46 protein-coding genes, 1 tRNA gene and 2 rRNA genes (2 of these 49 running past the window's edge) are annotated in these 57,671 nt (G+C 60.1%); 28 read left to right on the top strand and 21 right to left on the bottom strand.

Going from position 1 to position 57,671, the window contains the following annotated elements; genetic code table 11:
- The 3 genes in view from GSQ89_RS26870 to GSQ89_RS26860 are tightly spaced (at most 39 nt apart) and all read right to left on the bottom strand, a layout consistent with a single transcriptional unit that may run on beyond the window.
- Positions 1-274, bottom strand: the 5' portion of a protein-coding gene (locus GSQ89_RS26870; RefSeq protein ID WP_158931047.1) for a Rap1a/Tai family immunity protein. The gene continues 113 nt to the left of window position 1, outside the view; only the first 274 of its 387 coding nucleotides appear in the window; it begins with the start codon at positions 272-274; its stop codon lies beyond the left edge, outside the window.
- Between the two features lie 39 nt (positions 275-313).
- Positions 314-1,303 (bottom strand): DUF2950 domain-containing protein, encoded by a 990-nt coding sequence (locus GSQ89_RS26865; RefSeq protein ID WP_158931045.1) that lies wholly within the window; start codon positions 1,301-1,303, stop codon positions 314-316.
- The gene (locus GSQ89_RS26860; protein WP_216856419.1) at positions 1,275-2,744 is read right to left on the bottom strand and encodes a DUF3300 domain-containing protein; all 1,470 of its coding nucleotides are present in this window, start codon (positions 2,742-2,744) and stop codon (positions 1,275-1,277) included. The genes GSQ89_RS26865 and GSQ89_RS26860 overlap by 29 nt, the downstream gene beginning before the upstream one ends.
- 337 nt (positions 2,745-3,081) lie before the next feature.
- On the opposite strand from GSQ89_RS26860, the gene GSQ89_RS26855 reads away from it, so the two are divergent.
- The 12 genes from GSQ89_RS26855 (at position 3,082) to GSQ89_RS26800 (ending at position 15,336) form a co-directional block, all read left to right on the top strand.
- Positions 3,082-4,281 (top strand): hypothetical protein, encoded by a 1,200-nt coding sequence (locus GSQ89_RS26855; RefSeq protein ID WP_158931043.1) that lies wholly within the window; start codon positions 3,082-3,084, stop codon positions 4,279-4,281.
- Positions 4,282-4,487: 206 nt separating this feature from the next.
- Entirely contained in the window at positions 4,488-5,471 is a 984-nt protein-coding gene (locus GSQ89_RS26850; RefSeq protein WP_216856418.1) for a transporter, read from the top strand.
- Positions 5,434-6,477, top strand: a complete 1,044-nt coding sequence (locus GSQ89_RS26845; protein ID WP_371734294.1) for a formylglycine-generating enzyme family protein — start codon at positions 5,434-5,436, stop codon at positions 6,475-6,477. Before GSQ89_RS26850 ends, GSQ89_RS26845 begins: the two co-directional genes overlap by 38 nt.
- The gene (locus GSQ89_RS26840) at positions 6,474-8,138 is read left to right on the top strand and encodes an arylsulfatase (protein WP_254073385.1); all 1,665 of its coding nucleotides are present in this window, start codon (positions 6,474-6,476) and stop codon (positions 8,136-8,138) included. Before GSQ89_RS26845 ends, GSQ89_RS26840 begins: the two co-directional genes overlap by 4 nt.
- A gap of 27 nt (positions 8,139-8,165) precedes the next feature.
- The gene (locus tag GSQ89_RS26835) at positions 8,166-9,176 is read left to right on the top strand and encodes an HAD family phosphatase (RefSeq protein WP_216856416.1); all 1,011 of its coding nucleotides are present in this window, start codon (positions 8,166-8,168) and stop codon (positions 9,174-9,176) included.
- Positions 9,177-9,184: 8 nt separating this feature from the next.
- Entirely contained in the window at positions 9,185-10,144 is a 960-nt protein-coding gene (locus GSQ89_RS26830) for a MoxR family ATPase (protein WP_158931041.1), read from the top strand.
- Positions 10,144-11,097: a DUF58 domain-containing protein gene (locus GSQ89_RS26825; protein ID WP_158931039.1), complete on the top strand. Its 954-nt coding sequence runs from the start codon at positions 10,144-10,146 to the stop codon at positions 11,095-11,097. The genes GSQ89_RS26830 and GSQ89_RS26825 overlap by 1 nt, the downstream gene beginning before the upstream one ends.
- Entirely contained in the window at positions 11,087-11,548 is a 462-nt protein-coding gene (locus GSQ89_RS26820) for a DUF4381 domain-containing protein (RefSeq protein ID WP_158931037.1), read from the top strand. Before GSQ89_RS26825 ends, GSQ89_RS26820 begins: the two co-directional genes overlap by 11 nt.
- Entirely contained in the window at positions 11,542-12,537 is a 996-nt protein-coding gene (locus GSQ89_RS26815) for a VWA domain-containing protein (protein WP_158931035.1), read from the top strand. Before GSQ89_RS26820 ends, GSQ89_RS26815 begins: the two co-directional genes overlap by 7 nt.
- On the top strand, positions 12,534-13,445 hold the full coding sequence (locus GSQ89_RS26810) for a VWA domain-containing protein (RefSeq protein ID WP_158931033.1): 912 nt from the start codon (positions 12,534-12,536) through the stop codon (positions 13,443-13,445). Before GSQ89_RS26815 ends, GSQ89_RS26810 begins: the two co-directional genes overlap by 4 nt.
- Complete coding sequence (locus GSQ89_RS26805; protein WP_158931031.1) at positions 13,442-14,059, top strand: tetratricopeptide repeat protein; 618 nt, start codon at positions 13,442-13,444, stop codon at positions 14,057-14,059. Before GSQ89_RS26810 ends, GSQ89_RS26805 begins: the two co-directional genes overlap by 4 nt.
- A complete protein-coding gene (locus GSQ89_RS26800; protein ID WP_158931029.1) occupies positions 14,056-15,336 on the top strand; it encodes a BatD family protein in 1,281 nt (426 codons plus the stop codon). The genes GSQ89_RS26805 and GSQ89_RS26800 overlap by 4 nt, the downstream gene beginning before the upstream one ends.
- Here GSQ89_RS26800 and GSQ89_RS26795 read toward each other — a convergent pair.
- The 3 genes from GSQ89_RS26795 to GSQ89_RS26785 form a co-directional block, all read right to left on the bottom strand.
- On the bottom strand, positions 15,333-16,175 hold the full coding sequence (locus GSQ89_RS26795) for a hypothetical protein (protein WP_158931027.1): 843 nt from the start codon (positions 16,173-16,175) through the stop codon (positions 15,333-15,335). The two genes, GSQ89_RS26800 and GSQ89_RS26795, sit on opposite strands and share 4 nt — an antisense overlap.
- Positions 16,176-16,219: 44 nt before the next feature.
- Positions 16,220-16,870, bottom strand: a complete 651-nt coding sequence (locus GSQ89_RS26790; RefSeq protein ID WP_254073384.1) for a response regulator transcription factor — start codon at positions 16,868-16,870, stop codon at positions 16,220-16,222.
- 138 nt (positions 16,871-17,008) lie between these two features.
- The gene (locus GSQ89_RS26785; RefSeq protein WP_158931023.1) at positions 17,009-17,629 is read right to left on the bottom strand and encodes a hypothetical protein; all 621 of its coding nucleotides are present in this window, start codon (positions 17,627-17,629) and stop codon (positions 17,009-17,011) included.
- Between the two features lie 407 nt (positions 17,630-18,036).
- On the opposite strand from GSQ89_RS26785, the gene GSQ89_RS26780 reads away from it, so the two are divergent.
- The 7 genes from GSQ89_RS26780 (at position 18,037) to GSQ89_RS26750 (ending at position 29,736) form a co-directional block, all read left to right on the top strand.
- Positions 18,037-19,911 carry a triacylglycerol lipase gene (locus tag GSQ89_RS26780; protein WP_254073383.1) on the top strand — a complete coding sequence of 625 codons (1,875 nt, stop codon included), beginning with the start codon at positions 18,037-18,039 and terminating at the stop codon, positions 19,909-19,911.
- Positions 19,908-20,906, top strand: a complete 999-nt coding sequence (locus tag GSQ89_RS26775; protein WP_158931021.1) for a DUF4105 domain-containing protein — start codon at positions 19,908-19,910, stop codon at positions 20,904-20,906. The genes GSQ89_RS26780 and GSQ89_RS26775 overlap by 4 nt, the downstream gene beginning before the upstream one ends.
- Before the next feature lie 1,528 nt (positions 20,907-22,434).
- The gene (locus GSQ89_RS26770; RefSeq protein ID WP_216856415.1) at positions 22,435-23,793 is read left to right on the top strand and encodes a sensor histidine kinase; all 1,359 of its coding nucleotides are present in this window, start codon (positions 22,435-22,437) and stop codon (positions 23,791-23,793) included.
- Between the two features lie 125 nt (positions 23,794-23,918).
- Positions 23,919-25,247 (top strand): DUF2252 domain-containing protein, encoded by a 1,329-nt coding sequence (locus tag GSQ89_RS26765; RefSeq protein ID WP_158931017.1) that lies wholly within the window; start codon positions 23,919-23,921, stop codon positions 25,245-25,247.
- A gap of 465 nt (positions 25,248-25,712) precedes the next feature.
- On the top strand, positions 25,713-26,759 hold the full coding sequence (locus tag GSQ89_RS26760) for a TRAP transporter substrate-binding protein (RefSeq protein WP_158931015.1): 1,047 nt from the start codon (positions 25,713-25,715) through the stop codon (positions 26,757-26,759).
- Positions 26,756-28,612 carry a TRAP transporter large permease subunit gene (locus GSQ89_RS26755; RefSeq protein WP_254073382.1) on the top strand — a complete coding sequence of 619 codons (1,857 nt, stop codon included), beginning with the start codon at positions 26,756-26,758 and terminating at the stop codon, positions 28,610-28,612. The genes GSQ89_RS26760 and GSQ89_RS26755 overlap by 4 nt, the downstream gene beginning before the upstream one ends.
- Before the next feature lie 32 nt (positions 28,613-28,644).
- Complete coding sequence (locus GSQ89_RS26750) at positions 28,645-29,736, top strand: mandelate racemase/muconate lactonizing enzyme family protein (protein WP_158931013.1); 1,092 nt, start codon at positions 28,645-28,647, stop codon at positions 29,734-29,736.
- A 1,222-nt stretch (positions 29,737-30,958) separates the two neighbouring features.
- On the opposite strand, the gene GSQ89_RS26745 is transcribed toward GSQ89_RS26750, so the two are convergent.
- Together GSQ89_RS26745 and GSQ89_RS26740 are read right to left on the bottom strand one after the other, a co-directional pair.
- Positions 30,959-31,213 carry a hypothetical protein gene (locus tag GSQ89_RS26745; protein ID WP_158931012.1) on the bottom strand — a complete coding sequence of 85 codons (255 nt, stop codon included), beginning with the start codon at positions 31,211-31,213 and terminating at the stop codon, positions 30,959-30,961.
- Positions 31,214-31,656: 443 nt separating this feature from the next.
- Complete coding sequence (locus tag GSQ89_RS26740; protein ID WP_256367347.1) at positions 31,657-31,995, bottom strand: acyl-CoA thioesterase; 339 nt, start codon at positions 31,993-31,995, stop codon at positions 31,657-31,659.
- 1,592 nt (positions 31,996-33,587) lie between these two features.
- On the opposite strand from GSQ89_RS26740, the gene GSQ89_RS26735 reads away from it, so the two are divergent.
- The 6 genes from GSQ89_RS26735 to GSQ89_RS26710 are packed head-to-tail and all read left to right on the top strand — an operon-like array spanning position 33,588 to position 42,267.
- Complete coding sequence (locus GSQ89_RS26735; RefSeq protein WP_158931008.1) at positions 33,588-34,337, top strand: response regulator transcription factor; 750 nt, start codon at positions 33,588-33,590, stop codon at positions 34,335-34,337.
- Positions 34,324-35,835, top strand: a complete 1,512-nt coding sequence (locus GSQ89_RS26730; protein WP_158931006.1) for a HAMP domain-containing sensor histidine kinase — start codon at positions 34,324-34,326, stop codon at positions 35,833-35,835. Before GSQ89_RS26735 ends, GSQ89_RS26730 begins: the two co-directional genes overlap by 14 nt.
- A 33-nt stretch (positions 35,836-35,868) precedes the next feature.
- A complete protein-coding gene (locus GSQ89_RS26725) occupies positions 35,869-39,048 on the top strand; it encodes an efflux RND transporter permease subunit (protein WP_158931005.1) in 3,180 nt (1,059 codons plus the stop codon).
- Between the two features lie 17 nt (positions 39,049-39,065).
- Entirely contained in the window at positions 39,066-40,322 is a 1,257-nt protein-coding gene (locus tag GSQ89_RS26720; RefSeq protein ID WP_216856414.1) for an efflux RND transporter periplasmic adaptor subunit, read from the top strand.
- The gene (locus GSQ89_RS26715) at positions 40,319-41,767 is read left to right on the top strand and encodes an efflux transporter outer membrane subunit (RefSeq protein WP_158931003.1); all 1,449 of its coding nucleotides are present in this window, start codon (positions 40,319-40,321) and stop codon (positions 41,765-41,767) included. Before GSQ89_RS26720 ends, GSQ89_RS26715 begins: the two co-directional genes overlap by 4 nt.
- A 38-nt stretch (positions 41,768-41,805) precedes the next feature.
- Positions 41,806-42,267 carry a hypothetical protein gene (locus tag GSQ89_RS26710; protein WP_158931001.1) on the top strand — a complete coding sequence of 154 codons (462 nt, stop codon included), beginning with the start codon at positions 41,806-41,808 and terminating at the stop codon, positions 42,265-42,267.
- A 793-nt stretch (positions 42,268-43,060) separates the two neighbouring features.
- Here GSQ89_RS26710 and GSQ89_RS39815 read toward each other — a convergent pair.
- On the bottom strand, positions 43,061-43,189 hold the full coding sequence (locus GSQ89_RS39815) for a hypothetical protein (protein ID WP_256367346.1): 129 nt from the start codon (positions 43,187-43,189) through the stop codon (positions 43,061-43,063).
- 128 nt (positions 43,190-43,317) lie between these two features.
- On the opposite strand from GSQ89_RS39815, the gene GSQ89_RS26705 reads away from it, so the two are divergent.
- Positions 43,318-44,421: a carbohydrate porin gene (locus tag GSQ89_RS26705; protein WP_158930999.1), complete on the top strand. Its 1,104-nt coding sequence runs from the start codon at positions 43,318-43,320 to the stop codon at positions 44,419-44,421.
- Positions 44,422-45,595: 1,174 nt separating this feature from the next.
- Here the strand turns inward: GSQ89_RS26705 and GSQ89_RS26700 are convergent.
- Both GSQ89_RS26700 and GSQ89_RS26695 read right to left on the bottom strand, forming a co-directional pair.
- Positions 45,596-46,009, bottom strand: a complete 414-nt coding sequence (locus GSQ89_RS26700; RefSeq protein WP_158930997.1) for a hypothetical protein — start codon at positions 46,007-46,009, stop codon at positions 45,596-45,598.
- Between the two features lie 23 nt (positions 46,010-46,032).
- On the bottom strand, positions 46,033-46,893 hold the full coding sequence (locus GSQ89_RS26695; protein WP_158930995.1) for a dienelactone hydrolase family protein: 861 nt from the start codon (positions 46,891-46,893) through the stop codon (positions 46,033-46,035).
- Between the two features lie 306 nt (positions 46,894-47,199).
- On the opposite strand from GSQ89_RS26695, the gene GSQ89_RS26690 reads away from it, so the two are divergent.
- Positions 47,200-47,358 (top strand): hypothetical protein, encoded by a 159-nt coding sequence (locus GSQ89_RS26690; RefSeq protein WP_158930993.1) that lies wholly within the window; start codon positions 47,200-47,202, stop codon positions 47,356-47,358.
- Positions 47,359-47,547: 189 nt separating this feature from the next.
- Here the strand turns inward: GSQ89_RS26690 and GSQ89_RS26685 are convergent, their stop codons facing one another.
- The 7 genes from GSQ89_RS26685 to GSQ89_RS26655 form a co-directional block, all read right to left on the bottom strand.
- Positions 47,548-49,230 (bottom strand): hypothetical protein, encoded by a 1,683-nt coding sequence (locus GSQ89_RS26685; RefSeq protein WP_158930991.1) that lies wholly within the window; start codon positions 49,228-49,230, stop codon positions 47,548-47,550.
- An 89-nt stretch (positions 49,231-49,319) separates the two neighbouring features.
- Complete coding sequence (locus tag GSQ89_RS26680) at positions 49,320-49,808, bottom strand: hypothetical protein (protein WP_158930989.1); 489 nt, start codon at positions 49,806-49,808, stop codon at positions 49,320-49,322.
- Positions 49,809-50,301: 493 nt separating this feature from the next.
- On the bottom strand, positions 50,302-50,715 hold the full coding sequence (locus tag GSQ89_RS26675; RefSeq protein WP_158930987.1) for a Rieske 2Fe-2S domain-containing protein: 414 nt from the start codon (positions 50,713-50,715) through the stop codon (positions 50,302-50,304).
- A complete protein-coding gene (locus tag GSQ89_RS26670) occupies positions 50,712-51,764 on the bottom strand; it encodes an amidohydrolase family protein (protein ID WP_158930985.1) in 1,053 nt (350 codons plus the stop codon). Before GSQ89_RS26670 ends, GSQ89_RS26675 begins: the two co-directional genes overlap by 4 nt.
- The gene (locus GSQ89_RS26665) at positions 51,761-52,870 is read right to left on the bottom strand and encodes an amidohydrolase family protein (protein WP_158930983.1); all 1,110 of its coding nucleotides are present in this window, start codon (positions 52,868-52,870) and stop codon (positions 51,761-51,763) included. Before GSQ89_RS26665 ends, GSQ89_RS26670 begins: the two co-directional genes overlap by 4 nt.
- Positions 52,871-52,885: 15 nt before the next feature.
- The gene (locus tag GSQ89_RS26660) at positions 52,886-54,190 is read right to left on the bottom strand and encodes an MFS transporter (RefSeq protein WP_158930981.1); all 1,305 of its coding nucleotides are present in this window, start codon (positions 54,188-54,190) and stop codon (positions 52,886-52,888) included.
- A gap of 81 nt (positions 54,191-54,271) precedes the next feature.
- The gene (locus GSQ89_RS26655) at positions 54,272-54,991 is read right to left on the bottom strand and encodes a FadR/GntR family transcriptional regulator (RefSeq protein ID WP_158930979.1); all 720 of its coding nucleotides are present in this window, start codon (positions 54,989-54,991) and stop codon (positions 54,272-54,274) included.
- A gap of 174 nt (positions 54,992-55,165) precedes the next feature.
- Between GSQ89_RS26655 and GSQ89_RS26650 the strand changes: the two genes are divergently transcribed.
- On the top strand, positions 55,166-55,318 hold the full coding sequence (locus GSQ89_RS26650; protein ID WP_158930977.1) for a hypothetical protein: 153 nt from the start codon (positions 55,166-55,168) through the stop codon (positions 55,316-55,318).
- 370 nt (positions 55,319-55,688) lie between these two features.
- Here GSQ89_RS26650 and GSQ89_RS26645 read toward each other — a convergent pair.
- The 3 genes from GSQ89_RS26645 to GSQ89_RS26635 all read right to left on the bottom strand — a co-directional run.
- Positions 55,689-55,765: transfer RNA gene (locus tag GSQ89_RS26645), tRNA-Met, on the bottom strand.
- Positions 55,766-55,822: 57 nt separating this feature from the next.
- Positions 55,823-55,937 (bottom strand): 5S ribosomal RNA (gene rrf / locus GSQ89_RS26640).
- 202 nt (positions 55,938-56,139) lie between these two features.
- Positions 56,140-57,671: ribosomal RNA gene (locus tag GSQ89_RS26635) — 23S ribosomal RNA — on the bottom strand (it continues 1,206 nt past the right edge of the window).

The following is a 57,671-nucleotide window of genomic DNA, read 5'->3' as shown; positions in this document are numbered from 1 at the left end:
CACCGCTGGGCGGCCGCGGATTTGGCAGGCAGAACAGCTTGCGTCCATGGCGCTGCTCGCCATGCGCGATTTCGACGATCACCGTGCCCTGGGCGAAGCCGTGGCAATAATTGATCGCCGCCGTCATCCTCGGATCATCGGGCGCGGGCGCGCAGACTGCGATCAGGTCCCGCACAGTCTGCGGCGGGAACTGGCTATCCTGGACAACGGCGCCGGCGGGGTAGGCAAGACCTGTCGTCAGTGCAATCCCCAAAGGCAAGAATGCGAGTTTCATATGTTACCTCCCTAACGAATCGGTCATCAAACCCAGCCGCTAGTGCGACCCGCTTTGATTTTCCGTGATATCCACGCGTGTCCAACTCAGGTCGGGATCGTATCGGACAAGGCCCGCTGCTCGGGCGGCAGTATCCGGACCAAGATCCTTCTGAAAAACTACGCCGTCCTTGGCAACTACGAACGTCATGATGCCGGAAGCGGCATATATGGCCGGCCAAGCCACCAGGGCGAACCCACCGGTCATGTGGCCGTTCTCTACGTAGTTCCGCGCGCCGTCAGGCGCACTGGCCCCCTGTGCAGTCAGGATACGAAAGAAATAACCGTGATAGGGCGTTGGTTTGCCGGCGACGAGTTCGCCGGGATAACCTTCTTCCTGCGCTTGCGCGACCAGTGCGGCAAACGGGCTGGCTGGTATGTTGGCTGCCGAAGGCCAATACAAGCCGTCGTAATTATGCGGTGTGCTGACAAGGTGCTGCGCATACACGGCTTTGCCGGTCGCCTGTTGCGACAGATCGGAATAAGCCTGCTGCGCGTCGACGTAGGCCAGGCAAACGCGGATGGCTTCGATTTCATCACGGCCGATCCGGCGATTAACAATCTCCTCCGCACCCTGCTCGGAGTCGAACATCCACATGCCGTTTTGGTGCACCAACGGGATCGGCAATGGCCAATCATTTTCCCCGACATGAAGGACCATGCGGGTATCTCCATCGGCCACCAATTCATGCTTGGCGTTGTAGGCATCGAGGAAGCGATGCCGTTCGGCTGCATCGCTGGTGGCATCGCCGGAACGGACCAGTGATGCGCTTCCCGGTCCGAGGATCGCGAGCAGCTTGGTGGCATTATCTGCCTGCGCCGCCTGAACCAACGCAGCAACGGCAGCATCGGCGCTGTCGAAGCTGGCCGGCGGGGCAGCCCCCGCCGCAACCGTAAGACCGACCAACGCCAGCAGTGCAGCGCCACGGATAAAATCTTGCAATGACACGGAGCGCGACCTTTTACCGACGACCACGGAATCCTCCTGCATGGCCCCCTCCTGCACGAAAACCACCGGCCTGGCCGCCGAACCCGTGGCTTTGGCCCCCTGCCCTAAAGCCACCGCCGCCCACACCGCTGAACTGACGACTCTGTCCCCCACGCTGGCCGAATTGCGCGGCGCTGCGCCCCTCATTCATGTTGCCGAATGCGCCGCCGCCCTGGGGTCGAAAGCCTTGCGCCGGACGGTTCATCGTGCCGCCTGCCCCGCCGATATTCGGCCGGCTGCCGGGAGTCATGTTCGGCCGAACACCTTGCGCCGGTCGTTGTTGGCCTGGCCGATTAACCAGGTTCCCCGGAACGCCCACATTCGGCCGGCCGATCGCGTTGGCCGGCAAACCGCCGCCGCGCGATGGCCGTCCCACCGGGCCCGCCATAGGTGGCCGGCGTTGCGCGGGCGAAAGGCCCCCGGGACGGTTCGACGCATTCCACACATTGGAATTGATACGCTGCCGGTTGACGTTGATATTGTTCCAGTTGTTGACGTTAACGTTGACGTTGCCGCGTCCCCAGTTAGGACTGGCCCAGCCCCAGAGCCCGGCTGTGACGGCGACGCCGGCGCCGAACGCCAGTCCCGCCACCAACGCCGTGCCGGCGACATAGCCCGGAGGCGGCGGCAAGTACACCGGCGGTGTCGAATATGGCCAAGTTCCGTACGCAACCGTCGGATTGTAGCTCGGTACGTAAACGACATCTGGTTGGGCGGGCTCAATAACCACCACCGATTTGCCCTCGTCCTGGCGGGTTGTCACAACCTGCTGCGGCGAACTTGCCAGTTTGCCGGCGGATTGAGCCTGCCGCCGCAACCGCTGCACGCTGTCGAGCACGTCCTGCTGCTGTTGGAGGAAGGCGTAACCGAGCTGCTGCATCCAATCGAGCTTGTCGTTCATTTGCAGCAGAACCTGGGGGAACGGCACGAGGGATTTGACGCTGGGATCCCAGGTCTCCGCCGCGAGCGCCTTGGTGAGCGCGTCGCCTTTCAGATCTTTATGCGCCGGATCCTGGATCCAACGCGCAGCGTCTACGACCTGAAGCGGAAAGGTGCTCGCCATGAGCAATTGCGTCAGAAGTGAATCGGGATACAGCGCGACAGGCGCCAACAGAGCATCGATCTGCTGCGTGTCGAAGGTCGTAACCTGGCTGTTCGCTTCAGGCGGCGCCGGCTGCGCACGTGGCATCGGCGTCCATGACGCTTGGAGGATAAGGCAGGAAGCGAAGACAGAAACCAAGCGTCTGATCATAGCGAGATCCTGACCACGACTTTTGTAGCGACTTATTGCGGGAAGCCGACAACCAACAAACCGTAGAAGTAATATTCCGAGAGTGGATCCAAAGCGCGCACACCCGTGCCGCATCGACCTGAGTGGAATCGGTCCGCCGCACGAATTAACACAAGGCTTGCAGATATTCTCGACGGAACCCTTCGCACGCAAGACGGGCTGATCCCAACAACTTCTTAGGGATTTAACGGATAGGCCGGAAGAGATCGGCGTGTCATGCCAAGACAAGCCGATTACGTATCGTACGTCGCCGATTTTGGCGGGCGCACACAGCCGTCAATACGTCACCAGGGAGTTGATAACAGGCGACCTAAGGTAAAATACGGATATCCATGCAGGTCACCGGGTCGGAACATTGTCCGATGGCGAAGCCTCGTGTCCGCGACGATCGGCCAAAAGGAGTTATAACCATGAGGTGGCTCTCTGACACTCTCCTCATGGATCGGCCCGCGACGTCGGTCGATCTCTGGCAGCGTGGACGCTGGCGGTTATGACGCGGGCTCCCGTAACGCAAGCGCTCAAAAGCGAGTCCGCCGTCATCCTGAGCTTGATGGAGGCCGGCCCGGGAACAGCCCTGCTGCGACGCCTCAGATTAAGTCCGCCGATGTCGGCGCGGGCGGGTGCGACGTTCGCCGTCGCGTTGATGGCGGTGACATGGTTGCCGCTCGCGCTGCTTGCTCTGGCTGATGGCGACGCGTTTCACGGTTTGGTGCTGCCATTCGTCTATGATTACGCGACGCATGTACGCTTTCTCTTTGCGTTGCCGATATTGGTGTTGGCGGAAATCCCGATCGCACGGCGCATCAGGAATACCGTTAACCACTTCCTCGCGGCCAGCCTGATTGAGGACAGCGACATCGAACGCTTTTCGGACGCGATCACTGACGCGATACGCCTGCGGGATTCGCGGATCGCCGAAGTGGTGTTGGTCGTGGTGGCTGGCTTAGCCTGCTGGCTCACGGTTCATAAAGGTCTGAGCGCAGGTGACGGGACCTGGTATCAGCCGACGATGGACGGTCCGTATTCTCTCGCGGGCCTTTGGTACATCTTCGTCAGCACGCCGATCTTTCAGTTTCTGTTACTGCGGTGGATCTACCGCATGATGGTGTGGACGAAATTTCTGTGGCAGCTCAATAAGATCGATCTACTGCTTACGCCGACGCACCCAGACGGGGCGGGCGGTCTGATGTTCCTCGGCAAGGCCGTCGTGCCGTTTGGCAGCATCATGCTGGCGCTCAGCGCGGGGGTGTCAGCGTCGGTTGCGACCAAGGTTCTGTCCACCGGGGCCAGGCTCGACAGCTATTGGCCAGTCTGCGTGACGCTCATGGCCTTATCGATCATCATCTTCGTCGGTCCCTTGCTGATTTTTAGCCCGAGGCTGATGGAAGTGAAACACCGCGGCCTTGCGGAATACGGCATTCTGGCCAGCCAATACACGCAGTCGTTCGACCGCAAATGGATACCGGCCGCCGCGACGACGGACGAGCCCCTCCTCGGAACAGGTGATATTCAGTCGTTGGCGGATCTCGGCAACAGCTTCGGGATGGTCCGCAAGATGAAATTTATTCCGATCGACCGCGCGGACATCATCGCTATCCTTATTCCGGCGGCATTGCCCGGGCTGCCGCTGGTCGCGACCGAGGTGCCGTTGCGTGTAATCGGCCAGCATCTCCTACACTTGCTGATTTGAGCGACGCGATCTCCATGGCATCGTTGCTTTACAGGCATTTCCGGGGTGATCCGAGGGATAACCCCAATGGCCAATCGGGAAGCCTCCGAAGACATTGCCCGAGCCGCACGATCAACTGGGACGACGTCCCGCGCGACAAAAGCGGTGGAGCGAGCACAATGGGCAGGGCTATGTCTGTTCGAGCGAGACGATACGGTGCGGCCTCGTTGCTGGCGGTCGCGGCGGCGCTCATTTGCCCTGCACCATCGTCGGCCGATGAAGGCGGTATCAGCTTTTGGCTGCCCGGCCTGAACGGCAGCCTCGCGGCAGTGCCCGGCGTGCCCGGACCATCGTTCACCGCGCTTTATTACTATACGTCGCTGAGTGCCGGCGGCGGCAAGACGTTCGAACTAGGCGGCAAAATCGTTGGTGGGCTCGGCGGGCAAGCCAACCTGGCCGCATTTGGGCCCACCTATACATTCGCGACGCCGGTCATAGGCGCTCAACTGTCGGTCAGCCTTCTGGGGATTGCCGGGGCTTCGACGGCGTCGGTCGACGCGACACTGACCGGTCCGTTCGGGCGATCAATCTCGGGAAGCCGCAGCGATGAAATCGGCGGCTTCGGTGATCTGATCCCGCAGGCGGCGCTGAAATGGAATAAAGGCGTGAACAATTTCATGACCTATGTCACCGGCGATATTCCGGCTGGCAATTACAGTTCCAATCGGCTTGCCAATCTGGGTATTGGCCACGCCGCGATCGATGGGGGTGGAGGTTACACCTATCTCAATCCCGCGACCGGCCGAGAGTTCTCCGCGGCGCTCGGTCTTACCTATAACTTTGAAAATATGACTACCCACTACCAGAATGGTGTTGACCTGCATCTGGACTGGGGCGCCTCTCAGTTCCTGAGCAAGCAGTTTCTCGTGGGCATAGTCGGATACGTGTACGCCCAAATAAGCCCCGACGGCGGGGCCGGCGCTACGCTCGGCAGTTTTGAATCGCGGGTCCTCGGGATCGGACCGCAGATCGGCTACATGTTTCCGATCGGTTCGGCCGCACAAGGTTACATCAACCTGAAGGGCTACAAGGAATTCGCGGCGCAGAACCGGCCGGACGGTTGGAATCTGTGGCTGACAATGGTGATCACGCCAGCGCCGCCGCATCACGAAAATGCGCAGGCTTTGCTGTTCCCGACCGGTCAAAGGTAAGCACCAACTCCGGAGAGATGTGCGCGTGATGCAAGCCACCAAGACACGACATCGACCGGCGATAGGGAAAAAACCCGATGTCGCGATGGCGTGGATTCCCGGCGGCACGTTCCGGATGGGCTCCGACACCCATTATCTCGAGGAACGTCCTGTCCACCGAGTGACTGTGGATGGCTTCCATATGGACGAAACCCCCGTCACCAACCGGCAGTTTTCCACCTTCGTCGCAGCGACCGGCTTTGTCACCTATGCCGAAATCCCACCCGATCCGAAGGATTATCCGGGTGCGCTGCCGCATATGCTGAAAGCCGGTTCACTGGTGTTCTCGCCACCGAACCATCCGGTTGATCCACGTGACTGGAGTCAATGGTGGCAGTTCCGCTTCCGCGCCAACTGGCGACGGCCCTACGGCCCCGGGAGTTCGATCAAAGGCCTGGACGATCATCCCGTCGTTCACGTCGCCTATCGCGATGCGAAGGCGTTCGCGACCTGGATGGGAAAGGATTTGCCGACTGAAGTCGAGTGGGAATTCGCCGCTCGCGGTGGACTGGACGGTGCCGAATTCAGTTGGGGCGAAGAATTTACGCCCAACGGCCAACCGATGGCGAATACTTGGCAAGGAACATTCCCGCACGAAAATCTGGCCACCGATGGCTACACGCGGACCTCGCCCGTGCGTGTTTTTCCGCCGAATGGCTATGGACTGCACGATATGATCGGCAATGTCTGGGAATGGACCAGCGATTGGTGGTCCACCCATCACCCCGACGACGCACCGAAGGCGTGTTGCGTGCCGGTCAATCCGCGCGGCGGGCCAGAAGAGGCAAGCCTTGATTCCAGGCAACCGAACGTTGCTATTCCACGCAAGGTGCTGAAGGGCGGCTCGCATTTATGCGCGCCAAACTATTGCCGCCGGTACCGGCCCGCTGCCCGTCATGCCGAACCGATCGACACATCCACCAGCCATGTCGGCTTCCGTTGCATAATGAGGAAGGAACAGCCATGAACGACCGGGATCAAAACGATAGAGATCAGCCGCGCTCGCGCCTCGGCCGGCGTGCCATGCTTGCCGTGGGTACTGCCTTGGCATCGTCGTTCGCCGGAGGGACCGTAAAGGCGCAAACGCAGGGTCAGGCTCAACCCCCAACGTCGGGTTCGGCCGACGTCAAGCCAAATATCCTGGTCATTTTCGGCGACGATGTCGGGCAATCGAACATCAGCGCCTACACGTTTGGACTGGTGGGCTACAAAACGCCAAACATCGACCGCATCGCCAAAGAAGGCATGCTGTTCACGGACTATTATGCGGAAAACAGCTGCACGGCGGGCCGCTCATCCTTCATCACCGGTCAGACGCCGCTGCGGACCGGGTTGTCCAAAGTGGGCATCCCGGGCGCCTCGGCTGGCCTCCAGAAGGGAGATATAACCATTGCGCAGGCACTCAAACCGATGGGCTATGCGACAGGGCAATTCGGCAAGAACCATCTTGGCGACAAGGATGAATATTTGCCGACCAACCATGGGTTCGACGAGTTCTTCGGCAATCTTTATCACCTGAACGCCGAGGAAGAACCTGAGCGCGAGCTTTGGCCGAAAGACGACCCCGCGTTCGTGAAGGCCATGTCTCCACGCGGTGTTTTGCACAGCTTTGCCGACGGTAAGATCGAGGATAGCGGGCCGCTGGATAAAAAGCGGATGGAAACCATCGATGATGAAACGACCGCGGCTGCCATCGACTTCATGGATCGCCAGGTTAAAGCGAACAAACCGTTCTTTTGCTGGATGAACACCACGCGGATGCACGCGTTCACGCATGTTCGCGCATCCATGCGCGGCCAGAGTGGTATGCCAGGCAACGAATACGCGGACGGCATGGTCGAACACGACGGCGACGTCGGGAAACTGTTGAAGACCGTGGACGACCTGAAGATCGCCGACAACACGATCGTCATCTATACCACCGATAACGGTCCCAACGAGTGGTCCTGGCCGGATTCGGCGGTATCACCGTTCCGTAGCGAGAAGGATACCAACTGGGAAGGCGCCTTCCGCGTACCGTGCATGATCCGCTGGCCGGGGCATATCCAACCGGGGTCGGTTTCGAATGATATCTTCAGCGGGCTGGATTGGTTCCCGACATTGCTGGCGGCTGCCGGCGATACAACGGTCAAGGACCGCTTGCTCAACGGCTGGTCGGTGCCGCCGACCGGTGCGAATTTCAAGGTCCACCTGGATGGCTACAACCAGCTGCCCTACCTGACCGGCCAGGAGCCCAAAGGGGCGCGAAACGAGTTCTACTATTTCAATGACGACGGCGATCTCGTTGCCATGCGGTTTGGCAACTTCAAGGCCGTGTTCGAGGAACAGCGCGCGCCTGGTAATTTGCTGATCTGGGCCAATCCGTTCACGCGCTTGCGTCTTCCAATGTTGTTCAATCTGCGTATGGACCCCTATGAGCGCGCCGATATCACTTCCGATCAATACTATGATTGGATGGCTAAAAATGGCTTTCTGGTTGGTGAAGCACAAATGAAAGCCGCGGCCTTCCTGGAAACATTCGTTGCGTATCCGCCGAGCCAGCGCCCGGCGAGCTTTAGCATCGATCAGGTACGCAAGGCCGTGGACAAGAAGATCGACGAATCATTCAAGAAACGCGGTCTGGAGTAGCCTTGGTACCACCCCGGGAAGAAAGCGGTGTTCAACCATCCGACCAGACGAACTACCTTGCTGGGGCTTACGGCGGCGATCGGTGCGTTTCCCCGCATCGGTCCCGCCTTCGGCCAGACTGATCCACTGCCATCCTGGAACGATGGCCCTGCCAAGCAGGCGATCGTCTCCTTCGTGACGCGAGTCACGACGCAGGGTGGCCCAGACTTTGTGCCGGTCGAACAGCGTATCGCGACATTCGATAACGACGGAACGCTGTGGTCCGAGCAGCCGGTGTATTTTCAGTTCGCATATGCGTTAGATCGAATCAGGGTGATGAGCAAAGATCATCCGGATTGGAAGGACAAGCAGCCTTACAAGGCGGTTCTCGAAGGCGACCATGCCACACTCGCCGCCCTGGGCGACAAAGGGACGATGGAACTGATGGCCGCCACACACACGGGGATGACCGTCGACGCGTTCGGCAAAGACGTCGCGGACTGGATGCGCACCGCTCGGCATCCCCGCTTCAATCGGCCGTACAGCGATCTGGTTTATCAGCCGATGCTGGAACTGTTGGCATACTTGCGCGCGAACGGCTTCAAGGCGTTTATCGTCTCCGGCGGCGGCGTCGAATTCATGCGCCCCTGGGTTGAGAAGATCTACGGTATCCCACCCGAGCAGGTGGTGGGATCAAGCGGCAAGGTCGAGTACAGGCTGGTCGGGGACAAGCCGGAACTGCTGAAACTGTCGCAGATCGAATTTGTCGACGATGGCCCCGGGAAGCCGGCGGGCATCAATCGGTTCATTGGCCGCCGCCCGGTGTTCGCCGCCGGCAATTCCGATGGCGACCTGCAGATGTTGCAATGGACCACGCTGAACGACGGACCGAACTTTGCGATGATCGTGCATCACACCGACGCGGCGCGCGAATGGGCTTACGACCGGACGTCGTCCATCGGCAAGCTCGACAAGGCTCTGGACGAGGCGCCGAAGCGTGGCTGGCTGGTGGTCGACATGAAGAGCGACTGGAAAGTGATTTATCCGTTTCAAAAATGAGCAACGATATGTCGCCGCGAGAGGCCATCATCGAAATTCAGCGGCGGGTCAACCAGTCCATCATCGGCCAGGAACGCGTGGTGGAACGCATCGTCATCGTGCTGCTCGCCAACGGCAACGTGCTGGTGGAAGGCCTGCCTGGCCTCGCCAAAACCCGAGCGATCAAGAGCCTGTCACGCGCGTTAGAGTCCGACTTCAGTCGTATCCAGTTCACGCCGGACCTGCTGCCGTCCGATGTCACCGGCGGGGAGATCTATCGCGGCGGCAATTTCGAATTCCGAAAGGGCCCGGTCTTCGGCAATCTGATCCTTGCCGACGAAATCAATCGTGCGCCCGCCAAGGTGCAATCGGCACTCCTGGAAGCGATGGAAGAACGTCAGATAACAGTCGCCGGTCAGCGCTATGGCCTGCCCGATCTGTTCATGGTGTTGGCGACGCAAAATCCCATCGAACAGGAAGGCACCTATCCGCTGCCGGAAGCGCAGAAAGATCGCTTTCTGATGCACGTAATGATCGATTATCCCGCCGATGCGGACGAGATCAAAGTGCTGCGCCTGGTACGCGATGAACAATCGCAACATCCTCGAACGCCGGAACCGCCACCGCTCCCGCGGCAGGTCATCTTCGACGCCCGACAGGAGATCGACCACATCAAGACCGCCGAGGTCGTGGAAAACTACATCATCGCCCTCATCGCTGCCACACGCCGGCCGGCGGAATTCGGCGACAAGCTGCGGCGATGGATCGCCATCGGCGCCAGCCCGCGCGGATCACTGGCGCTCGACCGTAGTTCACGGGTGTACGCCTGGCTGCAGGGACGCGACTATGTCTTACCGGAGGATGTGCAGGCTATCGTTCACGACTGCCTGCGCCACCGCATCTCGCTCAGCTACGAAGCCAGCGCCGATGGCGTCCGGACGGACGACGTGATCAACGAGCTGGTCAGGCAGGTGGCGGTCGCGGTGTGATGAGCGAACCGGCGCGCGCCTACGTGACGCTGGACGACCTGTTGAAACTGCGGCATCGCGCCACGGGTTTCAGCTTCCTGCCACGCCAGCCGGTACACAGCTTGCTCGCCGGGCGGCACGCATCGCGGGTGCGTGGTCGTGGCCTCGATTTCGAGGAACTGCGCCCCTACGTCGAAGGTGACGACACACGTGCCATCGACTGGCCGGCAACCGCTCGGTTTGGTCGTGCGCATGTCCGCATCTACAATGAAGAACGTGATCGCAGCGTCCTGTTGCTGGTCGATCAGCGGCTATCGATGTTCTTCGGTAGCCGGCACGCCATGAAGTCGGTGGCGGCGGCGGAGGCGGCAGCACTTGCAGCGTGGCGCATCACCTCACTGGGGGATCGCGCCGGCGCGATCATTTTTTCCGAATCCGATATCGTCGAAGTACGACCACGCGCCCGCGAAACCGCAGTACGGCAGATCGCCGGCGCCCTGGCGCGGCAAAACCAGGCCTTACGGATCGGCGCTGACAAGGCCGCCGAACCCGACCTGCTGAACGATGCACTACGCCGAGCCACCCGCCTGGCAACACATGATTGGCTGATCTGCCTGATCACCGACGCATTCGGCGCCAATGAAACAACCGTCGAACTGGTCACAAGGATGACGTCACACAACGACGTCCTGACCATCTTCATTCATGACCCGCTCGAAGCATCGCTTCCCGACATTGGCAACGTGGTCATGGCGGATGCTGCCAGCCAAATCGAGGTCGACACATCAGCCCACGGTCTGCGCGCGCGGTTCGCCACGGATTTCATTGCGCGACGCGATCGCATAGAAACGTTTTCCCGCGACCGCGCCATTCCGATCCTGCCAATTTCCACCGAACACGACGTGGTGGACCAACTTCGGCAGTTGCTTGGACGCAGGCTCGCTCGGGCACGCGGAGCTGGGCATGGCGGCTGATCCGGCTGACCTCGCCAATCTGCACGACATCGTGCTGCCGCCGGCTGTGCCTTATTGGCCGCCGGCACTGGGTTGGTGGATCGTAGGCTTTACGCTGCTGGCAATGGCATTGCTGGTGTTGGCGCGAAGCATGATGCGATATCGCCACAATGCCTATCGCCGCGAGGCGTTGCGTGAACTCGATGCGATTGGTCCCATCCGCGACAGCGCCACCGCGCAGGATGTATCGGCGGTGTTGAAGCGCGTGGCTCTGGTGACATTCGGGCGCGAGCAAGTCGCATCCCTCAGCGGCCGCTTCTGGCTGGCATTCCTCGATCGAACCGGCCCAGGCACTGTGTTCGGACAGATGCTTCCGCTGCCGGGGTTCGACGGGTCGGCTGATGGCGACATGATAGCAGCAGCCGCGCGCAGGTGGATCCGCCATCATCACCGGAATGACGGGTCATGCTAAGTCTCGCCTATCCGTGGCTGGCGCTAAGTCTGCCGCTGCCTTTGCTGGTCTATTGGCTGCTGCCGGCTCACGCAGAAAGCCGGCCGGGCGTGCAAGTGCCGTTCTTCAGTCGGCTGGTGGCTCTGACAGGTCAACAACCGCACGCAGGTGTTGTGATCGGCCGGCGCGGCATATGGCGGACGATCGTGGTGTGCGTCAGTTGGGGCCTGGCGATCGCTGCTTTGACTCGTCCGCAATGGATCGAGCCGCCCATCCATCACGACACACCGGCGCGCGATCTGCTGCTGCTGGTCGATCTTTCCGGATCGATGGACACCGTTGATTTCACCAGCGCATTAGGCGCGAAGATCGATCGCCTCAGCGCGGTGAAGCAGGTCCTGGACGACTTCCTGACCCGACGCAAAGGCGACCGGGTGGGCGTCGTGGTCTTCGGCAGTTCGGCATTCACACTGGTGCCGTTCACCAGCGATCTCGAATTGTGCCGCATGCTGCTGCGGGAAACCCAGGTCGGGATGGCCGGCCCACGCACCGTGTTCGGCGACGCGATCGGACTGGGCGTCAACATGTTCGCCTCCTCGACGGTATCGGCGAAGACAATCATCGCACTTACCGACGGCAATGACACCGCGAGCAGCGTTCCGCCGGCGCAGGCGGCGTTGATCGCCAAGGATCATGGCATCGTCATCTATACTGTCGCGATCGGCGATCCGACCGCGGCAGGCGAAGACAAGCTGGACGAGGCTGCGCTGCGCGACGTCGCGTCGGCCACGGGCGGCGGCTACTACAGAGCGCTCGATCGCGATGAACTCGCCAAGATCTACGGTCGGCTTGATACGATCGTGACCCGCAAGGTAGACACCGTCACGTTCAGTCCGAAAACCGAACTGTATTGGCTGCCGCTGGCCGCGCTGACCCTGTTTTCGATGTTGGCGCGAGCGTCACGCCTGGTGCGATGGCCGCGACGGCGTGAAGTGGCAGCGCCGATATGACCGTTTTCCACTTTTTGCGCCCCTGGTGGTTGCTGCTGGCGCCTGTCGCGGTCGCGCTATGGTGGCTGGAGCGTCGGGCCAGTGACACCACACAGAGGTGGCGGCGGGCGATCGATCCAGACCTGTTGCGGCATCTGATCGTGCGGGGGGACGTTGGCAGCCGTATCAGACCTCGCGACGTGCTGTTGGCTGGCTGGCTGGTGGCCATCATCGCGATGGCAGGTCCGACGTTTCGACAGGAGCCATCGCCGTTCGCCGATGCGGCACGGCCGGCGATGCTGGTTCTGAAAGTGACGCCATCCATGCTGACGACCGATCTGGCGCCGACCCGCCTGGATCGGGCTCGGCAGAAAATGGCCGATCTTCTGGGTATGCGAGACGGCGCACCGGTGGGTCTGATCGCCTATAGCGGGTCCGCACACTTGGTCCTGCCGCCGACGTCCGACAAATCTGTCGTTCTCGCCATGGCAGGTGCGCTGTCTCCCGACATCATGCCACGCGAGGGAGACACCCTGGCGGGCGCGCTGGCCCTGGCGAACGACGTCCTGCGGCGGGCAGGACAGGGCGGTTCCATCGTCGTGCTGGCCGATAACGTGGCGCGCGATCAGCTTGAAAAATTGCGCTCGACCGGGGAAGCACCGGTGACGTTGTTCGCGATGCGTCCGCCGGCGCAGGCAGATGCCGATCGGACATTGCTGGCGGCCGCCGATGCGCTGGACGCTGAATTTGTGACAACAACGATCGATACAGCCGACGTGACGGCACTCGCACGCCGGCTGAAATATGGCGGTGTGCCACCTTCCACTGCGGGTGAAGGCCAGCGGTGGGAGGAGGCAGGATACTGGCTAACGCCCATGATCGCCCTGCTGGCGCTGGTTTGGTTCCGGCGCGGCTGGTTGCTGGCATGAAGAAGCTGGTTCCGTTTGGCGTGGTGCTAGGCGTGAGCTTGCTTGCGCTGACATCCGCGACCTGGTGGTCCGGTTGGGCGGGTATCTGGGCCTCGCCGGATCAGCGTGGCCGTCGGCTATTCGACCGGGGGCGGTACGCGGACGCAGCGGAGACCTTTCTCGATCCCATGTGGATCGGTGCCGCCCTGATGAAGGCCGGCAACTTCAAGGACGCAGCAGGCGATTTCGGCGGCGTGGATACAGCGGAAGCCGCCTACGACCAGGGCAACGCGCTGGTCATGCTTGGGCGCTACGACGATGCCGTGGGGCGTTACGATCGGGCACTAGCGTTGCGCGCCGGCTGGAGCGACGCCGCGGCCAATCGCGAGATCGCACGCCTGCGGGCCGACCGGGTGCGCGCGAAGGGCGCTGACCCCAACGGCATGCACCAGAAGCCCGACTCGGTGGTCTACGACAAGACCAAAAAGGATCAGCGCCCTCCGGATACCGCGGATGCGACGGTTCCGATGAGCGACCAGGAGATCCGCATGCTGTGGCTGAAACGCGTGCAAACCCGGCCCGCGGATTTCCTGCGCGCACGCTTCGTTTTTCAGTTGCAGGCACAAAAGCGATGAAGGCGCTGTTTCTGGCTTTGATTTTTGTTCTGGCCGCGGCCAATGTTCGCTCGCAAACAGCCGGGAACGTGGTCGTCCGCACGGCTATGAGTCCGACCGCGGGTGCCGTCATAGGTCAGCCCATTCGGCTGCTTGTGGACGTGCTGTTTCGCGACAGGATGCCCTGGCCACCCCGCGTCGCGATCGGTGACGTCGCGGGCGCACAGGTGTTCCGGTTCGAGACCCAGGGGGTCACGATGCGTGACTCGATCAATGGCGAAAACTATGTCGGCCAGCGCTTCGAATTCGCGGTCTACCCAAGGCGCGGCGGAACGTTGGTCGTACCCGGCGCGATTGTCACATTGCTCGATGCGAACGGCGACCCAGCCAGTTCGGTCGTTGGCGAGCCAACTCATACGGAAATCGCCATTCCGCCTGGGGTGGATGCGTCGCAACCCGTCGTCGCGACCGACAGCCTGACCCTGGAGGAGCAATGGTCTCCTGATCCGAACGGTCTATTCAAGGCCGGCGACGCCCTGGTGCGCACCATCACGCGTTCGGCCAGCGACATACCCAGCCTCGCTATGCGTGACCTCGCCTTCAGCGCGCCTGCCGGTGTGCGCGTCTACACCGATCCTCCGGTGAGCAACGACACGGCCGAACGCGGTCAGGTCGTGGGGCACCGAATCGACCGAGCGACCTACGTTTTCGAGACGGCAGGACAGTTTGCACTACCCGATGTGACGCAACCATGGTGGCAGCTCAGTTCGGGGACGTTGCAGCGAGCCATCGGTGAAGGTCATGCTGTCGCCGTAGCTGCTGCGCCGGCCTTTGCGAAGCGGTGGGTTTGGAATCGGAGGGCATTGCGGAGCCCCACCATATGGATCGAGAGCGCCGGTGCGATCGCGGGGATGGTTCTGCTCATCGTTGCAGTTCTTCGCGCCCTCCGCTGGGCGCGTGCCGTCCGGACCGAGCGTCACCAACGGTGGATGCGATCGGAAGTGAAAGCTTTTCGTGATCTTTCGGACGCGTGTCGCGGGGCGGATGCCCGACTGATCTATCGTGCGTTTACCGTGTGGCGTGACCGTCTGCCGGTCAGCGCGCGGGTGCCCGCAATGCAACTGTCCTCCGAACTGTTCGATACTTTGTTCGTTGGAGTCGCCGGCCCCTGGTCGGAACCCCAAAGCCAGGCACTGTTGATGACGCTGCGGCGGTTCAGAGAAGATACGCTGCAGCAAACCTCGACGTCGGTGCCATCGGCATTGCCTCCGCTCAACCCCCCAGCGATCGTCCGCTAAATCGCGAACTGGAAGTTGAGCCCGGCGAAAATCTGCCACACCGGCACACCAACACCACTATGGATGACCGAATACTGCGGCTCCACGAAGGCGTTCAACGTATTGCCGTGCCCGAAAGCCCAGACCTTCCCGACGCCGAAGCCGACCGGGATGACGGTGGTATGGTTGCCGAGGTCGAGCGTCCATGTGCCGCTCGACCGAAGATAAAACCCTTTCGGCAGGTTATACGTGACGATCGGCTGAAAGGTCATCAACTGGGCGACCGGGCGGGAGTCGTCGCCGGCGAACGAGTGCTGATAGGTCACCAGCGCAGCGACCAAGCCCCATGATTGCGGTGCGACCGCCACCCCGGCGACGCCGGCCTGCCACTTGCCCGCGCCAGTATTCTTGTTGGTTGCCGTCGGCGCCACCAGCAGCGGACCCACGCCGAACAGGACGGGCTTCACCGGGATCACCACCAGATCGAACAGTGTCAAATCCCCGAGGCCAGTGTTAGTCCCGTTCGGAAAACCCGGATTTGTCGCGACCGGAAGGGTGAAGCGGATCAACTGTGGCACGCCAAAGGGATCGGCCGGCACCAGGCCTCGCAGCAGCCCCTGATTGGCCGACCGGCCGTCCACGCGATTCAATGACGGCAGGAAATAGTCCTGCAGGTTGAGGGTAATTTTCGGCGTAAGCGGGTTGTTGGCGGCGTTCGCGTCGGCAGCGATCGTGGCCTGATCCTGTACGTCATCCGCGTAGGCCACGACCGGTAGCATCAATCCCGACAGGATAACGAAACTGGCGGCTGCCCGAGACACCTGGATTGCCGATCTTTCGTTGTGGCTTAGGAATTTCATATCGCTTCCCCTGGCATTCTTGAACGCGGCGAAGCGTCTGCCGGTCAGAACTCCACGATCTGATTCCGAACGGCGTAGCGGACCACATCGACGATGGAGTTCGCGCCGATCTTGCGCATGATGGCGGCGCGATGCGCCTCCACCGTCTTCACCCCGATCGACAGGCGGCGGGCGACCTCTTTGTTCGACCGGCCCTCAGCGAGCAATTGCAGGATCTCTCGCTCTCTGGACGTCAGCGGATCGCCGGCGCGCTTCACCGTCGAGTCTTTTTCCTTCATCGCACTCAGGTAGCCAGCGAGAATGGTTTCGCTGACGCGCATGTTGAAATAGGGCCGGTGCGCCGCGAGCGAGGCGACGGCATCGATGATGTTGCGGGAAGCGTCGGACTTCAGGAGGTAGCCGCGGGCGCCGGCAGCGAGCATGTTGCGAGCCAGTTGTTCCGATTGGTGCATTGTGAACACCAGGATTTCTGTCGTGGGACGCGCTTTCAAGATCTGCCGCGTCGCCTCCAGCCCGTTCAGTTCCGGCATGCTGACATCAAGCACGACAATATCCGGCATCAGTTCCAAGCACATGCTGACGGCGTCGCGCCCATTCGTGGCCTCGCCGCAAATGGTCCAGTTCGGATGCTCCTCCAACAACCGGCGAAGTCCCTGCCGGACGACGTCATGGTCGTCAGCGAGCAGGATACGCACAGGACGTTTCGCATCAGCGCTCCAGCTGGATGACCGCGCGTTCATCGAGTCAGTGTACCATACCAATATCACTTGTGGGATCGGGTATAACCCGGGGGTGGCGCCCCGCCTCATCCCACTGGCGGGCGCCACGGCCTGCTATTTTGCCGGTTCCACCTCGACCATCGCGGCCTCACGGAACGTGACGTCCACAATGTCACCTGGCTTCAGCGTGCGCAGGAACGCCCGCATCGGCGGCGAGCGCACCTGAATGACATGAGTGACTTGACCAGCATCCGAGAAAGTCAGTAAATTGTGTTCAAGATCAATGGCCGATACCGTTATCTTGCGGCGGACTTCCAGATCGTCTTCGCCGCCCGGCTTGGCGCCGCGGGCAGCCCTGCCGCCACCGACAAGGTCCTGGTCTGTCAGCATGGTCTCGTCCGGTTTGCCGATACGGGCCGCCAGCTCACTTTCATAACGGGCGTATATTCGGTCACCCGACCTGATCTGGGCGAAGTTGCGGACTTGTGGTCCGGCAATCAGGGTTAGCAGATGTCCGTCTTGTGTCATCAGCAGTAGCTGGCGGGTCTTGGCGTCGACGGTTTCGACGGTCGCGGTGGTCTCAAATGTTTGGCTCAGTACGGCCGGCTGCTGGGCTGCGACTGGGAATGCCGCCCCTCCGGCGCCGAGGCCAAAAACAGAGCAAATCAACGATGTCCGGATGATTAAGTTCATGAGTTTCTCCGAAATGGAAAGATCGTCATTGTCGATCCGCATCGAGGAACACTGCCGCGGTCGTGCCATCCCCTCAATCAGGTGAATTCCGCATACTCGCCAGAAAAAGTGCTGCCCGAACGGGCAAACTGGTGCCCGGTTGCCGTTAGCCCCCAAGAATATCGTCGTTGCGACAAGACCCACAGCCGCTCGTGGTCGTATTTGCGAGCCTGTCGACTCAGCCCCTAGGGGTAAACCCGAGGACGGCTTCAGGGTCTACCCGATACCGGCCTCTCCAGTACGGCCCTATCGTCCTGTTCCCGACCGGCAGCAGGGGGTGTGATGTCCGCATGTCATGAAGCCTCGTACGCCGCGGCGCTGTGTTCGTATGATCGCCACGCCTGCCGTAGCCATCATGTTCGGCCGATTCAGCAAAACAACAGATCCCACGGCGTGAGGTATTGTGAGCAATGTTGTTCCGCCTGACTGTTCTGCTGGCACTGGCCTTGCTATCGGCGTGCTCGCCGCCGCTGGATGTCACCTCATTGGATCAGCGGGATGCTTACCGCCTCGCCAATCGCAGCGCGTTGTCAGCGAATGGGCTCAGCGTGGAGACGCGCACCACATTGCGGCGGCACGCCCTGGCCGATTCCTTCGACCAATATCCGGATGAGACGATCGCCGCGTTGCACAGCCAGGTGGTCGGTCGCCCGGAGGCGTGGCCGGACTTATTCGCTCTTGCCGAGTTGAGCTACCTCACCGCGCGCCGCGAAGGGTCGCGTCCCCGCTACATGGCCGCCGCCGTCTATGCCTACGCGTTCCTGTTTCCCGATGGAACGGAGAATAGGCCCGATCCTTTTGATCCACGGTTTCGGCAAGCCTGCGATCTCTACAACATGTCGCTGACCGCCGCCGTCACGCAGGCAGGCGACGACGAGGCGGCGCTGAAGCCCGGCGCCTATAGTCTGCCTTACGGCACGCTCGATGTCACAATGGATGAGGCCAGCCTGGACTGGGGCGGGCGCCGCGTGACCGGCCTGGTGCCGACCGGCACTTTGGAAGTGAAGGGGGTCATCAACCAGTACCGCACCCCCGGCCTCGGCGCCGCGATGGCGGCTCGGGTTTCGGCCCCGCCGATGGCACCGCAAGGTTTTGTCGTCGCGCCGCGGCTGCGCGTACCAGCGACATTGTTGCTGCGCATCCCCACGCCGCGCCAACAACTGGCCACCAGCCACCTGAATGCGACGCTGACCGTCTACAACAAATTCGACAACACCAATGTAACCTTGGGCGGACGCCAGGTGCCGCTTGCCTACGATGAAACCGCGACAGCCGCGATCAGCCTGGCAGAAACAAAGCTCTGGAACACCGAGATCAGCGGCTTCCTGGAAGGCACCGCGTTCGACAACAAGCGGCCGCAGTTGCTGGCCATAGAGCCGCACCGGCAGGGTCGGATGCCGGTTGTATTGGTACACGGCACCGCCTCCAGCCCATTCCGCTGGGCCGACATGGTGAACGATCTGATGGAAGACCCCAGGATCCGGGATCACTTTGAATTCTGGTTGTTTTCCTATGCGACCGGCAATCCGATTCCCTATTCAGCGGCGCAGTTGCGGACAGCAATCAATCAGGCCACCACTGCCCTGGGCGGGACGGCCGCCGATCCGGCATTGGGCCATATGGTCCTGATCGGCCATAGCCAGGGTGGTCTGCTGGTCAAAATGCAGGTGATCGATCCCGGCGACGCCCTTTGGAACAAATTGAGCCGGCGGCCGCTGAGCGCGCTGACGTTGGATCAGTCCTCCCGGAAGATGCTCCAGGATGCGATGTTTCCCACCCCGCTTCCGCAAGTGGACCGGGTGATCTTCATCTCAACGCCGCATCGCGGTGCCTATGCCGCCGGATGGTCGCTGGCCCATCTCGCGGCACGGCTGGTGACGCTGCCGCTCACCGTGACCAAGGCCACAGCGGAGATATTGACCGGCAACAAGGACGCGCTGGCCTTTGATCCCTCCTCCTTTCGCGTCGGTGCCACGTTCGGCATGACACCGGGGAACCCGTTCCTCGAGGCGCTCGCGGCCACCCCGATCGTGCCGGGCGTGCATGCCCATTCCATTATTCCCATTCTCGGCGATGGCCCGCCGGAGAACGGCGAGGACGGCGTCGTCCGTTATCAAAGCGCGCATATCCTTGGCGTCGATTCCGAGCTTGTCGTGCATCGGTCGGGTCATTCCACGCAGTCCAACCCGCTGACGATCGCGGAGGTGCAGCGGATCCTGCTGCTGCAGCTCGCCACCGTCTGTGGCGGCCAAGCGTGCGGTGCTGCCCTGCCTGGATCAAAATGACGCGGACAGGCGGCGCCCTGCAATGGCGGCGGTGGGTTGGCATCTGGGTCTGGACTTTGCTGCTGATTGGCACCGGTTCCTGGAGCGTATTGGCCGTGGCCTATGCGGCACGCGGCCCCGCTTGGCTTGCATCAGCGTTGGCCGCTATTGTTGGCGTTACGGCGATCGCGAACCTGCTTATCCTGCCGCGCCGTGTCGCACGGGTGTTCGGGCTTATTCTGTTCGGCGGCGTCCTTATCTGGTGGCTTCAATTGTCGCCATCCAACGATCGGGATTGGGAGCCGGAATACGCGACCCAAGCTCGAGCGGTGGTGGATGGAAACCGTGTGCTGCTGATGAATGTGCGCAATGCGACGTATGGAAAGGATGGTTCGGTCGCACCCGCCTACTACGACGCCGAGTACCGGCTCGACCGGCTGAACGAAGTAGACATGGTCAGTTCCTATTGGTCGGGTAACGCCATCGCGCATGTCTTCCTCTCGTTCGGCTTCAGCGACGGACGGCACCTTGCCATTTCGGTGGAAACGCGCAGGGAGAAGGGCGAAGCGTATACGGTGATCGGAGGATTATTCCGCCGCTACGAGCTGATCTATGTAGCCGCCGACGAGCGGGATCTGATTGGCGTGCGCACCGATATTCGTCGGGAGCGGCTTTATCTCTATCGTGTTAACGCTACCCCCGAGGAAAAGCGGCAGCTGTTTCTCAGTTATCTCGATCGTATCGCCAGTCTGGCCGTAACGCCGGAATTCTATAATACGCTGGTCAACAACTGCACCACCAACGTCGTATTGCGGGCGAGGGTGGCGGGCGGGATCCCCCTGAACTGGAAGGTGTTGGTCAGCGGCTACGCGGATCAATACGCCTATCAACTCGGGCTGCTGGATCAGGCATTCCCTTTCGCGGTGCTAAAACGCCGCAGCCTCATTCAGCGATCGCCGGACGCTCAGATTGATGCAAGCTTCTCGGCCGACATTCGTCGGGGTCTACCCGGCTGAGTCATTATCAGCGGAGGCGCTATTCCGCAGATCACGGCCATCCGCGTAATTCGTGCTGAAGATCATGGTGCCTGAGGGCGGAGATGCACCATCTGCCGACGGCGAAGGCATTTTGTTCGTAGTGTCTGGTAAAGGATGATCCCTGGGAAGAAGGGTTCCCCGATGGCGGGAATCATGACGGGATGATACAGGGTTAGTGGATTGGAAGCCGAGAGCGGACGATCGTTCGAGCATGGGCGGTCCTATTTCGCCTGAATCGTTCGGCATCAGCGGCCACGCGGGCGTTCTATTATTGGAGTAAACCAAGTAGAACTAGAAAAATATCACGACAGGAGTCGTTCACGCAGGTTGAATTCGATAAATCGCTGGGCGATCAGGAATTCCGCCTTCAATGGCTGATATCAGCCGAACCGTCAGTTTCGTTCTTTTGCCGCAGACGAAAGTATATTTGACAATCGTAAAAAGAAAATATCACCATATTTTCTCAATAGGGACAAGATGCTCATCACATTGCCTAATTTTTATTAATTTTTCTCGAAAAAATCTCGCCGCCTGCCAAAGGCAGTCATGCCTGTGATGCTGCCAAAATCGCCGTAAATCCCAAACGTATATGGCGAAATTACTCGGCTGAATTATCATCTCGACGCTTCTGTGACATCTCCTGAAAAAATCCCGCTCCGTGCGCTGCCAAAGTAGACTGCCTTCTCTGGCCGTTTCGCCAGTAGGGTATTGCCTTAGATCCCAGGAAGGGTTTGACTGTACAGGCCATAAGGGTTTTGTATGGACTCAAGGCACATACGGCCTTCTGGCACAGCAGAGTCGGCGCGCCAGCGGTGTCATATGTGTGACGAAACAACAAGGCCGGAACTATGGTTCGCGACGGGTGCTCGTGGAACGGATTGCGACGCCCAAACTTACGATATGCTTCGGTGTCAGGTTATTCAGCGGCGGACGAGTCCGTGAGACTGGATAAAAGATAATTTCGGGGAAGGGTTGTGTTATGACTATTGTCATGCCCGCATCCAACGAAACGCGTGTTGATCTAAATTCCAAACCACTACTCGCTCGTCAGATGGGCGTTATTGATGTAGACGCGGCTGGCCGCTTTCTCTGTATTGACGCCGCATCTGTTGGTCTTGTGTCTTCGTTTGCATCTCGTATCGGACAGGACTGGCGTCGGATGGTCCCGGGCCTCGAATCACCGGCGCTTGAACTCGCCGTGGCCCACCTGGCTAGCCCAAGTGCGGTCGATGTACGGGTAGGCAATCGTAATCTACGCATTCGGGTTCATGATATCGCAGATGGCATTCTGCTGGTATGGCATGACAGCCGCGACCCTTCGCTGTTCGCGGGGCCGGCCAAGGCGGCCGATCATGAAGCCGGCCGCAGACTATCCGATCGTACTGGCTACGTTGCCGTTCGCATCGGGCCCTGCAACATCTTTAGCCTTGATGGTGTTGATTCCAACTATGAGCAGGCCACCAGGTGGCGCACCGAGAATACCAGCGGCCGGACACCGCGCGCACTTATGACCGGAGACTTCGCCAACCGGGTCACGGAGCATTACGCCAATTGTGCCGGATCGGGTGATGCGCTTCATTACGAGGAAGTCCTGCCCGTACCTCGGGAAATTCGGCGGTTGAAAAGCACCCTTGCTTCGGTACGGCAACCCGATACCGGACGCATCCATCGTTCAATCGGCAGGACGCACAATGTCACAGAACGTCACCCGCCCGCTATGGGCGTTGTCAACGTGCCGGGCACGCTCCAGTCCATACTGAATGCGCTGGCAGCGCAGGTTCTCGTGCTGGACAGTAACGGTGCGGTGTTTGCGATGAACGCCGCCTGGCAGGCAAACGCCACCCCCACATTGCCAATCGGGACGAACTATCTTGCCGCGTGCGATGCCGGCAATGCCGGCAATCCCGTATCAGACGAGACTGCCAACGGTCTGCGCGAACTGTTTCGAGGCGCACGCGACGAATTTCGCATCGATTACCCGCTTGGGCAATGCTGGTTCCAGTTGCGCGCGACGATGCTCGACATCAGCGATGGCCGGTTTCTGATGTTGGTATGCGAGGACGTGACCAAGGTTCGCCGCTGCAGCGAGGTGCTGCGGCAGCTACCCCGAAAATTGATCCGTATCCGTGATGAGGAGCGGCGTAAGATTTCGCGTGAACTGCATGATTCCACCGCGCAGAACCTGGTCGGCGCCTCGCTCGCGACCGAACGCGCCATGCGGCTTGGAACCAAGCTGCCACGCAAGGCCGCCGAGGCACTGAGGGACGCGCTCGGGCTGATCCAGTTGAGTTTGCGGGAAATCCGGACGCTGTCCTATCTGCTGCATCCGCCTTTATTGGATGACGCCGGATTGGCGCACGCGCTGGGGTGGTACGTAGACTGCGTCGCACGTCGCGGCGACGTCATGCTTGATCTGAAGATCGGGCATGACATATCTCGGCGCCTCTTTCCACGCGAAGTCGAAATGGCGCTGTTCAGAGTCGCCCAGGAAGCGATCGGCAACGCCCATCGCCACGCCGGTGGCAGCCGGATCGATGTCGATCTGCAACTGATGCCGGGCGAATGCGGCGAGGAGATCGTACTGACGGTCGTCGATAATGGCGTTGGTCCATCATGCGCCGTTATGCGTGCCGTCGCGTCATCCACCTGCAACCAGAGGGCACTGGGCGTCGGACTGGCGGGACTGCGAGAGCGTCTGGATGAACTGGGAGGGCGACTGACCGTTCAACCCGGGCAGAACGGCGGCACGCTGCTCAGGGCCGTCGTTCCATTGACGCCGGCAGCGATGACGGCTGGATCAATGACGCCGCAATCCCCGGTCCGACGGCCTATAATCACAACCGCCGAACAATTTATGCGGTCGTAAAACAGATTGGAGAAAGAGGAATGAAAACGAAACCGCAAAAATTAGCCGTTGGGTCCGACCAACTTCCAGCACCGCCCGTACGGCAAACCGCATCGGCCGCGAGCCGCATCGAAGAAGGCCGAACATTGCGGCAAGCGACGCCTCGGATCTCACATTCGCAGCTTGGCATCGCGAAGAAGGGGCGAGACATCGTCGCATTGATCGAGGCATCGAACGCCGATCGGATGAAAGAGCTGATCCCGTTGCGTCATTCGCGCATGCTGGAATCGCCGTTCGCGTTCTATCGTGGCTCATCGATGGTGCAGGCCGCGGACCTCGCGAACACGCCAATCTCGGGAATCACAGTACAGGCCTGCGGTGACGCCCACCTGATGAATTTCGGCAGCTTTGCCTCACCGGAACGAGAGTTGGTGTTCGACATCAACGATTTCGACGAAACCTTTCCGGCGCCATGGGAATGGGATGTCAAACGCCTTGCCGCCAGTCTGGTGCTCGCGGCGCGATGGCGCGGATTTTCCCCGACGATCGCCAAGGAAATGGTCGTCACCGCTGCCGGCCGCTATCGCAAAGCGATGCGCGAATATGCCGACCAATCGACTCTGGCGGTCTGGTATTCCCACATCACGGCGACCGATCTTCTCGACCGATCACGCAAGCAACAAAAGAACATGTCGATTGTGAAGGCAAGCATCCGAGAGGCACAGCGTCACACCTCGGAGCATGTATTCCACAAAATCACCACGATGGCTGACGGCAGCCCGCGGATCGTCGATCAGCCGCCGCTGTTGTTCCATCCGTCCAATTCGGACACGAATGAGATCATGCGCGGATTTCTGGCAAAATATTCCGCCACACTGCGGGAAGACTATCGTGCGTTGTTCGATCGCTTCCGCTATGTCGATGCTGCCGTAAAGGTGGTCGGTGTCGGCAGTGTCGGTACCCGGTGCCTGATAGCCCTCATGCTCGGAGAGCACGACGATCCGCTCTTCCTGCAGATCAAAGAGGCGCGCAAATCGGTCCTGGAACCCTATACCGGAGGCTCGCCCCAGAAGCACCAGGGAGAGCGGGTGGTCACGGGTCTACGCCTGATGCAGGCAGCGAGCGATATCTTTCTGGGTTGGGCGCGCGGGCCGGGCGGCCGGGACTTCTACGTCCGGCAATTGCACGACATGAAGAGCGCAGCGCATATCGAGGTCTACGAAGCCGACAGCTTGACACGATACGGCGGTCTTTGCAGCGAGGCACTCGCGCGCGCCCATGCGAAGGCAGGACAGGCGCCGCTGATCTCCGGCTATCTCGGAGCGAGCCCGGTATTCGACGATGCATTGCAGGAATATGCTGTCGGCTACGCCGACCAAGTTGAACAGGACTATGAGCGTTTCCGCCAAGCAGCACGCGAGGGTCGCATCCGTACCGAAACTAGTCCATCGTCAACTGAGATCATGATTTCCTGAGTTGGGGTTGCCTTTTGGCGGCGAGGCGCCCCTGAGCGATCAATCGGGTTTTCTCAGCGCTCGGTGCAAGTGAGGTATAGCTCGGTGGGTGTAGGACGAGATATTCTCAGGTGGTTTGCGGCACCCTGGCTTGGCCGCGCCACTGCGAGTGGCCAGATGCAAGCTCTCTTGCAGCAGGACAGCCCCCACGACTTTGCATGCTCTCCCGGCCGCTCCGAAACAGCGATCGAACCGCACCCAATGCAACGCATCGCCTCAATCCCACGGATTCGGGCCAGTTTGCCGTCGAAAGGGCCGTAGCGCGAGCCCTGACGGAACCGGCTGCGGACGTAACAAGCCACCCGTCGCGATCTGCATGGTATAACGTAAACAGGCGGCGGCTATGCAGAATTCGACATCATCCATGACATGACTTCCCGACGAAATTGCTCTTGAGTTGCAGAGGTGGCCAAGGGGGCGGGACGAATGACAAGTAAGCAGTATGGCCTACCAGCGGGATCTGCCCTGGCGCGGAGGACGCTGCTGCGCGGCGGCGTTGCCGCGACCTCATCGGCGATGTTTGGTAGCAGAGGGGCAATGGCTGCGCCACGCTACCGGCTGAAGCTAGCAACGGATATGACGGACCTGCATCCGTTGAATTCGCGCTTGCAGCAGGCGGCGGACGAAATTTCCAAAGACTCGAACGGACAGCTCCGCATTACGGTTTTTCCCAATGATCAATTGGGCGGGGCGATGGACATGCTGTCGCAACTCCGTTCGGGTGGGTTGGAAATGCTGGCCCTCTCGGGACCAATCCTGGAATCGCTGATTCCCGTACTAGGAATCTACGGTCTGGCCTTCGCCTTCAAAAGCGACACCGACGCCTGGACGGCGATGGACGGCGATCTGGGCACCTATCTGCGCACGGCGATCCGTGGCGCCGGCCTGGAAGTGTTCGATAAGGGCTGGGCCAACGGCTATCGCCAGGTGTTCAGCAGCACCAAAGCCATTCGTACACCGGACGACATGAAAGGGTTCTCCATCCGGATACCGAACAGCGCAATCGAGCTGGCCACGTTCAAGGACCTCGGTGCCGCGCCGACGCCCCTGAACTGGACCGAGGTTTATTCGGCCTTGCAGACTAAGGTGGTGGACGGCGTCGAGGTGCCTCTGTTGGTCGCAGAATTTTCCAAGCTATACGAAGTACAGAGATATGTTTCCGTCACCAACCATATGTGGGACTCGTTCTTCTTGCTAATGAACCGTCGCGCCTTCCAGCAATTCCCCGAGGATATGCAGACGCTCATGGCGACGCACTTCGATGCCATGGCGTTGCGACAACGTAGTGACTTGGTCAATCAGGACGCGACGGCTCGTGCTGATCTACAGAAGCACGGCATGGCGATAAACGACACTGATCCCCAGCAGTTCCGCGCGGTGCTGCGCAAGGCCGGCTACTATGCGAATTTCCAGGCCAAATACGGCAAAGAGGCTTGGTCGCTGCTGGAGAAATACGCCGGTCAGCTCGCGTGAGCACCGCCGCTGGCCGAGCGGTCGCCAGCGCTGATGTCATCAGCCTCGCAATCGAACGGGTACTGGAACGTGTTGCCGGCTTGCTGGCCGCCGTTCTGGTTCTGGCAGAGGTCGTCACTCTGCTGCTCGGTGTGATCTTTCGCTATGTGCTGCAAAATCCACTCGGATGGACCAACGAGTTGGCCAGTGCGCTATTCTTGTGGCTCGCCATGCTCGGCAGTGTCATCGCTTGGCAACGCGGCCAGCATATGTGTCTTACCGCTGTAGTCGCGCGGTTCACTCCGCATTGGCGCGCGCGCGCCGAGGCGATCGTTGCGGCCGCCGGCGCGACATTTCTGTTGTTGCTGACACCTGCTTCGCTGGACTACACTGGTGACCAGTGGGCAATAGTCTCACCTTCGCTTGGGCTGCATGACGCATTGCGGACAGCTGCCTTCCCGATTGCTGGCCTGATGATGTTGTTCACCGCGCTGGCGCGCCTGCTCCGGCTCGGCTGGAGGGATGCGGGATTCGGCATCATCACCGTTGCCTCTGTTTGGGTGCTGTTTTCGCTTGGCGGTGATGCGCTGGCCGACGCCGACAACTGGAACTTGCTGGTGTTCTTCGTGCTGCTGCTGGGTGCAGGTGTGCTGCTGTCAGTACCGATTGCGTTCGCCTTCGGCCTGGCGACCTTCGCCTATCTCGATACAGTGACGTCGACGCCATTCACGGTTGTGGTGGCGCGCATGGACGATGGCATGAGCAGCCTCATCCTGCTTGCAGTCCCGTTGTTTGTGCTGCTGGGTATGTTGGTGGAGATGACCGGCATGGCACGCGCCATGGTGGCATTTCTAGCCGCATTACTGGGTCATGTGCGCGGCGGGCTGAACTACGTTCTGCTCGGCGCAATGTATCTCGTTGCCGGCATCTCGGGCTCCAAGTCGGCCGACATGGCAGCCGTTGTGCCGGTGCTGTTCCCGGAAATGCTGAGGCGCGGCTCCGACGAAGGTGAACTCGTCTCGTTGCTCGCTGCGTCTGGCGCAATGTGTGAAACGATTCCACCGTCACTGGTGCTGATCACCGTGGGATCAGTGACCGGCGTCTCGATCGCGGCACTGTTTTCTGCCGGTCTGCTGCCGGCTGCCGTATTGGCGGTGGCCCTCGCGGTGATCGCACGTCATCGCGTCCGGCATGACAACACTGCGGGCGTGGAGCGCGCGCGCCTGCCCGCTATCATGAAGGCGCTGACAGCGGCACTGCCTGCCCTGGTATTGCCCTTTGTGATTCGCGGTGCGGTGATCAGTGGCATTGCCACCGCGACCGAGGTCTCCACCATTGGGATCGTCTATAGCGTCGTGGTCGGCCTATTGATCTATCGTAGTTTCGACTTGCGCCGCCTGTACCCGATGCTGGTGGACACAGCAAGCCTGTCAGGTGCGATTTTACTGATCGTAGGCGCGGCAACGGCCATGGCTTGGGCGTTGACGCAGTCAGGGTTCTCCCAACAGCTTTCACGAAGCATGGCCACTACGCCAGGCGGCGCGTTTGGCTTTCTCGCCATCTCGATAGTCGCCTTTATTGTGCTAGGCAGCGTGTTAGAGGGCATTCCAGCCATGGTGCTATTCGGACCGCTGTTGTTCCCACAGGCCCGTGCCATCGGCATTAACGAAGTCCATTACGCGATCGTGGTGATCCTGGCGATGGGGATTGGCTTGTTCGCACCGCCGTTCGGGGTCGGCTATTATTCTGCGTGCGCTATTGCGCGGGTCTCCCCCGACGCTGCAATGCGGCGTATCTGGGCCTATCTGCTTGCGGTGTTGGTCGGACTGCTCGTGGTGGCCGCATTGCCCTGGATCAGCGTCGGTTCGTCGTAAATCACAGTCACCCAATCGGGACGGAGAAGAATGTGAAAATCAATTCGGTCACGATAGACTTATTGAAGGTGCCGCTGGAAAAGCCGTACGTGGCTGCCGGCAAGCCTGTCGACTCCTATTGGCACGTGTTGTCTCGCGTTGCCACTGCCGATGGTACAGTCGGCTTCGGTTATGTGGTGGTGCTGAACGATTCATTGGTGCGTGCGCTGGTACACGCGACGCGAGAGCTTGGGCAACTTCTGATCGGTCGACAGGTGTTCGAGATGGAAGCGACCTGGGCGCGTCTGATGGAAGTCGGCGGGCGATTTGGACCCGGCGGCATGGTGAATTTCGCGATTTCCTCACTCGACATGGCGCAGTGGGATCTTGCCGCTAAGACCGTCGGCCAGCCGCTCTATCGCCTACTCGGCGGCTATCGCGATCGGCTGCCATCCTATGCCAGCGATGGTATGTGGTACAACCTCTCGCTGGACGAATTGGGGAATGCCGCATCGAACCATGTCACGCGGGGCTTCTCTGCGGTGAAACTGCGTATCGGGCATGAAGCACTGCCCCAGAATGAGGCACGTCGGGTGCGCGCTGTGCGCGAAGCAGTTGGCGAGAGCACGCGAATCCTGGTGGACGCCACGGAAACCTGGAACGTACCGCAAGCCATTGCCACCGGCTACGCACTGCAAGAAGCCGGAATTCATTGGCTGGAAGATCCCATCGATCACGAGGACATCGCTGGCCTGGCGCGCCTCAGCAGCGTGCTGCAAGTAACGATTGCGACTGGTGAACATTATTATTTGTTGAGTGAGTTTGAACGCCTCTTCCAAGAAAGCCCACCCGGCGTGGTGATCATCGATCTAGCTCGCGTCGGCGGCATTACGCCCTGGCGACACGTCGCCAGCATGGCTCGGGCCCGCAACATTCTGGTATGCGGACACGTACTCCCGGAATGGCATGTCCACATGCTATCGGCGATTCCCAACGGCCATATGGTCGAATACGTACCGCGGTCCGAAGCAATCCTGGACGACATGCCGAAGCTAGAAGAGGGTGAACTAGTTGCGCCCGAGCAGGCTGGTATCGGACTATCACTTAATGAGCACAACGTGCGTCGCTTTACCGTTGCCATATGATTTCGTGAAAAACTTTGGACGTCGGTAGGCCAGCGTGATGCTGGGATCAGAGGTGTGCACGCAAGGCCCCCAACCGGCGTTGGAGGTCAGAGGATGCGGACAGAGTTCGCGCGTCCCAGCGCCAGCATGCGGTTGAGGACATGGACCGTCACCTCGACTTCAGTCGCACGACGCCCGTCTATGAGGTTGGTCAAGGATGCGCCCGGAAATCACCCACAAAGGGTCGCCGGTGACAAGAACCTCTTACTGTCCACTGACCTCACATTGTGAGGCAAGTAACCGCGCGCCCGCCACGACGTCCCATTGTCGCGCGGCATCTAAACCGGGTCTGATTCACTCTCGGTGGGTCTTCCTCAAACTGTGTGTTCGCAGAGTTGCTTCAGTGACAACATCCTGGCTCGCAGAAGGGTGATGCCCGCCCGGCCATACATCGCGCGCTTCAGCGTTTTCAGTTTGTTGATCTGGCCCTCGACTTGGCCATTGCCCCAGACTGCAGTGATGGCGTCTACCATGCTATGGCGAACCACCAGCCTGAGGCCGCGGTCATCGTGCCGCCGCGTGCGACGGCGGTACCCAGTACAACGGCGGCGAGTGCATCAACCCAGCGCGGCCGCTGCCGGCAAATCTTAAGCCAACCGAATCAGTCGGCCAACTTTGTGACGGAGCCGTCACTGGCCATACCAGGCACCGGGGTCCGGGGTATCTAGGGCGTGCTCTCCATGAGATGTGTCATAGCTGGTACACCCACATAATACCGCAACCATGACGACGGCGACTATGCAGCGTACCATCCACTTTATTGTAGTCATTTGTACCATCCTTTCATGGCAGTATTTCTCCAGCGGCTATACTAATGGTCAGGCACGAACGCGGGAACATTGCTTATACGCAATCCCTCATCATGCAGAAGTGTCCGGTCGAGGGTCTTCAGGGTCTGATTCGTCAGTGCTTGACTGGCTCTCGATGGTCGGACGCCTGCGATCTGTTCCTTGGGCCGGACTTCGCCGGGTGACGGCTGGTAGCTGAATCCGTTCGTGCGATTGCCGATCATTCGTGGCGGCGATGTCGCGTTCACTTGCTGAGCCTTCGCGGGGCACGTCACACAGACGATCAACGCCAAAAGCAAAAATGATCGAAGCATGGGGATTTCCTTCATCATAGCAAGGCCACCGCTTCCGAAAGGCCCGATGGTGACGAGCCCTTCGGCAAGTGGCTGGCGACTTCAGCCGCCGTACGCGCCCGTCTGCTGTTGTCGTGTGGCCTTGGCATCCTCGGAAATCGTGCTGGTATTCCCACGAACGATTGTGCTGCCCGTAGCACCGGGCACGTTTGGATTGGATGCGGCAATGTTGCCGCGTGTGTTTGGCATGACGGAGGTCGAAACGGACACGGGCGAATCCGCCATCGACGCATCGGCGTAAGCCGCCGGACCGAGAACGAATGTCAACACGGTCAATGCCGCGATGATTTTGGTCATAGTGATCTCTCCTTTATACTAAACCCGCAGCCCCCGCGGCAAATCCGGGAAGGCAACACGCGGCTGCATTCCATAAGGTTGTGTCGAGACATCCAATTTCGATTAAAAAATGCACAATGAATATTGAAGGAAGCGTTATTCTTTTGCGCCATTTTTGGTTACGTCAGCGCCCATGCCACACTGTCTGGTCGCCTGAGATGGAGCTGTGGCATAGGGTTGCGTTTTGCGGGGGCGGGATGGATGCAGTATGTGGTCTACGGCTCGGCCGATGACACCGGCGCCTCCCTCACGTGGTGGTATCGACATCTCCACTTTGGCACACCGATGCCGTCGAGCGGGCGTCCACCCCATCAGAACCAATTTTATTCGTTGGCGGGATAAGGCCCGTCATCTCTGCGGGACCCGCACGTCCCCGATGGAAGTTTACGATGGAACCAAAATACTCAGACGGTGACGGTCAGAACGCGGGGCATTCTTTGACTATCGACGGCTACCACGACGATTTCAGTTTCGGTCACTCTCACGAGGTCCGATCGACCCGCGCGTTGCACGTATACTTCTATACCGATTGTGATCGAGGTGTGTCCCGTTCGTACAATTGTTGTATAAACGCACACTGAGTCTCCGACTCTCACCCGCTGCAAAAACCATAGATTGGAAACTGATGCTGTCGCTACAAGTCCTCGCGCACGGGATGCCGCGGCAATGCTGGCGGCTTTGTCCATCAAATATAGAATCCAGCCGCCAAAAATATCCCCGGCTGGGTTCGCATTGGTCTGCATAGCCACGGTTCGCAGGGTTGGTGCTCCGCATGGTTGAGGGCTTCCGTTCCTCATATGGACATCGCTTCCCGTAACGGCCGGAGCCGACACAATACAAGGCCATCAATGAAAGCTGCCCGGCGAGATAGGTGCCAAGACCGGCCCAGCCCGGGACCGGTCTTGGTATTCTGGCTGATGACTAATCGTCGCCACCACCACCGACGTACCTACCCCCCAGGCTGTTCGCCGTATTGTCATACGGGCCAGTAGGATGCGTTATGTGTGGTTCGCCTGGAAATGCCGTTGCCACATCACTCCCGCCATTCATTGTCGGGCCAGAACAAGCGGCCAGGCCAATAGCGGCCAAGGCAACCAAGATCAAGCGTTTCATTCTCTCAACTCCTCTACAATATAGGCGAACCGTTCCTGGTAGCGGTGAGAGAACTGGCATCAGATACCCAAATTGCCAACTAAAAGCTAACAGCCGAAAAATAACAAATGGCATGCGGGAAATTAACATGCCTTCATATTTGTGTGCGCCCCTCGCCATCGTCCAACGCCGATACCATTGATCAGCTATGCGGAGATACGAGCGGTGCTGGCGAGGCACTGCGCTTACCCTCTGTCAACGTTTTGCAGTGCGGGACGCGCAAGGACGGGACGATGCGAAGTCTTTGGCTTTTAGTTATTTCGGTACCGATGGCTGGTTGCACGTCGCTGGCGGAACGCCAGGCTCAATCGGCCACGCTCGTCGGCCAACCGGTGACAGAGCTGGTCACCAAGATGGGGGATCCCGCACAAACACAGGATGCGGGCGGTACCACTGTCCTAACCTATGAGGACAAACGGCGGTCGACCGTGCCGGGTGCCCCTTTCTGCTTCGGCCCGGGGATGTGGTGCGATGGCACCGGCTTTCCGCCGCCACCCCCGGCAATGCTGGTTTGTCGGACAACCTATATGGTGAACGCCGGCATTGTGAGCGGGTATCATGTGGACGGCTCGGGCTGCTGAGGTGAGCCACGCAATTTACAAGACAGGGTCGATCAAATGACAACCTATTTAAAGTTCGTACCATGACCTTTAATAGCAGACAGCCTACGACGCCCTTATTTGTGAGGAAGACCACGCGGGTACTCCGCGCCCGGGCGAACGGACTGAAAAATGAACAAGTCATTGCCATCCCGACCAAAGCATTAGTGCCGAGTGTAACTCGCTAATGTTGGAAACAATATTATCCGTTTGATATCAAGGGTCTTCGATTTTCACACCTCTGATTTTGTCAATATAGGGGTGGCCCTTACACACTTCGGTGGAATTGTCCGACCATTAAATTCTGGGTCCAATAAAGCTGAACTCATTCTACTACGGAAATATATACGAATGGACCGTCAATGCTTCGACACCCCAGCTTGGCTTGGTGGTGAGGATAAGGATCAAACCTACGTGACATTCAGGAACGGCGGATCGGCCCTCGGCTCGAGCAAAGCGAGCGATAACTATATGAATTCCATATATTTCAAGGCCATTTATGAACGTAAATACATACGTGGGATAGATGAAAGCGGGGGAATATTCGGCTACAGAGTTCGGCAGCGCATTGGGAGTTTCGACTGATGAATTTCGACGGTAATACCAATACCCCGGTGGTGAACGAGGACATATCGGAACATTTATTTCCGACATCGCGCGCCAGGATATTGTTGATCGAGGATGACCCGGAAATCGCGGAAGAAGTGACGAACGAACTGGTCGATCGGGCCTATGTGGTCGAACATGTGGCGACTGGACCGCAGGGCGGGGAAGAGGCTCGACGGGGACGATACGATCTCCTGATCATCGATCTCCTGCTGCCAGGGTGCGATGGATTTTCAATTATTCAGGATTTACGGCGGGACGGCATCCAGATGCCTGTTCTCGTGGTCAGCGCACTTGGTGCCGTGAACGACCGCGTAAGAGGGCTGAAAGTCGGTGGCGACGACTATGTCACCAAACCTTTTGCCCTGCCGGAATTGGTGGCGCGCGTGGAAGCGCTGCTGCGCCGGCCCCTGGACACGCGTGCGACGACTTTGCGGGTCGGTCCACTGGAGCTGGATCTGATCGAACGGGTCGCCAAACGCGAAGGTCGTACCATCGAGTTGTCTAAAAGCGAATTTAAGCTCCTGGAATATTTTATGCGTCGGCCAGATCGGGTGGTGACCCGCGACATGCTTCTGGAAGATGTCTGGCATTACCGATTTCTCCCCCAGACAAACCTGGTTGACGTGCATATCGGGCGGCTGCGCCGCAAGATCGATGGCCCCAACGAAGAACCTCTTCTGCTGAGCGTGCGCGGCATGGGGTTCTATTTCCGTGAACCAAACTAGATTTTTTCGTGGAGGCGCATTCCGTCTTTCGGTTATTTTCTCGACGGGATGCATCATCTCCGGCATCGTTTTGTTCGCGGTTATTTATTGGCAAACCAACGTCTTCGAAAGGAAGCGCATAAGCGCTTTCGTTTTAGCGGAAACAAATGCAATTTCGCAGGGCACGACGAACGAGATCCTTTGGGCGGTGCGCAGACGCACCGCCGGAGAATATCCGAATGAGGATCAGGACATGATTTTCGCGGCGCTATTTGCCCCTGATGGTAGTCCGATCGCGGGCAACCTCAGGCACATTCCAGCGGGTCTGGTCGCGGACGGAGAAGTGCATAGCGTTTCATTGACCTCGACCGCCAAACACTCCATCAACCAACCGATCCTGGCTGCAGCTCGGCGTTTGACCGACGGCAAGATGTTGGTCTTTGGCCGGGGCATCCGTGTTCTGACCAGCCTGGAGAATATCGTAGAGCACGCGCTGATGCTGGGCGCCATTCCTGCCATTGGGCTTGTGATGGCGGCGGGCCTGTGGCTCAGCCGGCAAGCACAATGGCGCATCAAAGCCGTCAATCAAAGTATCGAACGGATCATGGAAGGCGATGTCCATGAACGGCTGCCCGTGGAGCACATTGCCGACGATTTCGATCATCTGGCCAATGGCGTGAATCGCATGCTGGCGGAAATCGAAAGCCTGTTAGCCGAAGTACAGGGCGTTGGTGATAATATCGCGCACGACCTTCGGACGCCGCTTGCAAGGGTCCGAGCCTTGCTGGAGCGCGGGCGGGACAAGGCCAAGACCAAGGAGGATCTGATCGCCGTCACCGACCGCGCCATTGTGGGACTCGATCAGGCGCAATCTATTATTACGGCATTGCTACGTATTGGTGAGATTGAAAGTGGCCAACGCCGGTCGGGTTTCGGCGATGTCGATCTGATCGAAATGGTGCAGGAAGCGGGTGAGCTTTACGGGCCGATGGCCGAGGCGAAACAGATCCGGTTCGCCGTGCAAAGCGATCCCACCCCATTGGTGCATGGTGACCGGGATCTACTGATCGAAGCAATCGCTAACCTTCTCGACAATGCGATCAAGTTCACGCCGTCGGGGGGCGCTGTCAGCTTTGAGGTAATGGGCGGGGCCGAGGGGCCGGTCATTCGAATATCCGATACCGGGCCAGGCATTCCGCCGGAAGAGCGTGCCGCGGTGATGCGACGGTTCTACAGGATCGACAAGAGCCGGCATATCCACGGCAGCGGCCTCGGCCTGAGCATCGTTCTCGCGATCATCAAATTGCATGACTTCGATATCATCGTAGGCGATGCCCAGCCCGGGTGTTCCTTCGAGTTGCGGTGCTATGCGACGCCTCGATCCGAGATCGAACCAGTCCGGATACGGACATTGAAGCGATTGATGCCGCCGATCACGCGATGGATACGTCATCGCGGCGACGAAACCGACCTGGGCGAACGAAAAGGCCGGCCCGTCACGCCTGGCCAGGCGGATTAGCGGCCGAACCGATCGAGTAGGAGTGGGACCACCGTGCTGGCACTTGTTCGCATTGCTCTAAATCGGCCTTATACCTTCGTCGTTCTGGCCATCCTGACGGTGATTTTTGGGATTATGGCCGCCGTCAAGACATCGACCGACATCTTTCCGGCCATCCGCATCCCAGTCGTCAGCGTGGTTTGGAGCTACGCCGGCCTGCCGCCTGACGACATGTCGGGCCGCGTTGTTTATTACTATGAACGCACGCTGACGACGCAGGTGAACGATATCCAGCACATCGAATCGCAATCCCTGCCCGGCTATGGCGTCGTCAAGATATTCTTCCAGCCCACGGTCAACATCAGCGCCGCATTGGCTCAGGTGACCGCCGCCTCCCAAACCGTGTTGAAGTTGCTGCCGCCTGGGATCACTCCGCCCTATGTCCTGAGTTACAACGCGTCCAGCGTGCCAATCCTGCAATTGGCTCTATCCAGCAAATCCGTATCGCAAACCAAGCTATTCGACCTGGCGCAAAACTTCATCCGGCCGCAACTCGCGACGGTCGCGGGCGCGGCGATTCCGTCACCCTATGGCGGCAAGGTTCGCCAGGTTCAAGTGGACCTGGATATGCACGCCCTTGAAGCGCGCAAGCTGTCACCCCAGGACGTGGTCAACGCCATTTCCGCACAGAACCTGATTCTACCGGCCGGGACGGAAAAGATCGGTAAATTCGAATACAATGTGGAGCTGAACGCGAGTCCCAAGGCAATCGCGTCGTTGAACGACCTGCCGATCAAGAAGGTTGGCGGTACGATCATTTATATCCGCGATGTCGCCTACGTCCATGACGGCAGTCCGCCACAAACGAACATCGTGCGGATGGACGGCGAGCGGGCCGTGATGATGACCATCCAGAAGGCCGGATCGGCTTCGACGCTGGATATCATCGCCGGTGCCAAGGCATTGTTGCCGCGTATCGAATCGATCTTGCCGCCGGGCGTTCACATCAGCCTGATCGGCGATCAGTCCATCTTCGTCAAAGCAGCCGTATCCGGTGTGATCCGCGAAGGCGCCCTAGCCGCCGCACTGACTGGCCTGATGATCCTGCTGTTTCTTGGAAGCTGGCGCTCTACGGTCATTATCACCGTTTCGATCCCGTTGGCCGTGCTTGCCTCGATCACAGCTCTGTCGGTCCTCGGCGAAACGATCAACGTCATGACACTCGGCGGCCTTGCGCTCGCGGTGGGTATCCTGGTGGACGACGCGACGGTGACGATTGAAAACATCAATTGGCACATGGAGATGGGCAAGGACAGCACGACGGCGATCATGGATGGCGCCCAGCAGATCGTCACGCCCGCTTTTGTGTCACTGCTGTGCATCTGCATCGTGTTCGTTCCCATGTTCACACTTGGTGGCGTGGCGCGCTATTTGTTCGTTCCGATGGCGGAAGCGGTGATTTTCGCACTGGTAGCGTCATTCATCCTATCCCGCACGCTTGTGCCCACCATGGCCAAATACCTGTTGCCCAAGCACGCGATTCATAACGCCGGCTCACACGCATCGCGCAATCCGCTGGCCCGATTCCAACAGCACTTCGAGGCGGGGGTCGTTCTGATCCGACAACACTACTACAACCTGCTGCGACTGGCGGTGGACAATCCGATCCGGTTCATCTGTGGTTTCATGGCCGTGGTCGCGCTGTCCTTTTGCCTGGCGCCCTGGCTTGGCCAGAATTTCTTTCCCGCGGTCGACGCGGGCCAGATCAAGCTGCATGTCCGCGCCCAGACCGGCACCCGGATCGAAGAAACCGCCCGGTTATGCGATCAGATCGAACAGCGCATTCGGCAGATCATTCCGCGCCAGGATCTTGGCGCGGTTGTTGACAACATCGGATTGCCGATCAGCGGCATCAACATGGCCTATGGCAACTCGGGGACGATCGGGCCGGAAGATGCCGATATCTATATATCGTTGAACCCCGGCCATCGGCCCACGAGGCAGTATGTTCGGGCTTTGCGCAAAGATTTACCGAGTCAATTTCCTGGTGCCAGCTTCGCGTTCCTGCCGGCCGACATCATCACCCAGATCCTGAATTTTGGGCTTCCTGCACCGGTTGATGTCCAGGTGATTGGTCCTGACCAGGCGGCCAATCGGGCCTACGCCGACAAACTACTATCAGCCATCCGCGATGTGTCGGGGGTCGCGGACCTGCGCATGGAGCAGGCATTCGATCAGCCGACTTTGAATGTCGACGTGAACCGGACCCTTGCCGATGAAACGGGGCTGACCCAGCGGGATGTCGCGACCAGTCTGTTGACGACTTTGGCCGGAAGCGGCCAGGTCGCACCCAGCTTTTGGCTGAACCCCGCCAACGGGGTGTCGTACCCGATCGTGGTTCAAACGCCGCAATATCGGATGGACACCCTGTCCGATCTTCGCAACCTGCCGGTCACCAGCGGTCAGTCCAACCAATTGTTGGGGGCTCTTGCAACTATTTCCCCGGGACCGAGCGACGGCGTCGTTTCGCATTACAATGTCGAGCCCGTGGTCGATCTTTATGCCTCGACGCAGGGCCGCAACCTGGGTGCCGTCGCGGCGGATATCCAGAAAATCCTCACCAACACGAAAGGCGAGGTGCCCAAGGGCTCCGTGGTCGCATTGCGCGGGCAGGTGCAAACCATGCAGACCGCCTACGTACAGCTTTTCGCGGGTCTGGCCGGCGCCATCGTGCTGATCTACCTGCTGATCGTCGTGAACTTCCAGTCCTGGCTGGATCCTTTCGTGATTATCACAGCATTGCCGGCAGCCCTCGCCGGTATCGTCTGGATGCTGTTCATCACCCACACAACACTGTCGGTGCCGGCGTTGACCGGTGCGATCCTATGCATGGGCGTGGCAACCGCGAACAGCATCCTGGTCGTCAGCTTCGCTCGGGAGCGGTTAGCCGCCGGCGATGGTCCGATACGGGCAGCGTTGGAAGCGGGGCTGATCCGTTTCCGGCCAGTGCTGATGACCGCTTTGGCGATGATTATCGGCATGGCGCCGATGGCGCTCGGGCTTGGCGAAGGCGGTGAACAGAACGCGCCGCTGGGGCGGGCGGTGATCGGCGGCCTGATGGTGGCGACCTGTGCCACGCTGTTCTTCGTCCCGACCGTCTTCGGCCTGGTCCATGGACGCAGGCGGCGGCAGACCGTGCCCGATGGCATCCAGATGTCTCATCTCAACACCTGATCTCCGGAGAACGCTCTATGCCAGACACGAACATGGAAGTCGCCCTGCCCGCCCCCACCGTTTCGGAGCGGCAAGACGCATCTGACGTAGACCAGGCCCCCGCACCTGCGCGAGGCCGGCGGCTGATCCTGGGTATAGGCGCGCTGACCGCGGCCCTCGCGACGGGGGTTTACGGCGTATTGGACCGGGGCTGGAGCGAGGAACGCATCGTGCAAATCACCACGCAGGAGGCGATCCCAACGGTGGACGTGATCCATCCGCAACGCGGCGTTACCGGGCAGCAGATGACGCTGCCCGGGACGGTGCGAGCGTACTTCCAGGCACCGATCTACGCCCGTGTCAGTGGTTATCTGAAGATGTGGTACCAGGACATGGGGGCCCACGTGACGTCCGGACAACTGCTCGCCACGATCGAGACGCCCGATCTCGATCAGGAACTGGCGCAGGCCAACGCCAACCTGGCCGCTGCCGAAGCGAACTACCGGCTGGCCCAGCTGACCGCGGGCCGGTGGCAACGGCTACTGAAGTCAGACGCGGTTTCGGTGCAGGAGGTGGATGTAAAGGCCGGCGATGCGGCAGCCAAGCTGGCAGCAGTCAACGCCGCCCGCGCCAATGTCGCACGGCTGCAGGCGCAGGAGGCGTTCAAGCGGATCGTTGCCCCGTTCGATGGCGTCATCACGGCGCGACGTACCGACGTGGGGGCGCTGATCAACGCAGGCAGCGGGATCGGGCCTGAGTTGTTCGCCGTCGCCGACGTGCATCAGATGCGCGTCTATGTGCGGGTGCCGCAGGCCGAGTCCGCCGATATCACCACGGGCATGAAAGCATCGTTGTCCCTGCCCCAGTATCCGGGCCGGTCATTCCCGGCCGTCGTGGTGACGACCGCGAACGCGATCGACCCGGCCTCCAACACACTGCTCGTGGAACTCAAGGCGAACAATACTGACGGAGTGCTGTCACCCGGGACCTTCGCGGACATCCATTTTGAGCTTCCGGCGCAACCCGACGTGGTTCGAATACCGACAAGCGCGCTGCTGTTCCGCGAGGGGGGACTGAAGGTGGCGATGGTCGGGCCAGATGGAAAAGCATCGATTACACCGATCCGGGCTGGTCGGGACCTGGGGACGCAAATGGAAGTGATAAGCGGGTTGACGCCGTCCGATCGGGTGATCGACAGCCCCCCGGATTCGCTGATAGAGGGCGAAAAGATTCGTGTGGCAGGCGCATCGTTCGCAGCGGCCGGCGTCAAGCCGATCGCCGTGGCCAGCCAATGACCATTACAGGCCGCCTGACCGTCCTGCTGGGGCCGCTGCTGGTGATGGCGGGCTGCTCGCTGGCGCCACCCTACAAGCCGCCAGAGGTGGCCGCGATACCGGCTTCATTTAAGGAAGCCGGGCCATGGGAATTAGCGCATCCAGCCGAAACTCTGCCACGCGGCCCTTGGTGGACTGCTTACGGAGATCCGGACCTCGATAATCTCGAGGCAAGGGTCGATGCGCACAACCCGACGGTAGCAGAGGCCGTCGCCCGCTATGACGTTGCCCGGGCCGACGTGGCGGAAGCGGGTTCGACACTGCTGCCGCAAATCTCGACTGGGGCTTCGATGACAACCAACCGCCAGTCGGAGCGGCGCCCATTGCGGTCGGCGGATCAGCCAAACCAGTACCCCGCTAACACCGTGGATGCGCAGATCAGCTACGATCTGGATGTCTGGGGGCGTCTGCGGAATGGGGTTGCGGCGCAGAAGGCTTCGGCCCAGGCCAGCGCCGCGGACCTGGCGACGATACGCCTCAGCCTGCATGCCCAGGTTGCCAGCGATTACATGGCGCTGCGTGGATTCGACGCGCAGGAGGACCTGCTGCGGCAGACCCTGGGGGCGTATCAGCGGGCCCTGGACATCACCCAGGCCCGGTACGGTGGCAAGATCGCGTCCGGCATCGATATGGCGCGTGCCCAGGACCAACTTGAATCCGCGCAGGCGCAGGCATCCGATGTCTTGGCACGGCGGGCGCTATACGAGCATGCGATCGCAAGCTTGGTTGGGCGACCTGCTTCGTCGTTTTCGATCGCGCCTCGGGTGATCCAGATCGCAGTACCACACATTCCGACCGGTGTGCCGTCCACGTTGCTGCAACGCCGCCCGGATATCGCCGCCGCCGAACGGCGTGTCGCGGCAGCCAACGCGTTGGTCGGTGTCGCCCGCTCGGCGTTTTATCCGGATATCAGCTTGAGCGCCCTGCTGGGTTTCCAGAACACCGGCGAGGCGGCTTTGCTAAGCGCGCCTTACACGTTCTGGACGCTGGGGCCGCAAATGGCGCTGCCGCTGTTCGAGGGCGGTCTGCGGCGTGCCCAGGAGGCCGCGGCAAGAGGGGTTCTGCGAGCCGATGGGGAAGCCTACCGATCCGTGGTGTTGAAGGCGTTCCAGCAGGTCGACGACAATCTTTCGAACCTCCGGATCCTGGCGCGTGAGTCGCAACAGGAGGAAGCAGCCGAACAGGCGGCGGATCATGCCGCGGAGATGGCGATGAGCCTCTACCATGATGGTGCGACCAACTATCTCGATGTCGTGGTTGCCCAGACCGCCGCCCTGCAGGCAAAGCAGGCGACGCTTTCGTTGCAGACCCGTGCGTTACGATCGAGCGTGCAACTGGTGCGAGCCCTGGGCGGCGGGTGGTCCACGCATGATCTGCCCAGCAAAACAATGGTCGCACGCCCTTGACCTTTTTTACGTCATGCACGGAATCCGGAATAACTGAAATGCAAACGCATAGCCTGCTTGCCTCGAGCATGACGCTGCAAATGGCCTACACCCAGAAAAAGGCTGAGCGTGTTATCACGGGGCTGGAAAAACCCATCAACGACCACCTGCTGAAGCTATGGACCGTTTCGGAGTCATCAGATCGCGACTCTTGGATCGAGGATCTCGTCAACTGGATCGATGAAATTGGCGAGATCGTTCTGCGACCTAACAATGCTCGGCCGTCCCATACATTCTATTACAAGCTGCTGTTTTTCGAGCCGTTTGGTGGGGGAGCAGGCCTATCGAACACCTTGAGCCGATTGCGCCGCCTGCACCGATTTGGCTTTCCGGTACAGATCGGCCTTTCGACCAATGATTTGTTAATCCGCCTCCAGGCGTTTCACCGCGATCTGTCCGGGCTGTGGGCCGGAAAGCCAATGCGCGACGATCAGATTCGACTGTTTCTGGCACAACATTAGAGCGCGACCCGAGCCGATGGAATCATCGGAACGGCGAATCATGCGATCAAACAAGGCGCAGGAACCGCCGTGAACGATGGACCCAGTCCAACACATAATGGGTTGAACCAACACTTGTCGCTTCAACGGGCGATCGCTGTCCTTCGGCACCGTCGCTCAGATGGTAATGGGCCTCGCCGGCGTTACGCCCAGCCCATGCAGTCGGTTCCGTCGCCGATCAGTCTCCGCGGGCACCCTGCTGAAGACGACCTGCTTTCCATCGCTTCATAAAACGACGCCGCCGAGGCGTGTCGTAGTCCCGAGTGGCGGCCGCCGCCGGTTCGCCGGCTGGATACTGGCGTATGTCCGCGCACCCGGCGGTCCTACGTGACCACTATTGCGACTCAATTGGTCTTCCCCGCCTCCATGTTCCGACACCCCGCTTAACCCGATCGAACCGCAGTGGTGCGCGACTCGTAAGCCGGGTGGTGCGGGAGGGGCGGCGCCGCGAGGTGTCCCCTATCCCGATCAACACATCTTACTGGTGTCGTACGATAATAGATATGTATGGTAACAAGAACGTACTCCACGACTATCAAAATTAAAATAATATTCACACATGAATAGTATATAAAACTAATTTTAATAGATCAAAAATCTTTTTTGTTCGATCATCTCTTGGCGATCGTTCCGCTATATAGAGGAATGGCAGGGAGGTAAAAGGTGGAATATAAAATTCGGCACCGTTCGTGCGACGTATTGGGTGCCGTTTGCTTGAGTATGGCCACTTCATTAACCATATTCGCCGGGGCACTCACGCCAGCCAGCGCCCAACAATCAGCATCGCCGTACGCACCTTCGCAATCGCCGACACCACCGCCATCGACGTCATCACCAACGCAAAGTGCCGTTCCACAAGCGCCGCCAATTGGTCAGATACCATCGATACCACCGCCCCTGACTGGCACGGGTCCAGTTGCGCAAATCGTCCAGTTCGGAAATAGCATCGGAAAGTCACTGGCGGATGAGGGTATCTATCTCTCAGGCAGCTACACCGAAGATATAGCTGGCATGGCCTCGGGCGGTGTCCCCGGCAAGACCGGCATAGGACCAAGCGGCCAATTTTCGGTCGGTGCCGTATTCGATCTCCAAAAAATGCTCGGGCTTACCGGAGGATCGTTGCACGTTACGTTCGATGAGCGGAGCGGCTTCAGCTTAAACAACAACACTGGGAACTCAGCCGGTCTGACAGAAGGCGGCGTCGGGCCAACGCGGGCAGCCCGACTTTCAGAGCTTTATTACGAACAGGCTTTTTATGACGATCGGATTGATATTCAAGTCGGCCGAACAAACCCGACACTCAATTTCGCAACCTCCGATCTGGGGATCTCATGCTCGACCGTTGGGGCACCCCTGTGCGCCCAGCCGGCAAGTTGGTACTTCAGCAACGCAAGCGTTGCGTTTCCGGCTTCGACATGGGGTGGGTTCCTCAACGTCCAGACAACCCCACACACCTATTTTCGAACCGGCGCATATGATGATGATATCAGCCAACTTAACCCTAATCAGCAGGGTTTCAATTTCAATGTGAAGGGATCAGACGGCATCTTTCTGCCCGCGGAAATCGGCTATCAAACCAGCCTAAGCGATGCTCGTTATCCAGCGAAATATGACATCGGTGGCTATTGGGATGACGCCGATTACACTACCCCGAACGGCATTCCGATGCGCGGTCGCACGGCATACTACGCGCAGGCGGAGAAGACCGTGTGGCGGCCGGACCCAAACAAGAACCAAAGCATCGCCCTGTTTGCTGGTGGCATCATCTACACTGGCGGAGCACCTTATTGGAGTCAGTTTGATGCTGGCATCTATGATCGTGCGCCGTTCGGGAACGCCCGTCCTGATGACACGATTACCATCATGGGCTCGCGTTTTGCCAACGCCCAGAACCAGCAACCAAACGCGCCGAGCATGTGGTTTTATGAGGTGGACTACAACTTCGCGGTGGTTCCTGGGCTAACCGTCGAGCCATTTATAGATTACATCGTGGCACCCAATAACCTCCTCGATGCATTCAGTTCCAGGGAACCGAAGAATGCGCTTACTCTCGGCTTTCAAGTGTCTATAGACTTTGCTCACTTCTTCGGATTACCGCAATTTGTCGCATATTGATTGTTAAGATCATGCGCGGGGAGAGCCGGGGCGATTGCTCCGGCTCCTTCTTAGGCTTCGTGCATAAACAAATGCTTCGATATTGGCACTGTCGCCCAGTCCCGTCATGGCAGGCGTAGGCCTGCGATCCACGCCTTTTCCGAGACCTACACAGCAAGGCATGGATGGCGGGCCTTCGCCCGCCATGACGATGAGAGGCCGGCGGCGTTCGCCGGACAATTCGCTTATTCCCCGGCCAGCCCTTAACTTCCGGTCGTCGGCGTTGAAGTGTCGCTCGTACCCTTGTTGGTGCTTGTGTCCGTGGTATTGCTTTTGTGTCCACTGAACAGCTTGAAGAACGCAGGTTCATATGGCGTGCTTGGGAACGCCCGTGAGCCGTACACCGGCGTGCTCGTCCCTGCCGGTACACCCTGCGCAAATACCGGCGCAGCAACGCTAAGCGTCGCCACAGCGACGATTAACAATTTATTCACAATATTCTCCGAAGATTTAAGATTCCGTTTATCTACGCTAGACTAAATTAAAATTAGGATAGAATCGACGCGTTACAATGCTGCAAAGCAGTATATCACCTATGCGTGATGCGAGGGAGATCGTTCCCGATCTGGACGCAAAAAAGGGCCGGCGGATCTGCGAACCCCTTTTTAAGCAACCGTGCCGAGATCCTTACTGCTGCTTTTGTGCCCCGCCGTACTGCCCACCACCAACCAGTGATGCCGGAGCGCCTGAAGTCTTCTGCTTTGCTGCCGCTCCACCGTACTGCGGATCGGTCGCCCCCCGGGGAACTCCCTGGATCTTCTGCTTTTGCGCGTCGCCGTGGCTGCCATACTGTGGACCCGCCATCGACAGTGGAACTCCTTGGGCCGGCTGCTTTGACGGCGTTGTAGTGGTTTGGCCTGACGCTGAGAGCGCGTAGAGCACAGAGGCAGCGATAATCGCTGTGTTGAGACGGGAAATCCTCATGTCCGACAGGCTCCTTGCTGGCGATGATTACAAAACATGATGTGGGGCGACGGCGAAAGCAAACAATGCCCGATGCCACTTTGCAGCTTCTTTAGACGAATGATTTTCTAATCCGCCTCCAGGCGCTTCACCACGATCTGTCCGGCCTATAAGCCGAAAAACCGATACGCAACGACCAGACTTAACTGTTCCTATAACGGCATGAGTAGAGTCATCGCATCACCCATGGCCGCGACTGCAGCAGGCACCGATCAGAATGCTGTGCCTCCCCGCGATCCATTGCCGTTTGCGGACACTTATCACCTGGCGGTTGTTGGCCGGCGACGGGAAATGGTTTCCAGACGACACGGTCATCGACGGCGTATACGCCGCATTGCCCTTTACGCGTATGGCAAATGGCCATGGCTCGGCCAAGTGGATCTAAACCACCGCTCTCGCTGACGGCTGTCCCCATGTTGTCGATCACGAAGGCACGGGGAAACGGCAATTCGAGGAAATCGCGATACATCTCGCGAGATTGTTGCGAGAGATATGGAATAGCCGTGACATCGGTAATCGCGGCGAACTGTGTCGGTGGTGGAAATCGTTCCGGCAGGTAGCCGGCGTGCAACTCGGTCGACGGCATACCAATTTGTCCCAAGAATGCATCTATTTTCGGCACCCAGAGTGCAGGCTCTCAGGATACGCCAGAAACTGATGCGAATTGGCCATGAACACGCCCACATTTACCAACTTCGCATTTCCGCCGGCGCGGACGTAACTGTCATACATAGCCCTCCAGATATCGACCGGAAAAATACTGTCATTCAATCCGTAGAACCAGAGAGACGGAATCCTGGTGTGAGCGCCGAAGATACCAGCAGCCGCTATCAGGTTGCGGGAGTCAGCATCGCAGTCTGACGATTCTATTCCGCCATTAAAGTCGATCAACGCCGCGACGTTGGGCACATTCAAGGCGCCGAGTGCGAGAGTGTTCCAGCCACCGAAACTTTGTCCCGCGACGATAACGCGGCTGGTATCGAATCTCGGGTCGGCCGCGAGATAGCGGATAACGGACCGAATGTCTTGCGCGTTCGCTATGCCGGTAGCACTCAGGTCGCAGCCGAAATGGTAGAATTCGCCGCCGGATGCCGCGAAACCCCTCATCATCGGCAGCGCGACCGCATAACCACGCGACAGGAAATAAAAAGCTGTGTTGGTCAGATGGTATCGATCGCCACGATGCCCGCTGGAGATGTTGCTGGCACCGTGGTTCATGATCGCCAAGGGGAACGGGCCAGGTCCGTTCGGGTGCATGATCGTCACTTCAAGCGTGACGACCGGCGGCTCTTCCGTCGGGATACGAATGACCTGTTCGTTGAGTTGGCGGTTGAGAATTGCCTTCGGATGCACAGCTTCGACCCCGAAAGCGGGGGGACGGCCCGCGATGAGTATTTGAGCAGCGACCAGGCTGATCAGCGCGAGGTGGATCCAGCGTGCTGTCCCTTTAGTCCGGCAAGGTCTCATCATCCACCTGCGTCCATTATCCAGTCATGGCTCCGCCGAGCGGGGGGTGTTCACTGGTATGGTTATCGGACACCGTAACCGGGTTCAACAACGATATGGTGGTCGCCGAGTTGGCAACGCTGGTAGGTGGATCAGATGTTGGGCGCCGGACAGGGCGGGGGGAGCATGCAAGCCTGTGGGGTTTGTTCCGGCTACGGTAGATCTTACGCTCACGGGACGAGAGTGAGCTGATGGCGAAACCGGTGTGGCGGGTCAAGCTGGTGACGGAGTTGCAGGCCGGGGAGACGACGGAGGTCGAGGTGGCACGCGTTGAACGCGATCATGATCGGCGCTCAGGGCAGCCAGTCCCGCTTCGATTTCGCATGCAACAGCCAGGCGATTGCATCCGGCGCGTTCGAGCGGGTGCTCGCTATGGCCGGCGTGACGGCGGATATGCCGGCGACGGTATTGTGCGACGGCGATGCCTGACTGTGGCGCCTGCAACACAAGTGCTGCCGGATACCGCGATCGTGCCGGATTGTCGGCACGCCGCGGTGCGCTTTGAACACACCCTGCAGGCCGCTCGCGGCCTTGGCACGGCGGACGCACATCAAACCGCCGCGGCGGTCCGCGGACTGGAGCGTGCGAATCCGCCGCCGTCCCCCCAGCATGTTATCGTTACTGGAACGGCAGATAGCGAACGCTGAACAGGAACATGTTTTCGTCGGTGGAGGGGGACAGCACACTGTCCCTGGTGTTCCCGATGCCCGCGAAGGTGTTGCGGTCCACATACGCATACTGCGCGCCAACCTCGGCGGCGCCGTAGGCGGATTTGATCACTCGCCACCAGGCGCCGACAGTGCCTTCCACGATGGCCGAGGTCACCGCATTGCACGAGCCAAGCTCTTCGAAGCAGCCTGACAGGTTCACGTCGGGATTGCCGTAGCCGGCGGTGCCCGAGTAGGATTTCTGCGCGGCGCCTTCGGCACCGCCATAGGCGTAGATATCGATCGCCGGGGTCGGGTGCGCAACGAACCCGCCCATGACGGAGTATTCCGCTAGCGGTTCGATCTTGCCGTTGGGGGCGAAGGTGGCGTCGGGCAGCTGCGACGTGCCATAGCGGCCGACACCCCGGCCGATCAGGCCGCTGACCTGGAAGTTCAGTATCTTCGGCACCAACGGCAGAATCATGCCGGCGCCGACGCCTTCGCCCGTCGTTTGGAAATTCCGGCCGGAACCGTTGCTGGCGACGGCAACGCTGCCATCCAGGAAACGCAACAGTCCATACAACTCGTAGTGGCCCCAGCCCGGATCCGCCGCGACCTTGGCAATGATGTCAGGCGCATTGGTGTCGCTGTATTGCTGGATGGAGTTGACGTTGGAACCGCCGCACTGATCGGATTCCTGGGCACCGCCGCCGATCGCCGTCGCCGTCGTGGCACCGGTCAGGCAGTTGTTGCCGCCGGACGGGCTGAACAGCGACTGTGGCGACTCGATCGAAAGACCAGCCCATAGTTTGTGGTCATCGAAGTCCTTGACCACCCGCAGTTCAGGCTGCCGTTCCCAGTTGAAGCCCACGACATACTGGGCATCGATGGTCAGTGGCACGTTTTCCTGACGCGGTAACAGGCCGGTCTGGTACATGGTGGCAAGGCTCCAGGCCTGGCCGCCGAGGATATGCAGGCCCAAATCGGTGTTGTCGTACGCGCCCCAGAACTGGCGCAGCCGCAGCGTGTAGCTATTGCTCTGGTTCGAGTTCGACGACGAGCCGGCGCTCAGGAAGTCGGTCTCCAGGTAGCCGCTCAGCTTCTGCACCTCGTCGATCTGGCCTTCGGTCAGCAGCGAGAAGCGGCTTTGCTGCGATGTTTCACGGTATTCCGGAATGCGGTAATTCGGACTGTTGGCGAGCGGAATGCTGTTGAAGCCCGTGGCGATGCCCGATGCCAGATTACGCGAGCGGTCGATACCTTCGAGCGCCGCGAAGCCGCCCAAGGTGACAGTCAATTTACCGACCCGGAATTGCCCCTGGCCCAGCGGTGGCTGGTCGGGCTGCGACGGCGCTGCCGCAGTTGCCGAGGCCACCTGAGCCGGCGTCGTCGCGGCCGCATGCGCTGCTTGCGCCGAGGCGGCCGCGGCCTGCTCCTGCGCCTGCCTGGCCTGCTGTTGCGCCGCCTTCAGCGCTCGGTCGCGGGTCGCGAGATCGGCTTTCACCTGACCCAACTGGCCTCGCAACGATTTGATTTGCTGCTCGATCGACTGGATCCGGGTGTCAGTCTGAGCCACTGCCGGCCGGGCGAACACGAGCACACCGATCGCGGCAGTACAAAGCAGAGTATAGTTGAACAGATTTATTTTATTCATCGATTCCTCAGACCGGGGATGACGCGTGCCATGACGGCGAACGGAACCTAGGGCGGGACCGATACGCGGTCCGGGTCGGTTCGATGACATTACTCTAAGATTTTTGTTAGTCCCTGCGGGCGGATTTGATCAATATGAACGTCAACGCCACGATTGTGGCAGGGTTGGTCTTGGTTTTCTCGCACCGCATAGCAGCGCGTTTGAACCGCTTTAGCTTTCCAATCAGCCGTTCGCTCGGAGAACTCAGCAACGATGAGGGGAAACAGGTCGTATTCGCGAGCGTGCCGGCGGAGGCGACGTCGCAGACGCGACAGTTGCGCGGTGTGCTTCATGGATTGGGAGCCACGCCAGCGATATCGGTCACCATCCTGAGCGATGGTGCCGATGGTCCAAGATCGCTCGGCGAAGCCGCCAGCTCCGGTCCGACTCACCATGTATTGGATTGGTTCCACGTCGCGATGCGGGTTCAACACGTCGCCCAGGCGGCCACAAGTTGGCCCAACGCCACGGAGACTGATCGCCAGGCTGGTGCCCGCCTCGCCGAGACGATCGAACGAATCCGATGGCGTCTCTGGCATGGTCAGGTCAAACGGGCCCTGAATCTCATTGCCGAAACCGTCGTTATCGTAGATGCCTCAGTCGACGATAAGTCGCCGATTGCTGCCGCCGCACGCAAGGTGGCGCGCCTCCTGGGCGATCTCGAGATATATGTTTCGGGGCAATCCAACATCATCATCGATTACGCGACAGCCCGCCGCCGTGAAGAACCAATTTCGACGGCAATCACCGACAGCACGGTGCAATGGCTACTGCATTGGCGGATGAATGCCCAACAGCAAATGCGCTGGTCTCCGCGGGGCGCTCATTTGATGCTGAAAGTCCAGACCTCCGTCGTGAACGGTACGTTTGACCGGGATTATGCCGTCGCGGCGCGTTGGGCTCCGCCGCCCGTCTCAGAGAGCGACCTGCCCCCCCACGTTCTGGACGGTCTCGGTCGGACACACTATCGCACTTCATTACGTGTTCAACACGCCACGCGACAAGCTAATCAAGGCCGAGGCACCTGCGGGCTCACATCTCGACGACGATATAATCCTGTTCGACTCGTACCGGCACAGTCTCCGCGACATAGGGCCCTTCGGACACCGCGGCGCCGGAGGCGACACTCATCGGATAGGATTTGCCGCGAATCTTTGCCGGGTCGCAATAAGACTGGCCGGTGCGGATGTCGAATTCCCAGCCATGCCAGGGACAGCGTACTAATTCGCCGTTTCGCTCCAGGCGATAAGTGCCGGGTTTGCCGGACACCAGCACCCCGGACACCACGCCGGCGCAGAGACTGCCGCCCTGGTGCGGGCAACGGTCCAGCATGCCGAAATATTCGCCGTCCACTTTGAAGACCGCAATGGGCCGTCCCTTGACTGTGTACAGCTTGTGACTGCCGGGCGGGACCTCGGCGACGGGGGCAACGACGTGCTGGGTCATGCCACCGGCTCCACAAGCCGCGCATAGGTCGCCCGCGGGTTGTCGACCATGATCTTGCGCTTCAGGGACGCCGGCAGCCCAGACGGCAACGCGTCGCGGCCGTCAAACTGCCAATGTGGATAATCGGTGGAGAACAGCAGCAGTGCGTCGGATTTCAGGTGTTCAATCACCCGTTCCAGGTCCGCACTGTCCGGAGGGCCGTCGGTAGGCTGCAAGGACAGGCGCACATTGCTGCGTACGATGTCGAACGGCGAGCGATCCACCCAGGGGATTTCCATGCGCAGGCCACGCCAATACTTGGTCAGGCGCCAGAGATGCGCCGGCAGCCAGGTCCAGCCGGACTCCAGCAGCACGACGATCAGGTCCGGATATTGGTTGAATACGCCCTCGCAGATCAGGCTCGACAGTTGCGTCTGAAACGCCTGTGCCTGAGCCGTGTAGTCTTCAGTGTAATAGGTCGGCCAGCCGGCCGCCGTGGGCGGATTGTGGTAGCTGCTTCCAGCATGAATGCCGATCGTCAGCCTGTGGCGGGCCGCGGCGGCGTAGATGGGCCAGTAGATACGCTTGCCCAGGGGATGATCGCCGCTGGCCAACAGCAGAACCTGCACGAACCTGGGATCACCAGCCCAGCGCTCGATTTCCTCGACGGCCAGTCCCACGTTCTGGATCGGCACGACGATGCTGGCCCGCAGCCGGGGTTCCTTGTCCAGCAGTTCCTTCGCAACCAAGGTGTTGACTGCCCGGGCGAAGGCGGCGGCGAGATCTTCGCTGAACAGGAGTTGGATGCCGTGTAGACAATTGCAAATTGCCAGATCGGTGCCGAACGGATCCAGGCATTCACCGCGGATTTGTTCCAGTGTTGCCGCCGGTTTGCCTTTTTCCGGCCGCCAGTCCGGCCGAGCGGTCAGGGGCGAACGCGCGGGATAGCTGATGGAATTGAACTCATCCATGCCGCGCAGTTTCACGATCTCCCGCCAGTGCTCGTCCAGATATGGCAGCAGCGCGGCCAGGTTGGGGATCGACGGGTGGATATCGCAATCGATCGTCATGACCGCCACCCAGGCGTATAGACGTCACGCGCGTTGCCGATGAAGAACGCCTCCCGCTGCTCTTGTGTCAGACGCAGCGGCATCGCGGTCTGAGGACTATCGTAGTCCCAATGCGGATAATCCGTGGCGAACAACAGCCGGTCCCAGCCGATCCACTCGATGACGTCGCGCAGATGCTCTGACGGGTCCGGTTCCTCCATTGGTTGCGTCGTCAACCAGATGTGGCTTTTGATGTACTCGCTCGGTAAGCGCTTTAGGTGTGGTGTTTCGGCGCGCAGCCGCCGCCAGTTGCGGTCCAGCCGCCACGCCAGCGATGCCATCCAGGCAAAACCGGCCTCGATCAGCACCACACGCAGCGCCGGGAAGCGCTCGAAAATCCCTTCTACGACCATGCTGGAGACCATGGACTGGCAGGACTGCGAGTGGCCGACCATGTCCTCGATGTAAAAGCTGCCCCAGCCGGTGCTGCTGGTTGGCTGGCCGCCATAACCGAAGGCGTGGACGCCGACCGGCAGACCGGCGGCTTCGTAGATCGGCCAGTAGCGGCGATTGCCTAACGGTTCGACGGTTCGTGACAGCAGCAGCACCTGCACCATGTCCGGATGGCCGGCCCAGCGCTCGATCTCGCGGACCGATGCCGGTGCATCCTCATACGGTACCACGATCGAGGCCTTCAACCGAGGCTCCGGCTGCGTCCATTCCGTTACCTGCCAATCGTTGATCGCTCGGCAGAGCGCCGCACTCAGGTCCAGGTTCTGGAATCCACCCGGATGTGGCCGGATCATCGCCAGGACGCCCAGCTCGATATTGTGAGGATCAAGGTGATGGGTGCGCATGAAATCGAGATTACTGCCCGGCCGTCCCCCGCCTGGCGGCCAGGCATCCCGGCGCGACGCATCCGGCTGGCTTTTGGGGTATTGCGGCCCGCTGTAATTGCCCTGTCGTGCCCGCTGCCCGAACTGATCCAGATGGTCGCGCCACTGAGGTTCCAGATATTTATATAGCATGGAAAATTCACGCGGGCTGTGATGGATGTCGCAATCCGCGATCGCCATCTTGGTCGCCGCATTGACCGGCTGCGACCGTGTCAGTTCGGTTTGGCTCATGGCGTATCTCCCGCTTCAATCGGCGACGGCCTGGGTGAGAGCAACACCGTCGGGCTCATGTAATTCGATCGGATCACGTACGACCACGCCATAGAAGAACGCTCCGGCAATCATGAACGCCGCGCCCAGCGCCAAAGCGAGGTCGAACGACCCGGTCTGATCGACGACGATGCCGGTCAGCAGCGGCGACACCGTGCCTCCCAGATACGACCCGAAGTTCTGGATCGACGAGACCGAAGCCGATTGCGAGTGCGGCGCGACAGCCGTGATGAGCGTCCAGTGCCCGGTCTGCGCGAACGCCAGGAAGAACATCGACCCGGACACCCCGAACAACGCCATGTTCAACGACGTTGTATAGGCCGCCACGGTGCAGAACGCCGCCGACACGACGAAGCCCGCCACCGTCGGGATTTTTCGGCTGGCGACGATGCCCACGCCGCGATGCGCCAGCCAATCCGTCGCCTGACCGCCAACCTGCGAGCCGATGATCGAGCACGCCAGCGGAATCATCGCCAGCAAGCCGGTTTTGCCAATGCTGACATGGTGCTGCATCTCCAGGAACCCGGGCAGCCAGGTGCCATACATCCAGATCACATAACCGGAGCAGAACGCGCCGAAGATCAGGCCCCACATTGAGCGGAAGTGGAACAAGCGCATCCAGTCCCGCAGATCACCTCCGTTCGTCGATCCCTGATTGAAGGAGAGATAGTCGTGATCTTCTTTCTGCAATTTCGAAAAATCGGGATCGCGATACAGCAGGAACCAGCCGCCGGCGGCGGCCAGCCCCATTACCCCCATCGCAACGAACATGCCGCGCCAGCCCAGCGCGAGCATCAGGGCGGTCATGATCGGCAGGCCAACCAACCGCCCCAGGTCACCGCCGACGGTGTAGACTCCGGTCGGGCGGCCTCGGTCTCGCGGATGGAACCAGTCCGACACGCAGCGGACCGCACCGGGAAAGGCCGGACACTCGAACACGCCCAAAGCAATGCGGGAGGCCAGCAGCCCCGCATAGCTGGTGAAAATGCCGCCGGCCGCCTGTGCCAGCGACCACAGCACCAACGCCCAGCCCACCAGGCGCCGCGTACCGATCCGGTCGATCAGCGCGCCGATCGGCAATTGCGCGAAGGCGTAGGTCAGCGACCAGGCCGACTGCAACGCGCCGATCCCAGCGGCGGTCAGGGCGAAGCTTTCGCGGATTTTCAGGTTGCCGACCGCGAGGGTCGAGCGATCAATGTAATTCAACGCTATGGCGATCATGCACAGGACCACAGCGAACCATCGCATGCGCTGCAATGCGGGTGAGACCTGCTGAGCCACCTCGGTTTCCTCCAACTGTGCCGTTCTTATTGAACCATTTCGGCGATTGTGGTCCGCAAGTGGATCAGGGTCAACCGGCGTTCAGACGTCCAGCGCCGTCCAGCGCGCCTCGGCCGGGGTGCCGTCCGGATCGGCCAGCGCCATCAGCATGTTACGTGTCCGCTCTGCTGCCAGCACCCTGGCCTGCTCGCCATCGCGCGCTTTCAACGCATCGAAAATCGCCGCCGCCAGTTTCGCCTGCACGGCCTGCCGCCCGGCGTCCCCGGCAAGGCCGGTGGCCTGACTCCATCCAAGCTGTTCGCGGCAATCGGTGAGAAGCTGGTAGATCGTGGCTAGCAGCGGGTTGCGCGTGGCCCGGGCCATGTCCTGCCAGAACAGATAGCCCAACCGCTTGGCAATGTCCGGTTCAGCCGCCTGCTGCAATTCTTCCAGTCGACGGCGGATGCGGGTGAAATCGTCCCCGGTCGCCCGGGACGTGGCCAGGGCGGCAATGGTCGGTTCCAGGATGTGGCGCACCTCCAGCACGTCCAGCATGGCGACGTCTGGCAGCGTCCGGTGGGATGGGGTTGGTTCCGGCACCACATAGCTGCCGCTGCCGACCACGCGCACGACGCGCCCGACCTGGTTCAGCCGGCGGAAGGCAGCTCGGACCGATTGGCGGCTAACCCGCAGCCTCGCCGCCAGCGCCCTTTCGCTCGGCAGGCGGCCGCCGTCATGCGCGCCGGACAGATGTGCGACCAGGTGCCGGTAGACCCGTTCCACGGGACCGGGTTCGTCCGGTGCTGCTTGCTGCGTTTGCATCGACCCGCCTCCCTCTTGCCGCCTTTGAAGACGGACCACTGGCGGACCACTGAGCCATATCGCAACGATCCTGTCCAGGGTGGGCATGGCCCGCACATCGAACGACCGACCAGCCACGGTTGCCAACGTTGAGGAGTTTGAGCATCGGGTCCTGGTGGCCTCCGCGAACGCCTGATGGCGCCGAGCGTGGCCGCCGATGCGATGCGGTCTTATGCGGAGGAGATCAACCGGCTCAATCGGGAACGGCGTGCCAGCGGCGAAGGCCATCGGATAGAATTGTTGAAAATCCAGCGGACGCTGAACCAGATGCTGACCATCGTCGAATAGGGCGGCTACACGCGCGGTATGACGGATCGGATGCGTGAGCAGGAAGCGCGCGAGGACGTTGTGAAGGGACTACTGGCGCAAGGGCCGGCCGATATCCCGGAGCTCCATCCGAATATCGCCGGGATCTACCGCAAAAAAGTGGAGCGACTGATCGAGGCTCTCCACAGCCCGGAGGACCAAGCGGAGGCTGCCGAAGCCATTCGCGCGCTGATCGAAAAGATTATGCTGTATCCTGATCCGAACCGAGGCGAGATCGATGCCCAGCTCTATGGCGTCCTGGGGACAATCCCGAACTGGATCCAACATCAGGACGTTGGGAGGCTCGGGAAACAGAACTCCGGAACGCCTGTTCGGGGAATGTCGGAATCGTTGGTTGCGGGGATAGGATTTGAACCTATGACCTTCAGGTTATGAGCCTGACGAGCTACCGGGCTGCTCCACCCCGCGTTGGTGGTGGGTGTTCCCCGGTTGGGCCGGGGGGAAGCAAGAGGGGTGGATTGGAAGACCTGGCGGCGACCTACTCTCCCGTGCCTTGAGACACAGTACCATGGGCGCTGGGGAATTTCACGGCCGAGTTCGGGATGGGATCGGGTGTAGGCTCCCCGCCATGGCCACCAGGTCGTCCAATCCACCCTCGGGGTCGAGGGTGTGATCGAGGTTCTGGTTGGTGTTGTGTGCGTGCCATCCCCGGCTTGGGCCGGGTGCGTTTGCTTTCGTCAAATGGCGAAGGGCCATTTGACTGCCGCAGGCCGCCCCGGGGTCACATCCGGCTGGCGCCGAATATGACGGACTGGGGATGATTTCCATGCATGGTGTAGAGGGTTATCGAGCCGATCGGGCGATTAGGACCAGTTAGCTGAGGACGTTACCGTCCGTATACATCTGGCCTATCGACGTGGTGGTCTACCACGGCCCTCAGGGAGATCTCGTTTTGAGGTAAGTTTCCCGCTTAGATGCTTTCAGCGGTTATCTTGTCCACACATAGCTACCCAGCGGTGCCACTGGCGTGACAACTGGTGCACCAGAGGTGTGTTCATCCCGGTCCTCTCGTACTAGGGACAAATCCTCTCAAATCTCCTTCACCCACGGCAGATAGGGACCGAACTGTCTCACGACGTTCTAAACCCAGCTCACGTACCACTTTAATCGGCGAACAGCCGAACCCTTGGGACCTGCTCCAGCCCCAGGATGTGATGAGCCGACATCGAGGTGCCAAACCTCCCCGTCGATGTGGACTCTTGGGGGAGATCAGCCTGTTATCCCTAGAGTACCTTTTATCCGTTGAGCGATGGCCCTTCCACGCGGGACCACCGGATCACTATGGCCGACTTTCGTCTCTGCTCGAGCTGTCACTCTCGCAGTCAGGCGGGCTTGTGCCATTGCACTCAGCAGCCGATGTCCGACCGGCCTGAGCCCACCATCGCGCGCCTCCGTTACTATTTGGGAGGCGACCGCCCCAGTCAAACTGCCCACCATGCAGGGTCCCGGACCGGGCTGACCGGTCTCGGTTAGACATCAGAAGAGATCAGGGTGGTATTTCAAGGTTGGCTCCACCCAAGCTAGCGCCCAGGCTTCAAAGCCTCCCACCTATCCTACACAGCTCTCTCCTAATGCCACTGCAAAGCTGCAGTAAAGGTTCATAGGGTCTTTCCGTCTGACCGCGGGTACCCCGCATCTTCACGGGGAATTCAATTTCGCTGAGTCGATGCTGGAGACAGTGGGGAAGTCGTTACGCCATTCGTGCAGGTCGGAACTTACCCGACAAGGAATTTCGCTACCTTAGGACCGTTATAGTTACGGCCGCCGTTTACCGGGGCTTCAATTCAGTGCTTGCACACCTCCTCTTAACCTTCCGGCACCGGGCAGGCGTCAGACCCTATACGTCGTCTCTCGACTTCGCAGAGCCCTGTGTTTTTACTAAACAGTCGCTACCCCCTGCTTTGTGCCACCCACCAATGGTTGCCCACCAATGGGTCTCGCTTATCCCGAAGTTACGCGAGCAATTTGCCTAGTTCCTTCAGCATCGTTCTCTCAAGCGCCTTGGTATGCTCTACCAGTCCACCTGTGTCGGTTTCGGGTACGGTCTATACGCTGGAGCTATTTCCCGGAACAACTTCGCCGCAGATCCAATCCGATAAGGACCCACGACACCCATCATTCGTCACTTCCAGCAGGCCGGGGAATGTTAACCCCGTTCCCATCGACTACGGCTTTCGCCCTCGCCTTAGGGGCCGGCTCACCCTGCGCGGATTAACCTTGCGCAGGAACCCTTGGACTTTCGGCGACAGAGTTTCTCACTCTGTTTGTCGCTACTCATGTCAGCATTCGCACTTCCGATACCTCCACCACCCCT

This window comes from Acidisphaera sp. S103 (assembly GCF_009765975.1).
Taxonomy (GTDB): Bacteria; Pseudomonadota; Alphaproteobacteria; order Acetobacterales; family Acetobacteraceae; genus Rhodopila.
This window is presented reverse-complemented; position numbering and strand designations above follow the sequence as displayed.

Bases quoted from the DNA above. Each gene is read 5' to 3' on its own strand.
- GSQ89_RS26760 (WP_158931015.1), top strand. From the start codon at position 25,713: ATGACAAGTAAGCAGTATGGCCTACCAGCGGGATCTGCCCTGGCGCGG.
- GSQ89_RS26815 (WP_158931035.1), top strand. From the start codon at position 11,542: ATGCTAAGTCTCGCCTATCCGTGGCTGGCGCTAAGTCTGCCGCTGCCT.
- GSQ89_RS26670 (WP_158930985.1), bottom strand. From the start codon at position 51,764: ATGACGATCGATTGCGATATCCACCCGTCGATCCCCAACCTGGCCGCG.
- GSQ89_RS26735 (WP_158931008.1), top strand. From the start codon at position 33,588: ATGAATTTCGACGGTAATACCAATACCCCGGTGGTGAACGAGGACATA.
- GSQ89_RS26840 (WP_254073385.1), top strand. From the start codon at position 6,474: ATGAACGACCGGGATCAAAACGATAGAGATCAGCCGCGCTCGCGCCTC.
- GSQ89_RS26785 (WP_158931023.1), bottom strand. From the start codon at position 17,629: ATGCGGATCGACAATGACGATCTTTCCATTTCGGAGAAACTCATGAAC.
- GSQ89_RS26700 (WP_158930997.1), bottom strand. From the start codon at position 46,009: ATGCCGTCGACCGAGTTGCACGCCGGCTACCTGCCGGAACGATTTCCA.
- GSQ89_RS26820 (WP_158931037.1), top strand. From the start codon at position 11,087: ATGGCGGCTGATCCGGCTGACCTCGCCAATCTGCACGACATCGTGCTG.
- GSQ89_RS26705 (WP_158930999.1), top strand. From the start codon at position 43,318: ATGGCCTCGGGCGGTGTCCCCGGCAAGACCGGCATAGGACCAAGCGGC.
- GSQ89_RS26665 (WP_158930983.1), bottom strand. From the start codon at position 52,870: ATGAGCCAAACCGAACTGACACGGTCGCAGCCGGTCAATGCGGCGACC.
- GSQ89_RS26655 (WP_158930979.1), bottom strand. From the start codon at position 54,991: ATGCAAACGCAGCAAGCAGCACCGGACGAACCCGGTCCCGTGGAACGG.
- GSQ89_RS26650 (WP_158930977.1), top strand. From the start codon at position 55,166: ATGGCGCCGAGCGTGGCCGCCGATGCGATGCGGTCTTATGCGGAGGAG.
- GSQ89_RS26855 (WP_158931043.1), top strand. From the start codon at position 3,082: ATGACGCGGGCTCCCGTAACGCAAGCGCTCAAAAGCGAGTCCGCCGTC.
- GSQ89_RS26825 (WP_158931039.1), top strand. From the start codon at position 10,144: ATGAGCGAACCGGCGCGCGCCTACGTGACGCTGGACGACCTGTTGAAA.
- GSQ89_RS26675 (WP_158930987.1), bottom strand. From the start codon at position 50,715: ATGACCCAGCACGTCGTTGCCCCCGTCGCCGAGGTCCCGCCCGGCAGT.
- GSQ89_RS26695 (WP_158930995.1), bottom strand. From the start codon at position 46,893: ATGATGAGACCTTGCCGGACTAAAGGGACAGCACGCTGGATCCACCTC.
- GSQ89_RS26775 (WP_158931021.1), top strand. From the start codon at position 19,908: ATGACGCGGACAGGCGGCGCCCTGCAATGGCGGCGGTGGGTTGGCATC.
- GSQ89_RS26805 (WP_158931031.1), top strand. From the start codon at position 13,442: ATGAAGAAGCTGGTTCCGTTTGGCGTGGTGCTAGGCGTGAGCTTGCTT.
- GSQ89_RS26710 (WP_158931001.1), top strand. From the start codon at position 41,806: ATGCAAACGCATAGCCTGCTTGCCTCGAGCATGACGCTGCAAATGGCC.
- GSQ89_RS26770 (WP_216856415.1), top strand. From the start codon at position 22,435: ATGACCGGAGACTTCGCCAACCGGGTCACGGAGCATTACGCCAATTGT.
- GSQ89_RS26780 (WP_254073383.1), top strand. From the start codon at position 18,037: ATGTTGTTCCGCCTGACTGTTCTGCTGGCACTGGCCTTGCTATCGGCG.
- GSQ89_RS26865 (WP_158931045.1), bottom strand. From the start codon at position 1,303: ATGCAGGAGGATTCCGTGGTCGTCGGTAAAAGGTCGCGCTCCGTGTCA.
- GSQ89_RS26715 (WP_158931003.1), top strand. From the start codon at position 40,319: ATGACCATTACAGGCCGCCTGACCGTCCTGCTGGGGCCGCTGCTGGTG.
- GSQ89_RS26810 (WP_158931033.1), top strand. From the start codon at position 12,534: ATGACCGTTTTCCACTTTTTGCGCCCCTGGTGGTTGCTGCTGGCGCCT.
- GSQ89_RS26685 (WP_158930991.1), bottom strand. From the start codon at position 49,230: ATGAATAAAATAAATCTGTTCAACTATACTCTGCTTTGTACTGCCGCG.
- GSQ89_RS26795 (WP_158931027.1), bottom strand. From the start codon at position 16,175: ATGAAATTCCTAAGCCACAACGAAAGATCGGCAATCCAGGTGTCTCGG.
- GSQ89_RS26845 (WP_371734294.1), top strand. From the start codon at position 5,434: ATGCGCAGGCTTTGCTGTTCCCGACCGGTCAAAGGTAAGCACCAACTC.
- GSQ89_RS26745 (WP_158931012.1), bottom strand. From the start codon at position 31,213: ATGACCAAAATCATCGCGGCATTGACCGTGTTGACATTCGTTCTCGGT.
- GSQ89_RS26680 (WP_158930989.1), bottom strand. From the start codon at position 49,808: ATGCCAGAGACGCCATCGGATTCGTTCGATCGTCTCGGCGAGGCGGGC.
- GSQ89_RS26800 (WP_158931029.1), top strand. From the start codon at position 14,056: ATGAAGGCGCTGTTTCTGGCTTTGATTTTTGTTCTGGCCGCGGCCAAT.
- GSQ89_RS26830 (WP_158931041.1), top strand. From the start codon at position 9,185: ATGTCGCCGCGAGAGGCCATCATCGAAATTCAGCGGCGGGTCAACCAG.
- GSQ89_RS26720 (WP_216856414.1), top strand. From the start codon at position 39,066: ATGCCAGACACGAACATGGAAGTCGCCCTGCCCGCCCCCACCGTTTCG.
- GSQ89_RS39815 (WP_256367346.1), bottom strand. From the start codon at position 43,189: ATGGTATCTGACCAATTGGCGGCGCTTGTGGAACGGCACTTTGCGTTG.
- GSQ89_RS26740 (WP_256367347.1), bottom strand. From the start codon at position 31,995: ATGCAGACCAATGCGAACCCAGCCGGGGATATTTTTGGCGGCTGGATT.